Here is a 57089-nt window from a genome sequence, read left to right on the forward strand (position 1 = left end):
GGCGCTCGCCAACAAGGTCGCGCGCATCGCCTGGAGGTTGATGGTCAGCGGCGAACGCTACGATGCGGCACGCGCCGGCATCGTCTCCCCGATCGCAAGTCTAGCACCGTGCTCGCCTGGTCAAGGCCGCTGCGCGCCGCCTGCGGCGGTGGCCGTAGGCCAGCCTTGACCAGGCTGCGCGCGGCGCTCAAACGAGTCTGCCATCGGTGAAACGAAACCTCCGGGCCCCGCCCAAAAACACAAGGTGATGACATGAGCTTGCACCCAACCCGCAGACCCAGAACTTCGGCGTAAGGAACGACCTCGCGCCGCAGGCCGAAGCTTGCTCGAGAACGGAAGATGGACCTGATCGATCGATCACAGTCACGAGACAAAACTCCGCAGGACCCAACGGCGAAAAACGCCGCGAGTATGTTTGGAGCTCGCACCTGTGAACCCCATCTTGGCAGCGGTCACGTGCGACCGCATCAACAGACCGGACATATGACCGCAATCGCTTCGATCAGAAACAACCTTCCGCCTCTTGCCAGCAGGGGGCCGTCCACAAATGGGTCCTGGCCTTCGCCAGGACGACAGCGGAGGGTTACCCAGCAGCGAGAGTCGACGCCGCAGTTCGGCTACGCCGCGCGGATATTCGCCATGAAGCGGTCGAGCTCTTCGCGCAGCCGCGCGCTTTCGGTCGACAGCGAGCGCGCCGAGTTCAGCACCTCTTCCGAGGCTGCGCCGGTCTCGGTGGCGCCGCGGTTGACTTCGGTGACGCTGGTCGCCGCCTCCTGCGTACCGACGGCGACGTTCTGCACACTGCGGGCGATCTCCTGCGTCGCCGAGCTCTGCTGCTCGACGGATGCCGCGATATTGGATGCAATCGAGGAGATCTGGCCGATGGTGCCGCCGATCTCCTTGATCGCCGCGACCGACTCCTGCGTCGCCGCCTGCATGCCCGAAATGTGATTGGATATCTCGTCGGTCGCCTTCGCGGTCTGGCTGGCCAGCGACTTCACCTCCTGCGCCACCACGGCAAAGCCGCGGCCGGCGTCGCCGGCGCGGGCGGCTTCGATGGTGGCGTTCAGCGCCAGCAGATTGGTCTGCTCGGCGATCGCGGTGATCAGCTTGACGACGTCACCGATCTCCTGCGCCGCGCGCGAGAGTTTGCCGATGCGCGCATCGGTCTGCTCGGCCTGGCGCACGGCGGCGTCCGCGATCTGGCTGGACTCCTTGACGCGGCGGCCGATCTCGTCGACGGAGGCGGACAGCTCCTCGGTGGCGGAGGCGACCGACTGCATGTTGCTGGAGGCCTCCTCGGAGGCGCCGGCGACCTGGCTGGAGAGGTTTTGCGTGGTCTCGGCGGTGCGCGTCAGCGTGCCGGCCGAGGTCTCGAGCTGCACGGCGGAAGCCGAGACATTGGACACGATCGAGCCGACGGCGGCTTCGAATTCATCGGCGAAGCGAATGAGTTCGGCGCGACGCGCGGCGGCGGCGGTCTTGTTCTGCGCCTCCTGGGTCATCGCATCGCGCTCGGCCTTGGCCACCGCCTGGAGCTTGAACTCTTCGACCGCACCGGCCATCTCGCCGAGCTCGTCGCGGCGGCCGAGGCCCGGCAGCACGACGTCGAAATTGCCGGCAGCAAGCTCGCGCATCGCCGCGCACATCCTGGCGATCGGTTTGGCAATGCCGCGGCCGAGCAGGAAAGCCCAGACCAGGCCGAGCACGAGGCCGCCGATGGCGAGGATCAGGATCAGACGCTCGGTCTCGGCGATGATGGTGTTGGATTCCTCCTCGAGCCGCGTCTGGTCGGCGACGAGGCCGGCCTTCATCGCAGCGGCGCCCTTCATGATCGCCTCGGCGGAATCGCCCATGTCGTCGATCAGCTCGACGATCTCCTTCTTGTTCGCGACCAGCTTGGCGAGCGACTCGCGGTAGGTCTTGAGCAGCACGGTGATCTCGTTGACGACGGGCGCGATCTTGTCGTTGGCGGTCGGCACCCCCTTGATAGCGTTGTCGAGGAAGCTGAGGCGGCTGGTCGCGCTGGTTGCAGCGGCAGCCTCGCCGCTGACCACGAAATTGTTGACCAGCACCTTGATCGACTGGAACTGGGTGGTGATGGTCTTGGTCTGGAACTGGACCGCCTGCAGTTCGGCATCGGAGGCAACGCCGGCGAGGTCGTCGAACTTGTATTCCAGCGACATCTCGCTACGGGTCAGCGCGTTCTTGGTGAGGTACTCGCTCTCCTCCTTCACCTTCAGGATCGAGGCGAAGATCTTGGTGAAGGCACTGAACTCGCGCGCCAGCTTCGTGAGCTGGTCGAGGCTCGCCGGATTGGTGGTGCCGCGCATCGCCTGGTCGATGGCGTCCTTCAGCTTGTCCTGGGCGGCAAGCGCGGCCTTGCTGTCCTCTTCCTTGTTGGTGACGATGAAGTAGCGCGCCAACGAGCGGTAGGAGATCAGCTCACGGTCGATGTTGCGGGCAAGATCGGCCTCGGCGACGCTCTTGCGGAAGGCGCCGACGCCGTCGGAGACCCGCTCGAAGCCGATATAGGCAAAGCCCATGCTGGCGGCGGAGATCGCCAGGGTGACGGCGAAGCCCAGCATGATCTTGGCGCGGAACCGGAGGGTCGGGAACTTGATCGACAGCGACCGCTTGAGCCCAGGCATCCCCACCCCCGTCTTCATTCTGAAAACCACAGGGAATCCGGCAGCAACCCGCCCCAGACCCCGGTGGGCAAAACTAGGGCAGAATCCATAAGGGCCGGTAAATGGGCACCCGGCTTTGCTACGACCTTGGTCGGCATTGCCTCAGGCAGGGCGGCGATTGACGGCCTCGGCCGTCCCGATACCTTAGAACCAATCAAGCCTGTCCCTGCCCGGGCCAGGACACCACATCGGGAGACGTCCCATGCCATCGCGTCGGATAGCGCCGTCGGCGCTTACGACGAGCCTGTGTCCCGGCCGTTGCGCCGGATCAATGACGTCTCCCGCTTCACCATGCCGAAATCCCGTCAGCCTCATGACACCAAAGCTTCGTCCCGGCTGACGGACATGATGGGTCGCGTGGGATGGGCCACCCGCGCCAAGAACAAAACGACTTGGTCAGGGAGATCGCCTTTGGCGGACAAGCAAGGCAGCGCTGACGACAGCATTGTCGTGGCGCAGGCAAAGACCGCGGAGCCGCGTGAGGCCGCGGACGAGATCGCGCGGCAGCTGGCACCGGCCAGGCTCGCGATGGCCATCGTGTTCGTCTCGCCATTCTACGATCCGGAAGTCTTCATCGCGGAATTGTCGGCCCGGATGCCCGACCTCCCGATCTTCGGCTGCACCACGGCGGGCGAATTGTCGCCGGGCGGCTGGGACGAGGACAGCGTGGTGGCGATGGGCTTCACGGCGGCCGACTTCGTGATCGCCGCCCGGCCGTTGTTCGATCTCTCGACCTTCCGGGTCGATCGCGGCCGCGCCATCTGCACCGAGCTGCATCAGGAATTCAGGGACCGTACCGAACATTGGGAGCCGGGCCAGGACGCCTTCGGGCTCTTGTTCATCGACGGCATGTGCCAGCGCGAAGAAACCATCATATCGGCGATCTACACCGCACTGGAGGATATCCCGATCGTCGGAGGCTCCGCCGGCGATGGCTTGCGCTTCGAAAAATCCTGGGTGTTCCACGGCGGCAAGGCCCATACCGATGCCGCCGTGCTGATCCTGATCAAGACGCGGCTGCCGTTCCGCCTGTTCAAATGCGACCATTTCGAGCCGACCGAGACCAAGATGGTGGTGACGGAAGCCGACATCGAGCATCGCATCGTCAAGGAGCTCAACGCCGAGCCGGCCGCGCTGGAATATTCCCGCGCCGTCGGCCTCAGCGACACCAAGCTCGAACTGTTCTCCTTTGCCGCCCATCCGGTGCTGGTGAGAGTCGGTGGCTCCTACTACGCGCGCTCGATCCAGCGCACCAATCCGGACGGCTCGCTGCAATTCTTCTGCGCCATCGACGAAGGTATGGTGCTGACGGTGGCGCGGGAGCGCGACCCGATCGATGCGACCAGCCGGGCGCTCAAGGACATGACCGACGAGCTCGGCGAGGTCTCGCTGTTCATCGGCTTCGAATGCCTGCTGCGCCGGCTCGATGTCGAGCAGCATCAGCTCACGCGCGAGATGTCGGAACTGTATCGCCGCAACCGGGTGATCGGCTTCCAGACCTATGGCGAGCAATATCGCTCGATGCATGTCAACCAGACGCTGACCGGCGTCGCCATCGGCAAGCGTGCGGTGGCTCCGCAATGACCCAGGCCAGGATGACCGACAGCAAGACCAGCCGCATTGCCGAGCTCGAGCGCGAGGCCGCCAAGCTGCGCAAGATCAACGCGGCCCTGATGTCGCGCGTCGAGCGGTCGACCGACCAGCAGCTCAATGCCTTCTCGCTGTTCGAAACCGCGATCGCGCTGGACCAGCAGGTCCGCGAGCGCACCCAGCAGCTCAAGCAGGTGCTGCAATCGCTGGAGAAGACCAACGGCCGCCTGCTGCAGGCCAAGACGCAGGCCGAGGCCGCCAGCTCGCTGAAATCCTCGGTGCTGGTCTCGGTGACGCACGATCTGCTGCAACCCTTGAACGCCGCGCGGCTGACGCTGTCGGCACTGGCCGACATGGTGACCGAACCCAAGGGCGTGGCGCTGACCGACCAGATCGACCGCTCGCTGGCGACGCTGGAAGATCTGCTGCGCACGCTGCTCGACATCTCCAAGCTCGATGCCGGCGTGCTGAAGCCGGAGTTCGGGCCGGTCGCGATCGCCTCGCTGTTCGAGCCGCTGGAGCAGGAGTTTAGCCCCGTCGCCGCCAAGCGTAATCTGTCGCTGAAGATCATGCCGTCGTCGGCGACCGTGTCATCGGACCCGCTGCTGCTGCGGCGGATCCTGCAGAACCTGCTGGCGAACGCGCTGCGCTACACCCAGCGCGGCAGCGTGCTGATGGGCTGCCGGATGCGCGGCGGCAATCTCTGCATCGAGGTACACGACACCGGCCCCGGCATTCCCGAGGGACAACGCGAGGCGATCTTCGTCGAATTCCAGCGCGGAGAGACCAGCGTCGGCGACAAGGCCGGCATTGGCCTGGGGCTCTCGATCGTGCGGCGCTTCGCCGACGTGCTCGGCCACGACATCCGCCTGACCTCGCGCCCCGGCAAGGGCTCGGTATTCTCGGTCACGGTACCCATGACATCAGATCCGGCCATCGTTCCCGTGCGCGAGCAGGCGATCGTCGACAACAGCTATGGCGGCATGGAGGGCGCCAAGATCCTGCTGATCGAGAACGACCTCTCCAGCGCCGAGGGCCTCGCGAGCCTGCTGGAGAAATGGGGCTGCGACGTCGCGGTGACGATCTCCAAGACCGAGGCGCTGGAGCGCATCCGCGCGCTCGACGGCATTCCGGATGCGATCATCGCCGACCTGCATCTCGACAATGGCGAGACCGGGATCGAGGCGGTCGATGTGATCTGCCAGGAGATCAAGACCGATGTGCCGGCGATCATCGTCACCGCCGACTATTCGGCGAAGGCGGCGTCCGACGTCTCGTCGTTCGGGCATGAGCTTTTGAAGAAGCCGATCAAGCCGGCCGAGATGCGCTCGCTGCTGTCGTTCCTGCTCGCCTCCGAGCAGCCATCGAGCCGTCTATGAGTCATCGCTTGGCGGCGAGACCGGCGGGTGATCGGCCTTGCCGAAATCGAGCTTCGACAGCGCGATGATCGCCTCGGTGCGGCTGCGCACGCCGAGCTTCCGCAGGATCTCCGAGACATGCACCTTCACGGTCGTCACTGAGATGTCGAGCTCATAGGCGATGTGCTTGTTCTGCAGACCGCGGCAGATCATGTCGAGCACCCGCAGCTGCTGCGCCGTCATGGCGCCGAGCGGCTTCAACAGCTCGCGCGTCTCGGCCTGCCCCTTCGCCGCAGCATCGGCTAAGCGCTTCGGCAGGAACACCGCGCCATCGAGGATGCCACGCAACAGCCGCGCCAGCTCGGTCTTCGGCGTCGATTTCGGGATATAGCCGGAAATCCCCAGCGCGATCGCGCCGCCGATGATGCGGGAATCATCATGCGCGGAGACGATGACCAGCGGACTGCGCGGCGCCGCGGCGCGGACACGGTAGGCGCCGAGCAGGCCGGTGGTGCCGGGCATCGACAGATCGAGCATGATCAGATCGATCCCGTCGCATGCGGCCAGGATATCCAGCGCGCCGTCGATCGAGGTCGCCTGCAACACCTCGGCATGGGGAAACTCGCTGCCGATCACGCCGATCAGCGCGGCGCGAAACAGCGGATGATCCTCGACAATGAGCAGCCGAGGCGTGTTCGCCTCGCTGATCGGCCCCTCACCCACCACTGGCGTCGTCGTGGTCAAAGTCGCGCCGTCCTCTCCCGGATCGTTCAAGACAGCCATCGCAGCCATGACGTTATCTCAAAGGTGGAGGACAGCCTATAGGTCGATCGACGACGTGCAGCGCAGCAAACTAATGCGGCTTCTCGGACTTCGACGCGGGGCCGGCGTCCTGGAGCAATGGTAGCGGAAGCTTTCGGAGCTCGATGATCGCCTTGTTGCGGCTGAACAGTTTCAGCTTGCGCAGGATCTCGGTGACGTGCGCCTTCACCGTCGACTCCGCGAGCTTCAGCTCGGCGGCGATCTCGCGGTTCTGCAGGCCGCGGGTGATCAGATGCAGCACGCGGATCTGCTGCGGCGTCAGCTTCTCGATCCGTTCCCGCAAGGTCCGCGCCGTCTCGGTCTGCGCCAGCGCGCCCGACGGCACGAAGTCGCGCGGCGCCGAGACCGATCCGCTCAGCACCCGCGCGATCGCCTCCGACAGCTCGCCGACCGAGGTCGATTTCGGCAAATAGCCGACCGCGCCCATCTCCAGCGCCTCGCGGACCGTATGCTTGTCCTCCTCGCTGGAGACGATCGCAATCGGCAGGCGGGGATAGCGATCCCGGATCTTCTGGAAGCCGGAGAAGCCGACCACGTCGGGCAGCAGCAAATCGAGCAGCGCCAGGTCGATGTTCGGCTCGCTGGCGAGGATGCCGAGCGCGCCCTTGATCGAGGTCGCCTCGTAGATCCGGGCGTCCGGATGCGAGATGCGGATGGCGTTGCCGAGCGCCTCGCCGAACAAGGGGTGATCGTCGATGATCAGGAACCCCATCATGAGGACCCTCGCATGGATGTTACAGACGCCTGGCCTCTAATCTGACGCGCCCTGCACGGTCAGCAGATAGGAATACACGTTCTTGAGCTCGTCGTCGCTATAGACATCCTTCCACGCCGGCATGCCCTTGGCCGGACGGCCGTCATGCACGGTCTTCCAGTAGGTCGACTCCATGTCGTCGGCATAGCGCTTCTTGAGCAGCCGGAGGTCGATCTTCCGCTCCGCCTGCACCGCGTCCGGGCCGTGGCAATGCGCGCAGGTGCCGTTGAACAACTCACGCCCGGCCTTGACATCGCCGCCGCCCGCGGCCGCGGTCTGGACCGGCTTGTCGGAGGTGACCTGCCCGACGGTGACGGGCTCCTTCGCCTGGGCTGCCTGATTGGCCTGGCCGAACTTGATGGCAGCGCCGTTCGGCACGCCGTATTTGGCGAACAGGGCGGAGATATCCGACTGGAGCGACGGCAGCACGCCGTCGACCTCGTCACGCAGCGCGCCTGAGGCTTTGGCGAAACCGATCGCGGTCTCCCAGAGCAGGCCGGCGCCTTCGGTCGGCACCAGCTGGTATTTGTCATTGTAGGCCGTCTTGTTGAGCCAGCCGGCAACCGGGGCCCAGATGAAGGCGACGTCGACCTTGCCCTGCTCCAGCGCGGTCATGCCCTCGTCCGGGCTCAGCACCGTGACCTTCCGGATCTCGTCGCGCAGCGCCAGCAGGTTTTGCGGGGTCGACTGATACTGCACCGCGACGCGCAATCCCCTGAGATCGTCGATCCCGGTGAGCTTGCGGTCCTTCGCACCGATCAATGCATAGCCTTCATGGGCGATCGGCTTCGAGAAGATCACCGCAGGGCCCATGAAGTCGTCGACCAGCGGCAGGCCGACCATGGCGTCGCACTGCTTGCTCAGCAGCGTCTCGCGCACGGTCCGCTTGCCGAAGTAGGATTTGTACCAGGTCGTGCTTACCGGGCGGCCGAGCTTTTGCGCCACCGCCTGGCCGATCTCGAGATAGAGCCCGGGCTTGCCCGGATCGTCGCTCGAGAACGGCAGATTGGTCGGATCGGCGCAGAGCCGCAGCGGCTTGATCTCGTCGGCGCCGGCCGAGACGACCGGCGCCGCAAGCATGGTGGAAAGCAGCAGGGCTCGGATCGCCTTGCCGAGAAGGGCGTGACGCGAACAGTTGCGCACTTCATTTCGGGTCATGCGGAACACGAGCACGGCTACCTCCGTTTTGCGATGAACGTTTACTGCAGAGCGAACACGAACAGCGAACCGCCTTCCGGAGCCGCGGCGACCATCTTCTTGCCGATGTCACCGAGGAAGGCCGGCAGCGCCGCGGTACGACCGACCACGATCGCGACATATTGCTTGCCGCCGACCGAGTAGGTCACCGGACCCGCGCCGATGCCGCTGCCGAGATTCTTGCTCCACACCACCTTGCCGTTCTTGGCATCGATGGCGCGGAAGTCGCCGTGCAGATTGCCGGAGAACACGAGGTTGCCGGCGGTGGTCAGCGTGCCGCCGTTGAACGGCAGGTCTTCCTTGATGCCCCACACCTTCTTGTTGGCGATCGGATCCCAGGCCACAAGCTCGCCGAGGAAACCGCCGGGGCCTTCCTTGGTCGGGAATTCGGCACCGAGATAGAACACGCCGCGCTTGTAGTTCACGTCGCTGACCGACCAGTCCATGCAGACATTGTTGGTCGGGATGTAGACCAGGCCGGTGCCCGGGTTGAACGACATCGGCTGCCAGTTCTTGCCGCCGATCAGGTTCGGGCAGATGTCCTTGGCGGGATGGCCGGGACCCGGACGCTTGTCGGGATCCTCTTCGGCGCGCATCGTGGTGATGTCCCACTTCTTGGCCCAGTTCGAGTAGACGTACTTCTCGGCCGAGATCATCTTGCCGGTTTCGCGGTTGGCGACGAAGAAGAAGCCGTTACGGTCCGCCTTCATCAGCACCGGAGTTTCGGCGCCCTTGATCTTGAGGTCGGCGAGCAGGAGCTCGTTGACGCCGTCATAGTCCCAGGCGTCCGCCGGCGTACCCTGGATGTGCCACTTGATCTTGCCGGTGTTCGGATCGATCGCGAGCGTCGACGCCGTGTAGAGATTGGTCAGCTTGCCGAAATTGCCGTCGCCGGTGGAACGCACCGCGGTATTCCACGGACCCGGGTTGCTGGTGCCCCAATAGACCGTGTCGGACTTCGCATCGTAGGAGCCGACCAGCCATGCGGCGCCGCCGCCATGCAGGCCGGTGTCGCCCTTCCAGGTCTCGCTGCCGGGCTCGCCCGGCGCCGGCACCGTGTAGGTCTGCCACAGCAGCTTGCCGTCGTTGAGATTGAAGGCCAGCAGCGCACCGCGCACGCCATACTCGCCGCCGCCGAAGCCGGTGATGACCTTGTCGCGCACGACCAGCGGCGGCGAGGTGATCACCGAGCCCTGCTTGTAGTCGACGACGGTCGAGGTCCACACCTCCTTGCCGGTCTTGGCATCGAGCGCAGTCAACTTGCCGTCGAGACGGCCGACGAAGATCTTGCCGTCGGCATAGGAGACGCCGCGGCTGTTGACGTCGCAGCAGGCATACTGCAGCACGTCATCGGGAATGTCGGGCTGATAGGTCCATTTGCGCGCACCGGTGGCGGCATCGACCGCGTAGACATATTTCGGCCCCCAGGAGGTCGAGACGTAGAGCGTGTCGCCGATCACGACCGGCGAGGCTTCGTTGGAGCGCAGCGAGGCCAGCGACAGCGAATAGACCAGCTGCAGCTTGTTCGCATTCTCCGAGGTGATCTGCTTCAGCGGGCTGAAGCGCGTGTTGCCGTAGTCGTGGCCTGCGATCGCCCATCCATTCGGATCGGCCGCGGCCTTGGTGACGGACTCGTTGGCTTTCGTTGCGGTCAATCCCGCCATCACCATGGCGGCCAGCGAAACGCCGGCAAAGAAACTCTTGCGCTTCAGCATATTCTGTTCCTCCGATGTGGTTGCATGGCCGCGCGTTCGCGTGTTGCGCGCGGCTCCTTACCCAATTTGCGGACGCGCGATCTTTTGCCGCTGCATCGCGCATGAAAATGCCAGCAACGTTTTTGCGTCGTTATAGGCGGAAGGTAGTAGTGGCCTTGGCAACCGATCTTGCCGTGTGACGATTGCTGCTTCTTCGAAGCGCCGCGCGCGCAAATTCGGACAATTCGCGCGCGTCAAGCCCGTCGGATTTGCGCTTGTAAATTGCCCAATGAACGACTGCCTGCTAGGATCGGAACCATAGGCCGGTGCGCTTCATGACAAGGCTGCGACGACTACTACTTTGATCGCGGTTTCGTCCCCAATGCGGCGTGATCTACTGGGCCGATAATGAGACTTTGGGAGGAACGCGTGTCTACAGTCAAACTGACGGTAAACGGCAGGGCGGTCTCGGTCGACGTTGAGGACCGGACCCTCCTCGTGCATCTCTTGCGCGAAAACCTGAACCTAACCGGCACCCATGTCGGCTGCGATACCAGCCAGTGCGGCGCCTGCGTCGTCCATGTCGATGGACGGGCGGTCAAATCCTGCACCATGCTCGCCGGACAGGCAGCCGGCTGCAACGTCACCACCATCGAGGGCCTCGCCAAGGGCGACGAACTGCACCCGATGCAGGCGGCCTTCCGCGACAATCACGGCCTGCAGTGCGGCTATTGCACCCCCGGCATGATCATGTCCGCGGTCGATATTGTGCACCGCCATGGTGGAAAGCTCGACGAGGAGACGGTCCGGCAGGAGCTCGAAGGCAATATCTGCCGCTGCACCGGCTACCACAACATCGTCAAGGCGGTGCTGGACGCCGCCGGCCGCATGAAGGTCGCGCAGGCCGCCGAATAGGCTGCCACGGACCACACGATCAAGCTCATCACCGCCGGTCTCGATGGAAACGGCGGCAATTCGAAATCTCCGGTCGGGAGGACAGGATTATGGGTGTTGAAGGTATTGGCGCAAGCGTCGTGCGCAAGGAAGATCGCCGCTTCATTACAGGCAAGGGACGTTACGTCGACGACGTCAAGCTGGTGGGCATGACCTATGCTCATTTCATCCGCAGCCCGCATGCCCATGCAAAAGTAAAGGGCATCGATTCATCCGCAGCCCTGAAGATGCCCGGCGTGGTCGCCGTGCTGACCGGGCAGCAGATCGTCGACGACAAGGTCGGCAACCTCATTTGCGGCTGGGCCATCACATCGAAGGACGGCTCGCCGATGAAGATGGGCGCGTGGCCGGCGATGGCGCCGGAGACCGTGCGCTTCGTCGGACAGGCCGTCGCGGTCGTGATCGCCGACACCAAGAACCTGGCCAAGGACGCAGCCGAAGCCGTCGTCGTCGACTACGAAGAGCTTCCCGCGGTGGCGGACGTCCGCTCCGCGATCAAGCCAGGTGCGGTCCAGCTGCATCCCGAAGCGCCCGGCAACATCATCTATGACTGGCACATCGGCGATGAGGCCGCGACCAAGGATGCCTTCAGCAAGGCCGCCAATGTGGTCACGCTGGAGCTGACCAACAACCGCCTGGTGCCGAACGCGATGGAGCCGCGTGCGGCCGTCGCGGACTACGACGCCGCCGAAGAGCACTACACGCTCTGGACGACCTCGCAGAACCCGCATGTCGCCCGCCTCGTGCTGTCGGCGTTCTACAACATCGCGCCCGAGCACAAGCTGCGCGTGATCGCGCCCGACGTCGGCGGCGGCTTCGGCTCCAAGATCTACATCTATCCCGAGGAGATGGTGGCGCTGTGGGCCTCCAAGAAGGTCGGCCGTCCCGTGAAGTGGACCGGCGATCGTTCGGAAGCCTTCCTCACCGACGCGCATGGCCGCGACCACATCTCCAAGGCGGAGATGGCGTTCGACAAGGACAACAAGATCCTTGGCCTGCGGGTGAAGACCCACGCCAATTTCGGCGCCTACATGTCGCTGTTCTCGTCGGCGGTGCCGACCTATCTCTACGCGACGCTGCTGTCGGGACAGTATGTCATTCCGGCGATCTATGCCGAGGTGGTGGCCGTTTACACCAACACCACGCCGGTTGACGCCTATCGCGGCGCCGGCCGCCCCGAAGCGAGCTATCTGCTCGAGCGGATGATGGAGACGGCGGCGCGGCAGCTGAAGGTCGATCCGGCCGAGCTGCGCAAGACAAACTTCATCACCCAGTTCCCGTATCAGACGCCCGTGATCATGGCGTATGACATCGGCAACTTCCACGCCTCGATCGACGCGGCGATGAAGGCGATCGATTACGCCGGCTTCCCCGCACGCAAGGCCAAGGCGAAAGCCGACGGCAAGCTGCGCGGCATCGGCCTGTCCTGCTACATCGAAGCCTGCGGCATCGCGCCGTCGAAGGCGGTCGGTAGCCTCGGCGCCGGCGTCGGTCTATGGGAGTCGGCTGAAATCCGCGTCAATCCGGTCGGCACCATCGAGGTGCTCACCGGCACGCACAGCCACGGCCAGGGCCATGAGACTGCATTTGCGCAGATCATCTCGGAGCGCCTCGGCGTCCCGATCAGCCAGGTCTCGATCGTTCATGGCGACACCGACAAGGTGCAGTTCGGCATGGGCACCTACGGCTCGCGTTCGATCGCGGTCGGCGGTGCGGCGATCGTGAAGGCGATGGAGAAGGTCGAGGCCAAGGCCAAGAAGATCGCGGCGCACGCGCTCGAAGCGTCCGAGAGCGACATCGTGATCGAGAACGGCGAGTTCAAGGTCACCGGCACCGACAAGTCGATCGCGCTGCCGATGGTCGCGCTCGCGGCCTACACCGCGCACAATTTGCCTGACGGCATGGAGCCCGGTCTGAAGGAGACGGCGTTCTACGACCCGACCAACTTCACCTTCCCGGCCGGAGCCTATATCTGCGAGCTCGAGGTCGATCCCGGCACCGGCAAGACCTCGTTCGTCAACTTCGTGGCGGCAGACGACTTCGGTCGGCTGATCAACCCGATGATCGTCGAAGGCCAGGTCCATGGCGGTCTCGCTCAGGGCATCGGCCAAGCGCTCTTGGAAGGCGTCGTCTATGACGGCACCGGCCAGCTCGTGACGGCCTCGTTCATGGATTACTCCATGCCGCGCGCCGACGACCTGCCCTCGTTCAAGCTATCGCATACCACCACGCTCTGCCCGGGCAATCCGCTCGGCGTGAAGGGCTGCGGCGAAGCCGGCGCCATCGGTGCCTCCGCGGCCGTGATCAACGCGATCACGGACGCCATCGGCAACAACAAGCTGGAAATGCCGGCGACGCCCGATCGCGTCTGGCACGCCATTCACGGTTGAGGAGGACGAGATATGTACGAGACGACTTATCACCGCGCTTCCTCGGTCGATGACGCCGCGGCGGCCTTCGCCAAGGGCAAGGATTCGAAATTCCTTGCCGGTGGGCAGACCCTGCTACCGGTCATGAAGCAGCGGCTGGCCGCGCCGTCCGACGTGATCGATCTCTCGAAGATCAAGGACATGATCGGGATCGTGCCGACCAACAATGGCATCGAGATCAAGGGCGCGACCACGCACTACGACGTGGCGGAGAGCAGCGACGTGCAGAAGGCGATCCCGGGGCTGGCCTATCTTGCTTCCGTGATCGGCGATCCCGCCGTGCGTTATCGCGGCACCATTGGCGGCTCGCTCGCCAACAACGATCCCGCCGCGGATTATCCAGCCGCCGTGCTGGCGCTGAATGCGACGGTCAAGACCAACAAGCGTACGATCCCCGCAGACGACTTCTTCAAGGGCCTGTTCGCGACGGCGCTTGAGGACGGCGAGATCATCACCGCGGTCTCGTTCCCGGTCACGGCAAAGTCCGGCTACGCCAAGTTCCGCAATCCGGCGTCGCGCTTTGCGTTGACCGCCGTGTTCGTGGCGAGGTCGCCGAGCGGCGAGGTCCGCGTGGCCGCGGCCGGCGCATCACAGAGCGGCGTGATGCGCGTCGGCGCCATCGAGTCCGCGCTGACGACGAACTGGTCGGCCAGCGCGCTCGACAATGTGAAGGTCTCCGCCAGCGGCATGCTGAGCGACATCCACGGCACCGCTGATTATCGCGCCAACCTGGTCCGGGTGATGGCGCAACGGGCGGTCATCGCGGCGGGGTAGGCATGATCCGGAAAAGTGCGAAGCGGTTTTCCGATAAGATCATGCCCAAACAAACAGCTACGGTGCGATGACAATTTCATCGCGCCGTAGCGCCTAAACACAAATTGGAAACGGCGCGCAGCGATGCGCGCCGTTCGTTTTTCGCGCACTGCTGCGCGCAAAAAGCAGCTTGCCACATCGCGCGTTCGGCGAGACAATTTAGCTAATCAGCTAATTAAAACTCGGATGGAAACGTGCTCGATAAACCTGCCTCTCACTCCGCCGTTCGCGCCTCCGGGCCCCTCGCCGGCTTCCGCATCGTCGAATTCGCCGGCATCGGCCCCGGGCCGTTCGCCTGCATGCTGCTCGCGGACATGGGCGCCGAGGTGATCACGCTGGACCGCGTCGGCGCGGCTAAGAATCTAAAGGCAGTGTCGGTGCGCGGCCGCAAGGTCATCGAGCTCGACCTGAAGAGCAAGGATGCAATCGCGCAGGTGCTGGACCTGCTGAGCCATGCCGACGCACTGATCGAAGGCTTCCGTCCAGGCGTGATGGAGCGGCTCGGTCTCGGCCCCGATGTCGTGCTCGCGCGCAATCCAAAACTCGTTTACGGCCGCATGACCGGCTGGGGCCAGGAAGGCCCGCTGGCGCACGCCGCCGGCCATGACATCAACTACATCTCGATCACCGGCGCGCTGGCCGCGATCGGACCTAAGGAAAAGCCGGTGCCGCCGCTCAACCTGGTCGGAGATTTCGGCGGCGGCGCGCTCTATCTCGTGGTCGGCGTGCTCGCCGCGCTGCTGGAAGCGTCGAAATCCGGCAAGGGCCAGGTCGTGGACACCGCGATGTGCGACGGCGCGGCGTCGCTGATGTCGATGTTCTTCGACATGAGCGCGATGGGCCGCTGGACCGAAGGCCGCGACCAGAATTTCCTCGACGGCGGCGCGCATTTCTACGGCGTCTATGAATGCTCTTGCGGCAACTTCATCTCGATCGGTTCGATCGAGCCGCAATTCTACGCGCTGCTGCGCAAGCACGCCGATCTCAACGACGCCGATTTCGACGCACAGATGGACCGCAAGGCCTGGCCGGCGCTGAAGGAGAAGCTGACCAAGGTCTTCAAGAGCAAGACGCGCGAGGACTGGTGCAAGATCATGGAAGGCAGCGACATCTGCTTCGCGCCGATCCTGACCATGGCGGAGGCGCCGAAGCATCCGCACATGGCCGCGCGAAAGGTGTTCGTCGAGCGCCATGGCGTGACCCAGCCCGCGCCGGCGCCGCGCTTCTCGCGCACGCCGTCGGCGATCCGCGAGCCGGAGGTGGCGCAGATTGGCGATGTGACGGCGGCGTGGAAGGCGCGATAGCTCTCGTGCCCCGGACGCGGCGCAGCACGCAGTGATGCGCTGCAGAGCCGGGGCCCATGCCTCCATTACGAAAAGTGGGTCCCGGCTCTGCGCAGCAGCGTTGCACGCTGCAGCGCGTCCGGGACACGAGACTAACTACGCTGCGTGATCCACCTTCAGCACGCCGCGGCGGATCTGGTCTTCCTCGATCGATTCGAACAGCGCCTTGAAATTGCCCTCGCCGAATCCGTCATCGCCCTTGCGCTGGATGAACTCGAAGAAGATCGGCCCGATCGCATTCGCCGAGAAGATCTGCAAGAGCACCTTGGTCTGGCCGCCATCGACCACGCCTTCGCCATCGATCAGGATGCCGTTGGTTTGCAGCCGCGCGACGTCCTCGCCGTGCCCGGGCAGGCGCGCGTCGATCCTCTCGAAATAGGTGCCGGGCGGTGACGGCATGAAGGGCAGGCCGGCCTCGCGCAGCGTCTCCACCGTGCGATGGATATCGCGCGCACCGCAGGCGATGTGCTGGATGCCCTCGCCATTATAGGTGTGGAGATATTCCTCGATCTGTCCGGAATCGCCGGCATCCTCATTGATCGGAATCCGGATCTTGCCATCGGGGCTGGTCAGCGCGCGCGAGAACAGGCCTGACGCGCGCCCTTCGATATCGAAGAAGCGGATCTGGCGGAAGTTGAACAGCTTTGCGTAGAAGCCGGTCCAGACATCCATGCGACCGCGATGGACGTTGTGGGTGAGGTGATCGATGTAATAGAGGCCCGAGCCTGATGGACGCGGGTTCGCAGCATCAGTCCATTCGAACTCGGTGTCATAGGCCGAGCCCTTGGCACCGTAGCGATCGACGAAATAGAGCAGACTGCCGCCGATGCCCTTGATCGCGGGCACGTCGAGCGTCTTCTGCGCCGGCGACACATCCGCCGGCTCGGCGCCGAGCGCGATCGCGCGCGCGTAGGCCTGCTTGGCGTCGACCACGCGGAACGCCATCGACGGCGCGCAGGGGCCGTGGGCGGCGACGAAGTTGAAGCCGTCGGTGCCGGGCTCCTCGTTGACGAGGTAGTTGATGTCGCCCTGGCGATAGACCGTGATCCGCTTGGTCTTGTGGCGGGCGACCGGGGCAAAGCCTATCAGCTTGAAGAGGGCGTGCAGTTCGGCCGGGTTGGGGTGGGCGTATTCGACGAACTCGAAACCGTCGGTGCCCATCGGGTTGTCGGTGCTGATCTCGGCCGGCGGCGCATCGTGCGGAAACGGACCCATGGCGGAATTCTCCCTGATTTGGCTGGGGAGGATTTTCCGCCGTTTGCTGCGCAATGGGCGTGCAAAATCAGGCCGATCAGGCTATAATTACGCATGCTTCGTGCATGAAATGAGCATTTGACGCATGATCGACGTCGACAGCTTCGACCTCAAAATGCTGGCCGCCCTGCAGGACGACGGCCGGCTGACCAACCAGCAGCTGGCCGATCTGATCGGCCTCTCCGCCTCGCAATGCTCGCGGCGGCGGATGCGGCTGGAGGAGGAGAAGGTGATATCAGGCTACCACGCCGACCTCGCCGGCGAGGCGCTCGGCTTCGGCCTGATCGCCTTCATCCACATCACGCTGGCGACCCACTCGCCCGACAATGCCAAGCGGTTCCGCGAGCTGGTCGAGCGCGTCGACGAGATCCAGGAGGGCTACTCGCTGACCGGCGACGCGGACTACCTGCTCAAGGTGATCCTGCGCGATCTCAAGAGCCTGTCCGATATCGTCAACAACGTGCTGATGCCGCACCAGAGCGTGGCGCATGTGCGCTCGTCGATCGTGCTCGACCGGCTGAAGGAGAGCGCGAAGCTGCCGCTCAGCGTGCTCTAGCTTTTTTTGACGCGTTTTCTTCACGCAAACCGGTACCCACTTTGCTTGAACGCGTTCTGGCGCTCATGGCGCAAATCGAGGGAAATATGCCATTCGCTTTCGCCGCGTGATTTGCGATTCTCGCTATCCATACCTGGGAGGCGACCATGGCGCTGCAGCTGCGACCGAACTGCGAATATTGCGACAAGGACCTGCCGCCGAGCGCGACGGATGCGCGGATCTGCTCGTATGAATGCACGTTCTGTGCGGATTGCGTCGAGACCAAGCTCAACAATGTCTGCCCGAACTGCGGCGGCGGCTTCGCGCCGCGGCCGATCCGCCCATCGCAGGAGTGGCGGACCGGTGTCTGCGTGACCAAGCACCCGCCGTCGGACAAGCGGGTGCATTTGAAATACAGCGTCGAGGACGTCGCTGCGCACTGCGCGCGGCTGAAGGATATCCGGCCGGAAGAGCGCTGAGAGGCTTGCGCAACTGCCTGGCTCCTTCCCCCTGAAAGGGGGAAGGTTGGGATGGGGGTCAAGCCGCGGGCACTGAATTCTCCGGAGAGACCTGATCCCCACCCGGTTTGCGCTTCCGCGCAAACCGACCTCCCCTTTTCAAGGGGAGGTGAAGCAACTTACTCCGCCGCGACGATCGTGCCTTCGACCTCGCCGAAGCCGACGCGATAACCGTCGCCCTGGCACCAGCCGCGCATCACGAGGCTGTCGCCGTCTTCGAGGAAGGTGCGCTTGACGCCATCAGCGAGCTCGACCGGCTCGGTGCCGTTCCAGCTGATCTCGAGCAGGCTGCCGCGCTGGTGCTTCTCCGGGCCGGAGATCGTGCCGCTGCCTAAGAGATCGCCGACATTCATCGCGCAGCCGGATGAGGCGTGGTGTGCGAGCTGCTGCACCGAGGACCAATACATGTATTTGAAATTGGTGCTGGTGATGGTCTTCGCCTCATTCATCGCGCCGGCGCGCAGCGCGACGTCGAGCTGCATGTCGTAATTGTTCGGCTGCGTCTGTTTTAGATAGGCCAGCGGCTCCGGCTCCTGCGCCGGTCCCTGCATCCGGAACGGCTCCAGCGCCTCGCGCGTCACCACCCACGGGCTGATCGACGTCCCGAACGCCTTGGCCTGGAACGGACCCAGCGGCACGTATTCCCATGCCTGGATGTCGCGCGCGCTCCAGTCGTTGAGGATGACGAAGCCGAAGATCATCTCCTCAGCCTGCTGCACGGTCAGCGTCTCGCCCATCGCCGACGACTGGCCAACGACGACGCCCATCTCCAGCTCGAAATCGAGCCGCTTGCAGGGGCCGAAGCTTGGGACCTCTGATGTCGGCGGCTTCAGCTGGCCGCGCGGGCGGCGCACCTTGGTGCCGGAAACGACCACGGTCGAGGCGCGGCCGTTATAGCCGATTGGCATATGCAGCCAGTTCGGCTGCAGTGCATTGTCCTTGCCGCGGAACATGATGCCGACATTGGTGGCGTGCTCCTTCGACGAATAGAAATCGGTGTAGCCGGCGACGGTGAAGGGCATGTGCAGCTTCACCTCAGCCATCGGCACCAGCGCGCGGGCGCGAAGCTCGCGGTTATCGCGCAGTTCCGGATGATCGGCGCGCAACAGCTCACTGATCCGGGCGCGCGTTGTCGACCAGACCTTTGGTCCGAGCGCCATGAAGGCGTTGAGCGAGGGTTGCGAGAACACGCCGAGCGGGCCGACATCGAGACGAGAATCCTGCTCGAGCTCCCAGAGATCGAGCACGTAATCGCCGATCGCGACGCCGACGCGCGGGGCGAGCCCATCCTTCGACGAGAACACGCCGTAGGGGAGGTTCTGGATCGGGAAGTCGGAGGTCGGTGCGACGTCGATGAAGGAGCGGAGCTTTGGGTCGTTGGGATGGGTGGTCACGATTGGCTTCATCCTTTCTTCCTTCTCCCCCTGTGGGAGAAGGTGGCGCGGACGCAGTCCGCGACGGATGAGGGGTATCTATCCGCGGAGACATACCCCTCACCCCGCTTCGCTGCGCGAAGCGACCCTCTCCCACAAGGGGAGAGGGTAAGTACTACGGCTTCGTCGGATCGAACTTCTTCTCCAGGCCTTTCCAGCAATCCGAGTAGTCGTCCTGCAAGGTCGACGATTTCGCCGCGTACTCGGTCACGCGCTGCGGAAAGCGCGTCTCGAACATGAAGGCCATGGTGCCCGTGAGCTTCACCGGCTTCAGCTCGCCGTTGCTGGCGTGCTCGAAGGCTTCGCGGTCGGGGCCGTGCGGCAGCATCATGTTATGGAGCGAGATGCCGCCGGGCACGAAGCCTTGCGGCTTGGCGTCGTACACGCCATAGATCAGGCCCATGAACTCGCTCATGATGTTCATGTGATACCACGGCGGACGGAACGTGTTGTCGGCCACCATCCAGCGCTCCGGGAAGATCACGAAGTCGATATTCGCGGTGCCCGCCGTCTCCGAGGGCGAGGTCAGCACCGTGAAGATCGAGGGATCGGGGTGATCGAAGGCGATCGCGCCGACCGGCGAGAAGGTGCGCAGATCGTATTTGTACGGCGCGTAATTGCCGTGCCAGGCGACGACGTCGATCGGCGAGTGCGGCAACGTCGTCTTGAACAGCGAGCCGCCCCATTTGACATAGAGCTCGGTCGGCGTGTCCTTGTCCTCATAGCTGGCCACGGGGGTGAGGAAGTCGCGCGAGTTCGCAAGACAGTTGGCGCCGATCGGGCCGCGCTCCGGCAGCGTGAAGGCGCCGCCATAGTTTTCGCAGAGATAGCCGCGCGCCGGGCCATTGGGAATCTCGACCCGGAACTTGACGCCGCGCGGGATCACCACGATCTCGCCCGGCTCGGCGTCGATGCGGCCGAACTCGGTGACGAGCCGCAGATTGCCCTGCTGCAGCACGAACATCATCTCGCCGTCGGCATTGTAGAAATGCTGGTCCACCATCGATTTGGTGATGAGATAGATGTGTGCGGCCATGCCGGCCTGGGTGTTGGCATCGCCGGCCGTGGTCATGGTCTGCACGCCCTGCAGGAACGTCATGTCCTCCTTCGGGATCGGCGCCGGATCCCAGCGCAGCTGCGCGATCGGCATGTCGTACTCATGGCACGGCGCGGTGCGCCACAGCCCGGCGTCGGCCTTGGCGAAGCGGCCGGAGTGCCGCACCGACGGGCGGATGCGATACAGCCAGGAGCGCTCATTGGTGCCGCGCGGCGCGGTGAAAGGCGAGCCGGACAGCTGCTCGGCATAGAGCCCGTAGGCGCAGCGCTGCGGCGAATTGCGCCCCATCGGCAGCGCGCCGGGCAGCGCCTCGGTCTCAAAACTGTTGCCGAAGCCGGACATGTAGCCTGGCGTCACTTGCCCGGTGCTGCGAACGATCTGATCGGGTGAGGTGTTGATGTTCATGACTATCCTCCTCCTTGCAGGGCGGCCCACATGTCCTGGTCGCGCTTGTCGGTCCAGATCACGGGGTCGTCGATCCCGGACGCCTCGTCATAGGCGCGCGAGACGTTGAACGGCAGGCAGTGCTCGTAGATCGCGAACTTCGAGAATTTCGGATCCATCACCTCACGCGTCGCCGCCATCGATTGCTTCAGCGTGCGGCCCTTGGCAACGGACGCTTCGGCTGCACCATAGAGCGTGGTGACGAAATCGCGCGTCATCGCGATGGCGTCGCGACAGGTTGCAAGGCCCTGCAGCGCATCGCCGCGGCCGGGCGCGATCGCCTTCGGATTGAAGGCGCGGATCTCGTTCAGCGTCATCGGCCATTCGCGCAGATGCGCGTCGCCGCAATAGCACGCCGAGTGATACTCGATGAGGTCGCCGGAGAACATCACTTCGGCATCCGGCACCCAGGCGACGATGTCTCCCGAGGTGTGGCCGGCGCCGAGCTGCATCAGCCGCACCTCGCGTTTGCCGAGATAGATCGACATCTCGCCTTCGAAGGTCAGCGTCGGCCAGGTCAGGCCGGGAATGCTGGCGGCATCCTGGAACAGGCGGGGAAACCGGCCGTACTCAGAATCCCAATCCTGCTGACCGCGCTCCTCGATCAGCCGATAGGTTTCCTGCGAGGCCACGATGCCCTGCGCCTTGTAGGCGGAGGCGCCGAGCACGCGCACGGCGTGGTAATGCGACAGCACGACATATTTGATCGGCTTGTCCGTCACCTTTTTGACGCGCTCGATCACCTTGTTCGCCATCGCCGGCGTCGATTGCGCATCAAACACCAGGCAGCCGTCGTCACCGACGATGATTGCCGTGTTCGGATCACCTTCGGCGGTGAAGGCGTAGAGATCGGTGCCGATCTCGGAGAAGGTGATCGTCTTCTCGGTGAGGTCAGTGGTTGAGGCGAAACCTTTTGCCATCCGTTCAATCCTGTCCGTTCGTATCGGTGACTATTGCTGTTGCTGTTGCTGCTGCTGGCTCGAATCCAGCACCCGCCGCTTCGCCAATGCGATCGCCTCGTGCAGCACGTCGATGTCGCCGATGTGGTTGGCGAGCACCAGGACCAGCGCGGCATCGAGATCGGCGCTCTGCGCCTCACTGAGGCCGCGATGCGCCTCGACGACGGCGCGGAACGCATCGTCGGGCTTTGCAAAGTTCGAGCGGGTCGACAGCGCCATTGACGATCCCCTCAGTTCAAGCCGGAGGCGCGCGCCAGCGCCGCATCGAGCGCGGGGCGCGAGGCTTTGCGGAAGCGCGCAGCGACATAGCCGTCGGGCCGCAGCAAATAGGACGTGCCTGAAACGGCGTCGTAACGTTTCGCAGCAAGCCCTTCCGGATCGACGAGACCGCCGTCACCACCAACGCGGATCGCGCCGACGCCCTCGGGCACATCGGCGGCTGCACCATTGCCAAACTCCAGCAGCGCGAAGCGCGTTCCCTGCTTGATGAAGGCATCTGTCAGGAAGGTGGAACCACCATTGCGGTCCGCCATCGGTGCATCCGGCATCGAAGCGCCCGGCCGCGGGCCGCCGCGCCACTCGTCACGATCTTCCGTCGAGAGCGGCGTGTCATAGACCGACGGCACCGAGAGCCGGCCGCCATTGACCATGCGCTTGCCGAATTCGGTCTCTTTCGCCAGCGACAGCACGGCCTGGCGCAGCCGCGCCTCCTGCTTCGTCACCGGCGCCATGAAATCGGTCGAGCGCGTCGATTCGCGGATGTTCTCATCTGCCGCCGCACTGCGCTCGATGTGATAGCTCTCGAGCAGGCGCTCCGGTGAAGCGCCGCGCAGCACGCGATCGAGCTTCCACGACAAATTCTCGGCGTCCTCGAGCCCGGAATTGGCGCCGCGCGCGCCGAACGGCGACACCTGATGCGCGGAATCGCCGGCGAAGATCACGCGGCCATGGAGGAATTTCGCCATCCGCCGGCACTGGAATTTGTAGAGCGAGATCCATTCGAAATCGAACTTGTCGTGGCCGAGCATGCGCTCGATGCGCGGCCGCACATTCGCGGGCTGCTTCTCCACCGCGGGATCCGCATCCGGGTTGAGTTGCAAATCGATCCGCCAGATGTCATCGGGCTGCTTGTGCAGCAGGGCCGAGCGGCCGGCATGGAATGGCGGATCGAACCAGAACCAGCGCTCGGTCGGGAATTCTGCGGTCATCTTGACGTCCGCGATCAGGAACTGATCCTCGAACACCTGCCCCGCAAACTCGGCACCGACCATCTGCCGCAGCGAGGAGCGCGCGCCGTCGCAGGCGACGACGAAGCTCGCATGCATCTGATAGGGGCCGTCAGGCGTCGCAATGGTCAGCGCGACGCGATCATTACGTTGCTCCAGCGCGGTCACCTTGTTGCGCCAGCGCAGGTCGACCTCGGGCAGTTGCGCGGTGCGATCGACCAGATAGGCCTCGGCATAGAACTGCTGCAGGTTGATGAAGGCCGGCCGCTTGTGGCCCTCCTCCGGCAGCAGATTGAACTGGTAGAGCTGGGAAGCGCCGTGAAAGATCTTGCCGACGCTCCACACCACGCCCTTGTCGACCATGCGGTCCCCGACACCGAGCCGGTCCCAGAACTCCAGCGAACGCTTCGAGAAGCAGATCGCGCGCGAGCCCTCGCCGATCCGGTCGGCATCATCGAGCAGCACCACGCGCTGGCCGCGCTGGGCGAGATCGATGGCGAGCGACAGCCCGACCGGCCCCGCGCCGACGATCACGACGGGATGCTCGGCGACGCTGGCGCCTGAGCGGTCCTGATCGGGATGCCTGCGGTAGCCGAACTGGGTTTTGGCCTGTGCCATGCGTGACCCTGGTGTTCCCTGGAAGTGCCGATGTTCGACTTTGGTTATCTGAGACGGCCTTGCGACCGCGGCGCGAACTTGCTAAATTAGTCGCACTTGCAACTATCTTTAAACTCCCCTGCGGGCCCGCCGTCAACTCAAATTGGAGGGATTTTTTTGGCCAGGACCTCCCTGCCCCCAAACCAGGCCCGGCAACGCGCCGCGGCCGACGCGACCCTGCGCGACGACACGGCGCCCGGGAAAAAGCGGCTCGATCTCTTCCACTTCATGCCGTTCCGCCTCAACCGGCTGGCGGCCGAGGTGAGTTCGGCACTGTCGGTCGAATACCGGGCGCGCTACGGCCTCGACATTCCCGAATGGCGCGTGCTGGCGACGCTCGGCTTCCGGAGCGACGCCTGCAGCGCGCAATACATTGCCCACTGCACCCGCACCCATAAATCCACCATTAGTCGGGCGGTCTCGGCGCTGATGGAGCGGCAGATCGTCGAGCGCGTCGAGAACGAGGACGACCGCCGCGAATTCCGCCTGCAGCTGACGCGCAAGGGCCAGTCGCTCTACGAGGAACTGATCCCGCGCCTGCAGCGCAAGGAGCAGGAGATCCTGTCCTGCCTCTCGGCATCGGAGCGCAAGGAATTGGCAAAGCTGCTCGGCAAGATCGAGGCGAGCCTCGAGCTGGTACAGACCAGCGAGGAAGCCGACGCGAAGGAAGCGTATTAGCCGCGTGGCGTCACAATGGTCCTAACCCCTCATCCTGAGGAGCTTGCGAAGCAAGCGTCTCGAAGGACGAGGCCACCATCCGGGCCTCATGGTTCGAGACGCGCTACGCGCTCCTCACCATGAGGGGAGGGACTCACATCTCCTCCGCCACCACCATGTAGTTCACGTCCATGTCGGACGAGATCGCCCATTTGTCGGCGAGCGGATTATAGACCACGCCGGCCTGCTCGGTGACGGTGAGATTGAGGTCGGCGAGGTAGCGGGTGAGCTCATCGGGGGTGACGAACTTGCTCCATTCATGCGTGCCGCGCGGCAGCCAGCGCAGCACATATTCGGCGCCGACGATCGCGAGCGCAAAGCTCTTCCAGTTGCGGTTCAGGGTAGAGACCACCATCAGCCCGCCGGGCTTGAGCATCGCGGCACAACGCTTGAGGAAAGCGCCGACATCGACCACGTGCTCGACGACTTCCATGGCGAGCACGATGTCGAACCGCTCGCGCACATCCATGTCCTCCACCGTGGTGCAGCGGTAGTCGATCGACAGATGGCCCTTGTCGGCATGCAGCTTCGCCGCGGCGATGTTGGTGGCGGAGGGATCGATGCCGATCACCTGGGCGCCGAGCCGCGTGAAGGGTTCGCAGAGCAGCCCCGCCCCGCAGCCGATATCGAGCATGCGCAGGCCCGACAGGCAGCTCAGGCTTTTGACGTTGCGCTCGAACTTGCGGCAGGCGGCGTCGCGGATATAGGTCAGCCGCAGCGGATTGATCTTGTGCAGCGGCGCCATCTTGCCGCGCGGGTCCCACCATTCGTCCGACAGTTTTGAGAACTTTGCGATCTCGGCCGGATCGACCGAGCTGGCGGAGGCATTGGAGAGTGTGGATTGCATAGCCATAGGTCGCGCGCCCCTATCGCGCGGTGATCGAATTGCGGAACGCCAGTGGCGCGGCAATGGTCGTGATCTTCTGCTTGCCCTCGCCGACGCCCAAAATGGTCACGTCGCCGTAGTTCAGGATGCGGCCCATGATGCTCTGCTCGACGTCGACACTTTCGACCTTGTCGAGGCTCATCTCGAAGGTCTTCCGGGTGATGAAGCCGGTCTTGTGCACAACCCGCATATTGGTAACGTCGGTTTCCGTGGTGAAGCGATGGAACCAAGCCGTGACGGTGAAATAGAGCGCTGCAAGCGCGGCTATCGCCGCAGCCGCCAGGCACAGCAGCACCAGCCCCTCGACCGTCGCCATCCGCGACAGGATCACCAGGGCCAGGACCACGATCCAGAGTCCGATGGCGGGCAGATAGAACATCCAGTGTGCATTGGTCGAGTACAGCACCTTTTCGCCCGGCTGCAGGATTTCGTCGATATAGCGCCCCATACAAACCGCCTTACGTTACCCCTGCGCCACAGCCCGCCCGCAACCCGCCCCCGGGTGCATCAAGCCCGGCAGGAACCGGCTTGCCCCCGGGCGCGGCGCTATGTATACGCGCGTTTGGCCTCCCGCGCTGCCGATTTCGGTGCCGGGCGCCACACTTATCCTCTTTAGGGAATCAGCGCGTCGTCATGGGCCGCCTCGTGATGAAATTCGGCGGTACGTCCGTCGCAAATATCGAACGCATCCGCAACGTCGCGCGCCATGTGAAGCGCGAGGTCGACGCCGGCCATGAGGTCGCCGTCGTGGTTTCGGCCATGTCCGGCAAAACCAACGAGCTGGTCGCCTGGTGCACCGAGGCCTCGCCGATGCACGACGCCCGCGAATATGACGCGGTGGTCGCCTCCGGCGAACAGGTCACCTCCGGCCTGCTGGCGATCGTGCTGCAGGGCATGGGCATCCAGGCCCGCTCCTGGCAGGGCTGGCAGATCCCGATCAAGACCTCGGACGCCCACGCCTCGGCGCGCATCGAGGACATCGACGGCACCGAGATCATCACCCGCTTCAAGGAACGCAAGGAGGTCGCCGTGATCGCCGGCTTCCAGGGCGTCAATCCGGCGACCAACCGCATCACCACGCTCGGCCGCGGCGGCTCGGACACGTCGGCGGTGGCGGTCGCGGCAGCGCTGCGCGCCGACCGTTGCGACATCTACACCGACGTCGACGGCGTCTACACCACCGACCCGCGGGTGGTGCCGAAGGCACGCCGGCTCGACAAGATCGCCTTCGAGGACATGCTGGAATTGGCCTCGCTCGGCGCCAAGGTGCTGCAGGTCCGCTCGGTGGAACTCGGCACCGTGCACAACATGCCTATCTTCGTCCGTTCCAGCTTCGACAAGCCCGAGGATATCGACCCGCACGGCACGCCGCCGGGCACGCTGATCTGCAGCGAGGAGGAAATCATGGAAATGCACGTCGTCACCGGGATCGCCTTCTCGAAGGACGAGGCCCAGATTTCCGTGCGTCAGGTCGAGGACAAGCCCGGCGTGGCCGCGGCGATCTTCGGGCCGCTCGCGGACGCCAATATCAACGTCGACATGATCGTGCAGAACGTCTCCGAGGACGGCAAGACCACCGACCTCACCTTCACCGTGCCGGCGACCGACTACAACCGCGCCAAGGAGACCATCACCTCTGCCAAGGCCAGGATCGGCTATGCGCGGCTCGACACCGCGACCGACGTCGCCAAGGTCTCGGTGATCGGCAGCGGCATGCGCAGCCATGCCGGCGTCGCCGCCAAGGCGTTCAAGGCGCTCTCGGAGCGGAACATCAACATCCGCGCCATCACGACGTCCGAGATCAAGTTCTCGGTGCTGATCGACGCGGCCTATACCGAGCTCGCCGTGCGCACCCTGCACACGCTATATGGGCTGGATCAGGCCTAGCCCGCTTAAAGCCCTCACAAGCCGAGACATACCCCTCATCCGTCGCGGGCTGTGTCCGCGACACCTTCTCCCACAGGGGGAGAAGGAAGAGAGGCGCCGCGACACCGTCTGGTAGTTGGAATTTCTCTTAGCGGGCGCAGCATTGGCCTGACATAGACGTTATTGCTACTGGCAGGCGTTTTGCTTGGCAAAGCGAGCCTCGATTGGCTATACGGCCAGTCAGGTGGGCTGTCGCAAACTGTGCAACAGTTGAGGCGATCCCGATTCGGCGGGACCGGGCGCTTGCGGCGACGCCGAATGATTAAAATTGTTGGATTGGTTGGATTTGGCGCCAGCACCCGCCGAGCGGGTGGCCCGGCGGTGCGAGGAGGGACAAGTGGCTATTCGGAGCGCGTCGGGAGGCCCCCGCGTCCTGTTGAGACGGCTCCGCGAAACCATGGCGGAGCAAGTCTCCGCGCAGGAACGGCTCGACAAGATCGTGGTGCTGATCGCGGCCAACATGGTGGCTGAGGTCTGCTCGACCTATGTGCTGCGCGTCGACAACACGCTCGAATTGTACGCCACCGAAGGCCTGAACCGCGACGCCGTCCATAGAACAGTGCTCAGCGCCCATGAGGGCCTGGTCGGCCTCGTCGCCAGCGAAGCGACGCCGCTGAACCTGTCGGACGCGCAGAGCCACCCGGCCTTCTCCTACCGGCCGGAAACCGGCGAAGAAATCTACCACTCCTTCCTCGGCGTGCCGATCCTGCGTGCCGGCAATACGCTCGGCGTGCTGGTGGTGCAGAACCGCGCCAAGCGCACTTACGTCGAGGAAGAGGTCGAGGCGCTGCAGACCACCGCCATGGTGCTGGCGGAGATGATCGCCTCCGGCGAGCTCGCAGCCCTCGCCCAGCCCGGCGCGGAACCTGCCGCGCGACACTCGCTGCACAAATCCGGCGCGGTGCTCTCCGAAGGCATCGCGCTCGGCCATGTCGTGCTGCACGAGCCGCGCGTCGTCATCACCAATTACATCGCCGAGGACCTGCCGAAGGAAATCAAGAAGCTCGATGCGGCGCTGGCCAAGTTGCGCTCCGACCTCGACCGCATGCTGGAGCGCGGCGACGTCGCCGAGGGCGGCGAGCACCGCGAGGTGCTGGAAGCCTATCGCATGTTCGCCAACGACCACGGCTGGTCGCACAAGCTGCATGAGGCCGTCGGCACCGGCCTCACCGCGGAGGCCGCCGTCGAGCGCGTGCAGTCCGACACCCGCGCGCGCATGCTGCGCTCGACCGATCCCTATTTGCGCGACCGCCTGCATGATCTCGAGGACCTCGGCCATCGCCTGATGCGGCAACTGGTCGGCCAGGATCATGCGCCGTCGCGGGAGCAATTGCCCGAGAATGCCATCCTGATCGCGCGCGCGATGGGTCCCGCGGCGTTGCTGGATTACGACCGCAAGCGGCTGCGCGGCCTGGTGCTGGAGGAAGGCACCGCCAACTCCCACGTCTCGATCGTGGCGCGCGCGCTCGGCATTCCCGCGGTCGGCGAAGTCCCGAACGCGCCGGGCATCGCCGATCCCGGCGACGCCATCATCATCGACGGCACCTCCGGCGAGATCTATGTCCGTCCCTCCGCCGAGATCGAAGCCGCCTATGCCGAGCGGGTGCGGTTCCGCGCCCGGCGGCAGGCGCAATATTCGGCGCTGCGCGACAAGCCCTGCGTCACCAAGGATGGGCAGAAGATCGAGCTTCTGATCAACGCCGGCCTGACCATCGACCTGCCGCATATCGAGGACACCGGCAGCGCCGGCATCGGCCTATTCCGCACCGAGCTGCAGTTCATGGTGAGCCCGAGCCTGCCGCGCTCGAGCGACCAGCTCGCGCTCTACCGCACCGTGCTCGATGCCGCCGGCGAAAAGCCCGTCACCTTCCGCACCCTCGATATCGGCGGCGACAAGGCGTTGCCCTATATGGAGACCGTGATCGAGGAGAATCCGGCGCTGGGCTGGCGCGCGATCCGGCTCGGTCTCGACCGACCCGGCCTGCTGCGCGGCCAGATCCGCGCGCTGCTGCGCGCCGGCGGCGGACGCTCGCTCAAGATCATGTTCCCGATGATCTCGGAAGTGTCCGAGTTCGACCAGGCCAAGGCGATCGTCGAGCGCGAGCTCACTTATCTGCGCCAGCACGGCCATTCGCTGCCCGAGCGGATCGACGTCGGCACCATGGTCGAAGTGCCCGCGCTGCTCTACCAGCTCGACGAGCTCCTGAAGAAGGTCGACTTCGTGTCGGTCGGCTCCAACGACCTGTTCCAGTTCCTGTACGCGGTCGATCGCGGCAATGCCAAGGTCTCCGAGCGTTTCGACACCATGGCGGCGCCGATCCTGCGCGCGCTGCGCGACATCGTGCGCAAGGCGCAGGCGGCGAAGAAGACGGCGTCGCTGTGCGGCGAGATGGCCTCAAAGCCGCTCGGCGCGCTGGCGCTGATCGCGCTCGGCTATCGCTCGCTGTCGCTGTCGGCGACCGCGCATGGCCCGGTGAAGGCGATGATCCTCGATCTCGACGCCAAGAAGGCCGAGGCGATGCTCAATCCACTGCTGGATGCACCAGTCGGCAGTGCCTCGATCCGCGAGAAGCTGACGAAATTTGCCGAAGCTGAAGGGCTGGCCTTGTAGCGACGCTGCCGTCGCCTGCCGCCTTCCCTGTTTTGCGCAATTTGAGATTCTGCCATGCTCCCCGAAGCCAAACTCGACATCCTCCTCGCTCACCACGCTTCGCTCGAGGCCGAGCTGCTGGGCCAGGTCAATTCCGACCGTTACGTCGCGATCACGCGCGAGCTCGCCGAGCTCAATCCGCTGATCGACGCGGTGAAGGATTATCGCAGCGCCCGCACCGAGCTGGCCGACACCGAGACGCTGCTGGCGGATGCCGGCACGGATGCGGAGATGCGCAGCATGGCGGAAGCCGAGCTCGAGACGCTGCAGGCGAAGATCGGCGAGCTCGAGCAGAAGATCCGCGTCGCGCTGCTGCCCAAGGATGCGATGGACGACCGCAACGTGATGCTGGAAATCCGCGCCGGCACCGGCGGCGACGAGGCCTCGCTGTTCGCCGGCGATCTGTTCCGGATGTATGAGCGTTTTGCGGCTTTACAGGGCTGGAAGGTCGAGGTGATCTCGGCAAGCGAAGGTACTGTCGGCGGTTACAAGGAAATCATCGCCGAGGTGCAGGGCCGCGGCGCGTTCGCGAAGCTGAAGTTTGAATCCGGCGTGCATCGCGTGCAGCGCGTGCCCGACACGGAGACGCAAGGGCGCATCCACACGTCGGCGGCGACGGTCGCCGTGCTGCCCGAGGTCGAGGACGTCGACGTCGACATCAAGAACGACGACCTGCGCATCGAGACGATGCGCGCGGGCGGCGCCGGCGGTCAGCACGTCAACAAGACGGAATCGGCGATTCGCATCACCCACATCCCGACCGGCATCGTTGTCATGATGCAGGACAGCCGCTCGCAGCACAAGAATCGCGCCTCGGCGATGAACATCCTGCGCTCGCGCATCTACGATGCCGAGCGCCAGCGCGTCGAGGCGGCGCGCTCCGCCGACCGCAAGGAGAAGGTCGGCTCCGGCGACCGGTCCGAGCGCATCCGCACCTACAATTTCCCGCAGGGGCGCGTCACCGACCACCGCATCAACTTGACGCTCTATAAACTGCCGCAGGTGGTGTCGGGCGAATCGCTGCACGAGTTGATCGATGCGCTGACCACCGAGCACCAGGCCGCGCAGCTCGCCGCGCAAGGTGCGGCGGCGTGAGCCAAACCGTCGATGCCGCGCGGCGCGCGCTGGCGGCGCGCTTCAAGGGTGCCGGCAACGACTCCGCGGAGCTCGACGCACGATTGCTGGTCGGCGCCGCACTCGGCCTCGATCTCACCGGATTGATCACGGCAGCGAACCGCACGATTGCGGCCGATGAATCCGAACGTCTCGAGGCCTTCGCGCAGCGCCGTCTCACCGGCGAGCCCGTCGCGCGCATCATCGGCACCAAGGAATTTTGGGGCCTGCCACTCAAGCTGTCTGCCGCCACGCTCGTGCCACGGCCTGACACGGAGACCATTGTCGAACGCGCGCTGGAGCTCCTGCGCTCCGATGGCGTCACCGACAACAACTTGCGCATCGCCGATCTCGGCACGGGCACGGGCGCGATCCTGCTGGCGCTGTTGTCGGAACTGCCGAACGCGCATGGCTTCGGCACCGATATCTCGACCGAGGCGCTGGCGACCGCGCGCGCGAACGCTGCGCAGCTTGGGCTTGCCGATCGCGCAACCTTCATCACCTGCGATTATGCATCCGCGCTCGACGGCGCCTTCGACCTGATCGTGTCGAACCCGCCCTATATCCCTTCCGCCGACATCGCCGGTCTCGCCGTCGAGGTCCGCGATCACGATCCCCTCGCCGCGCTCGATGGCGGGTCCGACGGACTCGATGCCTACCGCGCCCTGATCCGGCAATCCGTGGGTCTGCTTGCGCCCCGCGCCGTGCTGGTTGTGGAGGCCGGCCAGGGCCAAGCCACGGATATTGAAGCCCTGATGACGGCCGCCGGATTATTCCCTGCAGGGCCGCCGAAACGCGATCTGGGAGGCATCCCGAGGGCGGTTTCGGGGCGAAAGATGCCGCGATAAAGTCCCATTGGAACGTAAAAAAACCTCTTGGAATTACCCCCGGGAACGACTACGTTCCGGCCACAGCATCGGTAATGGCCCCGTAACCGATACGGGTGGTGACCAGGGTTCTTGAGCCGAGAGCCCGCCGATTGAAAGGTTCCAAAAACGCAGGTCATATTGAGCGCAATAGCCGCAAACGTGCTGCTCTGGACCGCCAAGCGAACGAAAGCCTGTTATTGCGCTTGAAGACTTACGTGAGAGAACTGGGCCTGCTTCGTCGGGCTTGATTGATTTGGTCGCTGGCGATGTTCGCCGGCGGTGGGGAACGCGTCTTTGTTGAACGCGATGGTTGGCAACCTCGAAACCACATTGAACGGTATGTCGGTTCCGTGCGCGTAACCGCGTGCCGGATCGGATGAGTGATGACTGCAAAACTTCAGGGCTGGAATAAAAGGCGAGATATGAGAAACGGTCAGAACAACAAGCGGATGCGGAACCGGAATAACAACAATAACAATAACAACAACAATAACCGGCGCGGCCAGAATCCCCTGACGCGTGTGTACGAGTCCAACGGACCCGATATCAAGATCCGCGGCACGGCCTCTCATGTTGCCGAAAAATACGTCCAGCTGGCGCGCGACGCGCGCTCCTCCGGCGATCCCGTTGCCGCCGAGAACTACTACCAGCACGCCGAGCACTATTACCGCATCATCGCCGCGGCGCAGGAGCAATTCCGGCAGAATCAGCAGCAGCCGCGTCCCGACGCCGAGGTTCAGACCTCTGACGATCACGACGATGAGGGCGACAGCTATTCGAGCTTCGGCCAGGAGCCGGGCCTGCCGCAGCAGCAGCAGCCGTTCATGCGCGACAACGGTCCGCGCGATGGTGGTGTGCGCGACAACAACCAGCAGCCCTATCAGCGCGAGCAGCCGCAGCCGCGCGAACACCGCGAGCATCGCGAGCGCGACCATCGCCCGCAGCCGCAATATCAACCGCCACCGCAGAACCAGCCGCAGCCCGTGATGGCCGATGCCGGCGGCGTCGACCGTCTGCCCTCCTTCATCACCGGCGGCGCGCAGCCGCAGGCCAGCGGCTATGAGGGCAATGGCGGCGGAGAACGCCCCGAGCGCGGCGACCGCTTCCCGCGCCGTCGCCGTCGTCCGCACGGCCCGCGGCCGGACATGGCGCAGGCTGCGCCGAGCGAAGACGTCGGCGGCGAGTAGCAGGTTGCAACGTGTTGAAGAAGAGGCGGGCGATTTGCCCGCCTCTTTTTTGTTTTATCCGCGCGTCGCAGATGACGACGGCACCAGCACCGGCTGCAGCGATGGAATCAGCCGCGTGCGCTTCGCCGGTATTGCGCGATAGACCTGCTTGCTGGCTTCAACGATGTGCACGCCGGCGAACGGCGCGGAGATCGCCGCGCCAACGCGCTCCCACGCCATCGCCGAACGCAGGAACCAGCCGCCGGCAACCGGCGGCATGAACAGCGCCTCGCCCCACGCCGCCGGCGTGAACCAGGTCTGCCGCAACAATTGCGTGATCTGCGCGCGGGAGTACGGCCGGCCATGTCCGAACGGCGTCGCGTCGGTGCGCGTCCACACGCCGCGCCTGTTCGGAATCACGGCGATCAGCCGCCCCGACGGCGACAACACGCGCCACACCTCGCGCAGCAGCCGCTCCGGATCATCGGACATTTCCAGCGCGTGCACGAGCAGCACGCGATCGACCGCGGCGTCCGGCAGCGGCATCGAGAATTCGTCGATCAGGGTCGCCAGCGCCGGGCGGCCGGTCGGCCATTTCAGCACGCCCTGGGCGGCCGGCATGAAAGCGATGCAGCGCTCGCAGGTTTCGCGGAACAGGCCGAGATAGGGTGTGGGATAGCCGAGACCGAGCACCCGCTGGCCGTCCGCATCGGGCCAGCGCGCGCGGATACCGCGGTTGATCAGCTGTCGCGCCACGATGCCGAGGCGCTGCGAATAGAAATCCCGGAGGTCGATGACGTCCATATCCCAACCTAACATGCCGCCCCCGTCAGCGGCGCGCGGAAATTTGCTTTGCGGCGTGAGCGTTAACGCCATATTTCGCCCCTATATTTGGCGTGTTACCGTTCCCGCCGCAGCACCTCCGGAGATATCATGTCCGCCGAAATCCGCACCTTCACCTGCCTCACCGACAATTTCGGCTACCTGATCCACGACCCCGCGACCAAGGCCACCGCCTCGATCGACGCGCCGGAGGCCGGCCCGATCATCGCAGCGCTGGAGCGCGAGGGCTGGACGCTGACGGACATCCTGATCACCCACCATCATGGCGACCATGTCGGCGGCGTCGCCGAGCTGAAGCAGAAGTACGGCTGCCGCGTCGTCGCCCCGCACGACAAGTCGACCAAGATCGCCAATGTCGACCTGCGCGCCGCCAATGGCGACGTGATCAAGATCGGTGACCTGCTGGCGCGCGTGATCGAGACGCCCGGTCATACGCTCGATCACATCTCCTATGTGTTCGACGGCGAGAAGGCGGTGTTCGCCGCCGACACGCTGTTCTCGATCGGCTGCGGCCGCGTGTTCGAGGGCAACTATCCCATGATGTGGGATTCGCTCTTGAGGCTGCGCGCGCTGCCCGACGATTTCCGGCTCTATTGCGGCCACGAGTATACCGCGTCGAACGTGAAGTTCGCGCTGACCGTCGAGTCCGACAATCCGGTGCTCCAGGCGCGGGCAGCCGAGGTGACAAAGCTGCGCGCGGAGAACAAGCCGACGATCCCGACGCTGCTCGGCGAGGAGAAAAAGGCAAACGTGTTCCTGCGCGCCGACGAGCCGTCGGTCGCCGCGAAGCTGCACATGAAGGGTGCTGATCCCGCACAGGTGTTCGGCGAGCTCCGCGAGCGCAAGAACAAGTCCTGATGCCCCTTCCCTCGGCTGCCGACATCATCGCGCGGCTCGAGCTGAAGCCGCATCCCGAAAGCGGGCATTATCGCGAGACCTTTCGCGACAAGCGCTGCGACGTGAACGGCCGCGCCTATTCGACCGCGATCTATTTCCTGCTGGCGCGCGGCGAGCGCTCGCACTGGCATCGCATCGATGCGGTCGAGACCTGGCATTACTACGCCGGTGCGCCGCTGACTTTGCAGATCGCGCATGACGGCTGCACACGGCACACCGTGAAGCTCGGCCCCGATGTCACGCGCGGTGAACGGCCGCAGGCGATCGTACCCGCGGATGCCTGGCAGGCTGCCGAAAGCACCGGCGACTGGACGCTGGTCGGCTGCACCGTCGCGCCAGGCTTCGAGTTCGCGAAATTCGAGCTCGCGCCGAAGGGCTGGGCGCCTGCGTCGTAATCCGCTTCGGATGGGTGGAGTGTTCGTCATCGCTCGAAGAGCGATGGCGGTCACTCCACCCATCCTACTTTTTCAACACCATATCCTTCGCCGCGATCAGGCCGCCGCCGGCGATCAGGAGCGCGGCGATGGCGAGGTTGGCGCTCGGCTTCGCATAGCCCGCAAGGATCAGGAACATCGTCGACAGCAGCGGTGTCGCGTAGGAGGCGGCGCCGAGCACGCGGATGTCACCGCGCTTCATGCCGATGTCCCAGGCAAAGAAGGCGGCGCCGACCGGGCCGATGCCCAGCGCGATCACGGCAAGCCATTGCAGCGGCGACTCCGGCCACACCGTCGTCTCCACCCGCAGGTGCACGAGGGCTGCGAGCACCGCGGTCGCGAGACAAAAGCCGGCGACGGCATCGGTCGGCACCGCCTTGAGCCGGCGCGACATCACCGAATAGGAGGCCCAGACGAACGCGGCGACGAAAGCGGCGGCAAGCCCGGGAATCTGCGCGGGCGTGAAGCTGCCGGTATTGCCGGCGAGCAGCAACACGGTGCCGACGAGCCCCAGCAGCGCGCCGATGATGTGATGCGCCGCCAGCCGCTCGCCGGGCAACAGCGAGGAGAACAACACGATCAGGAGCGGCCAGAGATAGTTCAACAGCCCTGCTTCCGCCGGCGGCGCGAAGCGCAGCGCCAGGAAATACAGCGCGTGATAACCGAACAACCCGCCGATGCCGACGACCCACGCGACCAGCGGCTGCTTCAGCGCTGCGAACGCCGACGGGCGGAACAGGAAGCTCGCGAACGCGACGGCGGCAGCAATCGCGAACGTCAGCGCCAGCAGCTGGAATGCGGGAATTTTTCCAGTCGCCACCGTCAGAACCGACAGCAGCGACCACATCAGGATCGCGGTCAGTCCAACGAGGGTCGAAGTGCGGGTCGTCATCAAGGATAAGTCCGGCGCGGCCGGAAGCGCGAAGCGCGCCTTCGCAAAAGACATTCCGGCGTCGGCCCCTTGTACAGACGCCAATGCCCGGCACAAGGCCGGGCATGACGACTTCACGGATGCCGCTTGCGACGCTTGCGCGCGCTTACGCCTGATACTGGCCGCCGTTGATGCTCAGCGTCGAGCCGGTGATGAAGCCGGCGTCGTCGGAGGCGAGGAACACCACCGCACGTGCGATTTCCTCGGGCTCGCCCAGACGATTGACCGGGATCTGCGGAATCACGGCCTTTTCCAGCACGTCCTTCGGCACCGCCTGCACCATTTCGGTGTTGATGTAGCCGGGGCAGATCACGTTGACGGTGATGCCGCCCTTGGCGTTCTCAAGCGCGAGCGCCTTGGTGAAGCCGATGTCGCCGGCCTTGGCCGCCGAATAGTTGACCTGGCCGAACTGGCCCTTCTGGCCGTTGATCGAGGAGATCGAGATGACGCGGCCGAATTTTCGCGCGCGCATGCCTTCGATCACTTGCCGCGTCATGTTGAACAGCGAGCCGAGATTGGTGTTGATCACGGCGCTCCACTGCTCGAGCGTCATCTTGTGGAAGGCGGTGTCCTTGGTGATGCCGGCATTATTGACCAGCACGTCCACGGGGCCGAGATCGGCCTCGACCTGCTTCACGCCCGCGGCGCAGGCATCGAACGAGGCGACGTCCCACTTGTAGACGGGAATGCCGGTATCCGCCTTGAACTTCTCCGCCGCGGCGTCGTTGCCGGCGTAGCTTGCCGCGACCTTGTAGCCGGCTGCCTTCAGAGCCTTGCTGATCGCAGCCCCAATGCCGCGCGTTCCGCCCGTTACCAATGCTACACGTGCCATGTCCGTCTCCTCCTTGGCCGTTTTTTTGAGAACCGGAAATGACTCCGGTCTTCGCACTCGCACTCACACACACTTCGAAACAAAAATGCCCGGCGCGAGGCCGGGCATCTTATTTATCAGCTCGCGCCTTGGTTGACAGATGATCTTTTCATCATCCAACCCGCTCCGCTGCCTTTTGTTCAGTCGCGTGCAACGCACATATCAATCGCGTGCCACGCACATGGCGATGCCCATGCCTCCGCCGATGCACAGCGTCGCAAGGCCCTTCTTGGAGTCGCGCTTCTGCATCTCGTGCAGCAGCGTGACCAGCACGCGGGCGCCGGATGCGCCGATCGGATGGCCGATCGCGATCGCACCGCCGTTGACGTTGACCTTCGCGGCATCCCAGCCGAGGTCCTTGTTGACGGCGCAGGCCTGCGCCGCGAACGCCTCGTTGGCCTCGATCAGGTCGAGATCGCCGATGTTCCAGCCGGCCTTCTTCAGCGCGGCGCGCGACGCCGGGATCGGGCCGGTGCCCATGATCTTCGGATCGACGCCGGCCTGGCCCCACGACACGATGCGGGCGAGCGGCTTCTTGCCCAGCCGAGCGGCTTCCTTGGCGGTCATCAGCACCACGGCGGCAGCGCCGTCATTGATGCCCGATGCGTTGCCGGCGGTGACGGTTCCGTCCTTCTCGAAAGCTGCGCGCAGCTTGCCCATCGCGTCGATCGTGGCGCCATGGCGCGGATATTCGTCGGTGTCGACCACGATGTCGCCCTTGCGGGTCTTGATCGTGACGGCCGCGATCTCATCCTTGAACTTGCCGGCCTTCTGCGCGGCCTCGGCCTTGTTCTGCGAGGCGACCGCGAACTCGTCCTGCTGCGCGCGGGTGATCTGGTACTGCTTCGCCACGTTCTCGGCGGTGTTACCCATGTGGTAGCCGTTGAAGGCATCCCACAGGCCGTCCTTGATCATGGTGTCGACCAGCTCGAGGCTGCCCATCTTGGCGCCGCCGCGCAGATATTGCGCGTGGGTGGCCATGCTCATCGATTCCTGGCCGCCGGCGACGACAATCGAGGAATCGCCGTTGAGCAGCGCCTGGTATCCGAGCGCGACCGAGCGCAGGCCCGAACCGCAGAGCTGGTTGATGCCCCAGGCCGGGCTCTCCACGGGAATGCCGGCATTGATCGAGGCCTGACGGGCCGGATTCTGGCCTTGGGCAGCGGTCAGGATCTGGCCCATGATGACTTCGGAGACTTGGCCGGGCTCGACGCCGGCACGCTGCAGCGCCGCCTTGATCGCGACCGCGCCGAGATCGTGGGCCGGGGTCGTGGCGAATGCTCCGTTGAAAGCGCCGACGGCGGTGCGGGCGGCGCTGACGATGACGACATCGTCTGACATGGACATCTCCTATTGTGGGTTGGTTTTTCTTGACGGCGGGCGGGCCGATTGGCGGGCCAGTCTTAAATCCTATCCTGTTAACGTCGTTGAGCCATGTCAATCGGCACGAGCGCCAAATCGTCCTGCGCCGCACTCAAAATGGCGCGCTTGGCAGTTTCCTGAGCAATGGCGGTGCTTTGAGATTAACCGTGGCGCACAAAACGGTAGCCGAACGGCTTTGAAAATGCTTACCTTTGCTGCGATGCGTTGCATTTAGCCCCACGGCGATGCCGTCGGGTTCCAGGTTCTGTTGAAGTGAGAGCCCATGGCAAAATCTGAACAACCCACCACAATCAAGAAATACGCGAACCGACGGCTCTATAATACCGGGACGAGCACCTATGTGACGCTCGAAGACCTCGCCGCGATGGTGAAAGAGGGCGAGGACTTCCTCGTCTATGACGCCAAGACCGGCGACGACATCACCCGCTCGGTGCTGGCCCAGATCATCTTCGAGCAGGAAAACAAGGCCGGGCAGAATCTGCTGCCGACCACCTTCCTGCGCCAGCTGATCCGCTTCTACGGCGACAGCATGCAGATGGTGGTGCCGAAATATCTCGAGCAGTCGCTTGCGACGCTGACCCAGGAGCAGGAAAAGTTTCGCAAGCAGATCGCCGGTGCGCTCAGCGGCACCCCGTTCGCGCCGCTTGAGGAGCAGGTCCGCCGCAACATGGAGCTGTTCCAGCAGACCTTCTCGATGTTCAAGCCCTTCGTGCCGCAGCCGCCGCGCGGCAACTCCTCGGCCGAGCCCGAGAAGGTGCCGGAGCCCGCACCTGACGATGGCAACATCGACGATCTGCGCCGCCAGATGAAGGACATGCAGGAACGGCTCGAGCGCATGTCCCAGCCGAAGAAGGACGAGTGACCCTCAGCTGTCGTCACCCGCGAAAGCGGGTGACCCAGTATTCCAGAGACGTCAGTGGAAGACCGATAGGCCGCGGCGTACTTGGTACCCCGCTTTCGCGGGGTATGACACCGAGGGATTGGCCCGCTTCGCTGCTTACCCCGCCACCGGCAGCACCTGGTCCGGCCCGGCACTCCACGGCCGCTCCAGCGAGGCCAGCCCGATCAGACGGCCCTGGATGAAGTCGCAGCCCCATTCGCGCAGCATCACGGCGGCTTCTTCGTCCTGCACCCATTCGGCGACCGTCTTGATCTGCAGGCGGCGCGCCAGATCGATCAGGGTCTGGACGAAGGCGCGGTCGTCGGCGGAGCGGGCGATGTTCTGCACGAAGGCGCCATCGATCTTGACGATATCGACGCCGAGCTTGCGCAGGTTGCGGAACGAGGTGTAGCCGGCGCCGAAATCGTCGATCGCGATCCGGCTGCCAAAATTCTTCAAGCGCGTAACGAAGCCGCGGACGTCGTCCAGATCCTGGATCGCGACCGTCTCGGTGATCTCGACGATCAGCCGCTCGCCAACGCCGGGATGGGCGCGCATCAGCGAATCGATCGTGGTCCACCAGTCCGGATCCATCGTGGTGTCCGGCGAGATGTTGAGGCTGAGCTGCACGTTCGGCGAGGTTGCGAGCTCGGCGATCGCAAGCTCGAGCACGCGATGGTCGACGAGGCGGATCAGCCCGAGCCGTTCGGCGACCGGGACGATGTCGGGCGCGAGCAGCGCCTGGCCGTCCTCCTGCTCCATCCGCACCAGGCATTCGTAGAATGCCGGCTGGCGTGAGCGCGCTTCGACGACCGGCTCGAAGCCGACCACGATGCGCCGCTCGTTCAGCGCGGTGACGATCTCGTCGGTGACGCGGATATTGACACGGCGCTGCGCGTCGCGCTCGACATTCGGCTTCCACAGCGCGAACGAACCGGCGCGGCGGCTTTTGGCGGCATCGAGCGTCTCGTGGGCGCGGTTGACCGCTTCATCCGCCGAGCGGGCGTGACGCGGAATCGTGACGGCGCCGATCGAGGCGGTCACCGACACCGGCCCCGATTTGGTCGGGATCACCTCGTCGCGGACCGCGGCGAGGAAGCGTTCGGCGGCGACATTGGTGTCGTCGACGGTGCAGTTGCGCAGGATCAGGCCGAACTTGTTGCCGGAGAAGCGGCCGAGCATGTCGCCGCCACGCAGTCGCGCGCGGATGCGTTTGGCGACCTCGGCGATCACGGCGTCCGCGACGTCGAAGCCGAAGGCATCGTTGACCCGCGCCAGATGATCGATGCCGATCAGCATGAAGGCGCAGGAAGAGCGGAAGCGCGCACATTCCTCGATCGTCTCGGCGAGCGAGGCGATCAGATGGGTGCGGTTGAGCTCGCCGGTCAGCGGATCGTGCCGCGACAGTTTCAGAAGCTGCTCGTCGCGGGCGTGGCGCTCGTTGTTGATGCGGACGATGCCTTCCGCACGGACTGGCTTGCCGTCGGCGCCGACATACCAGCAGCCGGTTTCCTCGACCCAGATCACCGGGGCAGAGGTGGTGGCGCGGACGCCGTATTCGATCCGGTAGGGCGCGCCTTCGCCGGTACCCGCCGGCGCTGATTGGCTCAGCGCCTCGGTGCGGATGCCGCGCGACGGCTCGATCAGTTTTGCGAGCTCGGCACCGCTGGCGAGCGCCTCGAGGGGAATGTCCGTGAAAACCGTCGCCGCATTGCCGCTCCAGGCGATCGCGTCGGTTGCGATGTCCCAGGCAAAGGTCGCCTGTCCGAGCGAGGCAAGGATGTGGTCGGCCGTCGGGACGGAGGGCATCAGGCTTGCCTCGTTTCGAAACACCACCTACAGGTGATTCTGCATCTGAGGATAGTGGGTTCCGACTCGCACGCTAGGTGAAGTTGATAAATAATCTGGAAACCACGTTTTGAGACGGCCGGGAACGAACTTGCCGGCTCCGGCATGTCCCTTGCCACGAACAGGACCAGACGGGGCAAGTCGTCCCGAAATGCGACGGGCAGGTTCGGTTCGCTATGCTTGACATCGATCAATCAGAGGTTTTGGACGGCGAGGTGCTCGGTGACGAGACCGCCTGCACCGATCTCGTGCCCTTGAACCCGGTGGCGGCACAATGGGCGCCGAAGCGGCCACTGAACCATCCGGATACGTCCTTCATCACCCAGCTGATCGCGACCGCCGAACAGGTGCCGCAGACCCGCAATCTGCGCCGCGGCTCCTACGCGGATGCGCAGTCGGCCTATGGCCCACATGTCGGCGAGCGCCGCAGCGTGGCGCGGCGGACGCGGCAGATCATCTAGAGCATGATCCGGAAAAGTGTGAAGCGGTTTTCCGAAAAGATCATGCTCAAAATCAACAAGAAAAGTTAGCGCGGCGCGTTGTCCTGCGACGCGGGCTGCGGCGCTTTCGGCTGCGGATGATCCTGCAGCACCGATTCCGCGACTGATGCCGCTGAAGGCACCGACGGAGTCGGTGGCGTAACGGGCGCGGCGGCCGGAGCCGGCTCGGCTTGCACAGGAGCTGGCGTTGGGGCCGGCGCTGGAGCCGGTGCGGGCTCGACTTGCGGTTCTTCTACGACATCAGGCGCAGCCTTGCGTCCGCGTTTGGCGGCCGGCGCAGGCACTGATGCCGCAACCAGCGCGCGGCGACGCACATGCTGGGCAATGCCGCCGAAGAAGTCGGCCATCGCCAGCAGCGTCAGCAGGCAATAGGTCGAGGTGCCGAACTGCGGCCACATCACGAATTCAGCTGCGGCGGCGCCGAACACGATCAACGCCAGCAGATGATCGGTGAGATATTTCGCGCCGGGCCGCGCGCCCTTGATGACCTCGAGCATCAGCATCAGGATGCCGAGCGCGAGCAGCACGTCACTCAGCGTCACCGCCCACGCAACGCCCGAGACCAACGTGATCTTGATCAGCGGGTCCGTGAGGGACACCGTCGGCATCAGGAACACGAGGATGTTGTAGATCGCGAGCGGGACGAGAAGCAGCGGAAAACCGACCATCGGGGCTGGGCCTTCTTCAAGGAACCGAGCATAGCGGCGTGGCCAAAGCTCTCGCCGCTGACGCGCCCGTCTTACCGCACGCTATGGCCGAATTCAGAAGCCTAATTCAAGCTCGGCGCCGCAAGGTCGCGCGCGCCGGGCCCAACGTCCGATCAGGACTCTTTCTTGGCCTTCAGGACCTGACGGCCCTTGTACATGCCGGTCTTGAGGTCGAGATGGTGCGGACGGCGCAGTTCGCCGGAGTCCTTGTCCTCGACATAGGTCGGGGTCTTGAGCGCATCGGCCGAACGGCGCATGCCACGGCGCGACGGCGAGGTTTTTCTTCTGGGAACGGCCATGACGGTGTCCTCTAGGGGTGTTGCGGAGGCATCGTCCGAAATGCGGACGGCACAGCGCGCCTGGAAGCGCATGCTGCAATGCCGGTAAGGCCGCGCTTATAGAGGAAGGGCCATCGTAAATCTAGGGTCTGGCTCGCGAAAAAGCGCCCGGAATCGGCTCAAAATGCACGATTTTCGCTCCAGCAACGCTGGACTGCGTTGGCTCGCGCCATATAGGTCGCTGAGAGCCGCCGCACCCCCGGCCCGGGGCTGCGAGCGCTCCGTTTGACCGGATTGGGCAGGATCGCCGCCAAGAGCGCTGCTTCGCGGGGCGACAGGCTCGAGGCCGGACGGCCGAAGGCATATTGCGCGCCGGCCTCGGCGCCAAACTGTCCGGATGGGCCCAATTCGGCGATGTTCAGGTAGATTTCCAGCACCCGCTGCTTGGGCAGCACGAAGTCGATCCACATCGCCAGCGGGATCTCCAGCCCTTTCCGGATCACGCTGCGGCCGGGCCAGAGAAACAGGTTCTTTGCGACCTGCTGGGTGATGGTCGAGCCGCCGCGGGCGACCTCACCATCCTCGGCGTCGTCCATCACCTCGCGCAGCGCGCCCCAGTCCACCCCGTGATGGCTGCAGAATTTGGCGTCCTCCGAGCCCACCACGGAGCGCGGCAAATACGGCGACATGCTGCGGAAATCGACCCAATGCCGGGTCACCGGCGCGCCCTTCAGCGTGCGCCAGGCCATCAGGGCGGAGACCGGGTGCCCGGTCCGGTAGAACGGCGCCACCAGATAGGGCAGCAGCACGAGGACCAGCAAAACCAGCAATAAAATTCGGACGATGCGCAAAAGTGCTGCTTCCGGCGGGAGCCAGCCGAAATGGGCCGGGATGGACGTCTAGCTGGATAATTCACGGTTTTTCCAGCACTTTTAAGGCGTCATCTGCCCTCCATCTGGAATTGACGAAGCCGGCGCCATCAACGATTGTCCGGCCGAAAATCGATCTGGAGCAATTCTTAATGACGACCGGTACTGCAGAGTTTTCACGGCGGCTGGACCAGACCGCGGAGGATACCGAGGCCCTGCTCGCGAAGTTGCTGTCGGATGCGACAGTATCGGATGAGATCGTGCGCCCGAAGCGGCTGATCGAGGCGATGCGCTATTCCAGCCTCGGCGGCGGAAAACGGCTGCGGCCGTTCCTGGTGGTCGAGAGCGCGGCCGTGTTCGGCGTGCCGCGCGAGGCCGCGCTGCTGGCCGGCGCTGCGCTGGAATGCATCCACTGCTACTCGCTGATCCACGACGACCTGCCGGCGATGGACAATTCCGACCTGCGTCGCGGCCGCCCGACCCTGCACAAGGCCTATGACGACGCCACCGCGATCCTCGCCGGCGACGCGCTGCTCACGATCGCCTTCGACATCATCACCCGCGACGAGATCCACAAGGACGCCAATGTCCGACTGCTGCTGACCCGCGCGCTGGCGCGTGCGTCCGGCATCGGCGGCATGGCCGGCGGCCAGATCCTCGATCTCGCCGGCGAAGGCCGCTTCGGCGATCGCGAGCCGGTCGACGTCGCCCGCCTGCAGCAGATGAAGACCGGCGCGCTCTTGCGGTTTGGCTGCATCGCCGGCGCGCTGCTCGGCCAGTCCACGCCGAAGGAATACCAGGCGCTCGACGATTACGGCAAAGCGCTCGGCGAAGCCTTCCAGATCGCCGACGATCTGCTCGATGTCGAGGGCGATGCCGCGGCCCTCGGCAAGCCGGCCGGCGCCGATGCCGCGCTCGGCAAGACCACCTTCGTCACCCAGCTCGGCATCGAGGGCGCCAGGCAGCGCGTGCGCGACCTGCTCGCGCGCGCCGACGCGGCACTGTCGATCTTCGGCAGCAAGGGCGACGTGCTGCGCGCCGCCGCGCATTTCGTCGCCGAGCGGAAGAACTGATCCAGGTCGCGGGCTCCGGATGAACAAGGAATTCGAAGAACACCTTGTTCGCTTCCGGAAGCTGCCGATGCCGGCGCGCGTGGTCATGAGTCGGCCGCGCACCTTCATCGCACTCGGCTTCGGCATTCTCGCTGCCCTGGTGCTGCCGGAAGCACCGCGGCTGGTGACGCGGATTCTCGTTGGCTGGGACGCTTTCGCTGCGCTCTATCTCGTGCTGGCTTATGCGATGATGCTGCGTTGTGGCATCGCCTATATGAGGCGCAGCGCCGCGATGCAGGACGACGGGCGTTTCCTGATCCTGCTGCTCACGGCCTTCGGCGCGCTCGCAAGTCTCGCCGCGATCGTGTTCGAGCTCGGCGCGTCCGGCAAGAGTCGGGCCGGGCTGGTGTTCGCCGTCGTCACCATCGCGCTGTCATGGACGGCGGTCCACACCGCTTTCGCCTTGCACTACGCCCATGAGTTCTACCGCGGCAACAAGCCCGGCGGCCTGCAATTCCCCAGCGGCGACGAGCATGCCGACGCCGACTATTGGGACTTCGTCTATTTCTCGTTCATCATCGGCATGACCGCGCAGGTCTCCGACGTCGGCATCACCGACAAGATCATCCGCCGCACTGCGACCGTGCACGGCATCATCTCCTTCGTGTTCAACACCGCGCTGCTGGCGCTGATGGTGAACATCGCGGCGAGCGCGATTTAGCGTGACGAGATAAGGTCGAGCAGCGATCGCAACTGCGCCCCCTCGCCCCGTTCTTCACGGGGAGAGGGTTGGGGTGAGGGGCTCTATCCGCGAAAGCGGTGATAGCGGCATTCGTGGAGACTCCCCCTCACCCGGAACGCATCTGGCGATGCGTTCCGGCCTCTCCCCGCACGCGGGGCGAGGCGAAGAAAGTGGCCGCGGCGTCTTATCTTCCGTTCGCCTTTCGCCAGGCGGCAAAATCCTTCAGCGTCTGTTCGTCGGTCGCCGGATAAAGCCCGAAGATGCCGCGGCCCTTGTGGACTTCCTCGGTGACGAAATCCTCGAACGCGGTCATCTCGAAGGTCTCGTTGGCGATCTCATCAGCAAGATGGGCGGGGATCACGATGACGCCGTCGCTGTCGCCAAGGATGACGTCGCCGGGAAACACCGGCGCATCGCCGCAGCCGATCGGCACGTTGATCTCGATCGCCTGATGCAGGGTCAGATTGGTCGGCGCGCTGGGGCGGTGGTGATAGGCCGGGAAGCCGAGCCGCGCGATCTCGGCGGAATCGCGAAAGCCGCCGTCGGTGATGACGCCGGCGCAGCCGCGCTTCATAAGCCGCGTCACCAGGATCGCGCCGGCCGAGGCGGCGCGTGCATCCTTGCGGCTGTCCATCACGAGCACCGCGCCGGGCGGGCAATCCTCAACCGCCTTGCGCTGCGGATGCGAGCGGTCGCGGAACACCTCGATCGTGTTGAGGTCCTCGCGCGCCGGCATGTAGCGCAGCGTGAAGGCCTCGCCGACCAGCGTCGGCTGGTCGGGGCTGAGCGGATACACGTCCTGGATCATCTGGATGCGCAGGCCGCGCTTGAACAGCGCGGTCGCGACGGTGGCGGTCGAGATGGTCTTGAGCTTGTTGCGGGTGGCTTCGCTCAGTTTTGACATGGTGTGTGGTCCAATCGTCTTTCTCGGATAACTAGTAGATCGATGGCTCGCCGACCGGCTTGCCGAAGCCGGTCTCGAGGAAATCGAAATCGCAGCCTTCGTTCGCCTGCTTGATGTGCCTGGAGAACATCCAGCCATAGCCGCGCTCGAAGCGCCGCTCGGGCGCCTTCCACGCGGCGCGGCGCTTGGCCAGCTCCGTATCCGGCACATCGAGATTGATGGTGCGCGCGGCGACGTCGAGCGTGATGCGGTCGCCGTTCTGCACCAGCGCCAGCGGACCGCCGATGTAGGACTCCGGCGAGACGTGCAGGATGCAGGCGCCGTAGGAGGTGCCGCTCATCCGCGCATCCGACAGCCGCACCATGTCGCGCACGCCCTGCTTCACGAGTTTGGTCGGAATCGGCAGCATGCCCCATTCCGGCATGCCCGGCCCCCCTTGCGGACCGGCGTTGCGCAGGATCATGACGTGATCCGGCGTGACGTCGAGATTGGGATCGTCGACCGCCTTCTTCATCGCGGGATAATCGTCGAACACCAGCGCAGGTCCCGTATGCTTGAGGAAGCGCGGATCGCAGGCGCTCGGCTTGATCACGCAGCCGTCGGGCGCAAGATTTCCCTTCAGCACCGCCAGCGCGCCCTCGGCGTAGATCGGGTTGTCGACGCTGCGGATGACGTCGTCGTTGTGGACCTCGGCCTGCGCGATGTTGTCGCCGAGCGTCCTGCCCGTCACCGTCATGCAGTCGAGATGCAGATGCGGCTTGATGCGGGTCATCAGGCCGGGCAAGCCGCCGGCATAGAAGAAATCCTCCATCAGATAGGCATCGCCGCTCGGGCGGACATTGGCGATCACGGGGACCTTGCGGCTGGCCTTCTCGAAATCGTCGAGCCCGATGTCCTGGCCGGCGCGGCGCGCCTGCGCGATCAGATGGATGATCGCATTGGTCGAGCAGCCCATCGCCATCGCGACCGTGATCGCGTTCTCGAATGCCTTGCGGCTCTGGATCTTCTGCGGGGTCAGATCCTCCCACACCATCTCGACAATGCGGCGGCCGGCTTCCGAGCTCATGCGGATATGGTTGGCATCCGCCGCGGGGATCGACGAGGCGCCCGGCAAGGTCATCCCGATCGCTTCAGCGATCGCGGTCATCGTCGACGCCGTGCCCATGGTCATGCAGGTGCCATAGCTGCGGGCGATCCCCGCTTCCATGTCGATCCAATCGCGGTCCGAAATCTTTCCGGCGCGCCGCTCATCCCAGTATTTCCAGGCGTCCGAGCCCGAGCCGAGCGTCTTGCCCTTCCAGTTGCCGCGCAGCATCGGACCGGCCGGCAGATAGATCGTCGGCAGGTTCATGCTGGTGGCGCCGAGCAAGAGGCCCGGCGTGGTCTTGTCGCAACCGCCCATCAGCACCACGCCGTCGACGGGATGGCCGCGCAACAGCTCCTCGGTGTCCATCGCCAGCATGTTGCGATAAAGCATCGTGGTCGGCTTCAAGAGCGACTCCGACAGCGACAGCGCCGGCAATTCCATCGGAAAGCCACCGGCCATCAGCACGCCGCGCTTGACGTCGTCGACCCGGCTCTTGAAGTGCATGTGGCAGGGCTGCGCGTCCGACCAGGTGTTGACGATCGCAATCACCGGCCGGTCCTTCCACTCCTCCGGCGCGTAGCCCATCTGCATCGCGCGCGAGCGATGCCCGAAGGCGCGCAGATCGTCGGGCGCGAACCAGCGGGCGCTGCGCAATTGATCGGGGGTCTTGTTCTTGCTCATGATTGCGTACCCCATTTCTGGACAGTGTTCTTCTCGATGGTACGGAAGATCAGGTTCTCGACGATGAGACCGATGATGATCACCGTCAACAGACCGGCGAACACGGCAGGAATGTCCAGCAGGTTGCGGTTCTCGAAGATGAACCAGCCGAGCCCGCCCTGCCCGGAGGAGACGCCGAACACCAGCTCGGCCGCGATCAGCGTGCGCCAGGCGAACGCCCAGCCGATCTTCAGTCCCGTGAGGATCGAGCCGAACGCCGCCGGGATCAGGATTTTTGCGACATAGGGCAGTCCGCGCAGGCCGTAATTGCGGCCGACCATGCGCAGCGTGTTCGACACGCTCTTGAAGCCCGAATGGGTGTTGAGCGCGACCGGCCACAGCACCGAATGGATCAGCACGAAAACGAGACTGCCATTGCCGAGCCCGAACCAGATCAGCGCCAGCGGCAGCAGCGCGATCGCCGGCAGCGGATTGAACATCGCGGTGATGGTTTCGAGGAAGTCGGTGCCGATCCGGGTCGAGATTGCCAGGATGGTGAAAACGGCGGCGAGCACAATGCCGGCGCTGTAGCCCATGAACAGCACCTTCAGCGACGCCCAGGCGCGCATCGGAATGGTGCCGTCGCGCACCTTGTCGAACAGCGTCTGCACGGTGTCGTGGAAGGTCGGGAACAGCAGCGGATTGTCGAGCAGGGTGCCGTAGATCTCCCAGACCGCGGCCAGGAAGATGATGATGACGCCCTTGCGGACGAAGCCGTCGTTCCAGAGCAGCTCCCACGTCGTCAGCTTGCGCTCGACCTCGGTCGTGACGGCGGCCGATGCGGCAGCCTGGTCGCGCAGCAGGATTCTCGCCTCGCCCATCGCGCGCTCCCTTAATGCGCTGTTGCTTCGTCGGCGAACAGCAGATCGTGGATCTGTTGCTCGAGCCGCGCGGCGCTGCCGTCCTCGCTCGAGACCTGGTCGACATCGACGATCTCGGCCTTGACCCGGCCCGGATGCGGCGACAGCAAGAGAATGCGGTTGCCGATCTTGATGGCTTCCGCAATCGAATGGGTCACGAACAGCACGGTGAATTTGGTTTCGGACCAGAGCTGCAGCAGCTCGTCCTGGCAGGTCCGCCGCGTCAGCGCGTCGAGGGCCGCGAACGGCTCGTCCATCAGCAGGATGTCCGGCTCCATCGCCATGCCGCGCGCGATCGCGACGCGCTGCTTCATGCCGCCCGACAGCGTGTGCGGATAGCCGTCGACGACGCGGGTCAGCCCGACCTTCTCGATGTAGGCGCGGGCGCGCCCCTCGGCCTCCTTCTTCGGCAGCTTTCGCGCGGTGACCAGCGGGAACATGACGTTCTCCAGCACCGTCTTCCAGGGCAACAACTGGTCGAATTCCTGGAAGATCATCATGCGATCGGCGCCGGGCTCGGAGATCTCGCGGCCCGAAATCCGCATCTTGCCCTCGCTCGGCGTCATGTAGCCGCCGACCGCCTTCAGCAGCGTGGACTTGCCGCAGCCGGAGGGGCCGAGCAGCACGAAGCGGTCGGAGCAATCGACCGAGAACGACACCCGTTCGGTCGCGGTGATCACTGCGCTCGAGGTCTTGTAGCGCAGCGTCACGTCGCTGACGTCGAGAAGCGGCGTCATCGGATCAGCTGCCCTTCAGATCGTGCGCGAGCGGCAGATAGTAGTCGGTCCAGGCCTTCGGCAGCGTCTTCAGGGTGCCGGTCTTGTGCAGATGGGTGGCGAATTTCATCGTGCCCTGCGGCTGCAGGTTCCACTCCATCATGCCGGGCTCCTTGAGCCAGGCCAGCAGATCCTCGACCGAGGTCTTGTCGCCGGTGATCTCCTTGTAGATCTCGACCGCGGTCCTGGTGTCGTTGCGGATCAGGTCTGTCGCTTCCTTGGTGGCATCGCGCACCGCCTGGACGATCTTCGGATTGGCATCGGCGAATTTGGTCGTGGTGAAGAACTGCGCCTGGCTGAGTGGACCACCCATCACATCGGGCGAACTCAGCACGACATGCGCGCCCGGCACGTTCTTCAGCTCCAGGAAGGTGAAGGGCGGAATCGAGAAGTGGCTGTGCACCTCGTGCTGCGAATTGGACAGCGCCGCATAGGCGTCGGGATGGCCGAGCTGCACGGTGTTGGGATCGAGTTTCGCCCACTGATCGGCGCCGAAGGCTTCGGCGGCCGCGATCTGCAGCACGATCGCTTGCGTCGAGACCTTGACCGTCGGCACCGCGATCTTGTCGCCCGGGCCAAAATCCTTGATCGACTTGATCTTCTCGTCGCGGCTGATCAGCGTCATCGGCTGTGCCGACGTCGCGCAAATGCCCTTCACGCCGCCGCGGGTGCGGTCCCACAGCAGCAGGAGATTGCCGGTGCCGGTGTTGAGGATGTCGACGCCGCCCGCGAGCAGCGCATCGGTCTGTGCGCCGCCGCCGGAGAAGGTGATCCATTTGGTGGTGATGCCGGGCACACCAAGCGCCGCGGCGTGCTTCTCGATCAGCTTCTGCTTCTCGATGATGTGAGTCGGCATGTAGAAAATGCCGGGCTGTCGCGACAGCGAGATTTCGGTCTTGGCCTGTGCCAGCGCCTGGCCGGCGGAGAGCGCCACGCCCATCACAGCAATCGCGGCGGCGAGACCCCGCGTCCATTTCCTGTTCATTGCCTTCCTCCCGCGATCCCTTTGCGTTGACCGTTGTTGACAGATGCACTAATGTATTAGTGCATTTGAAGCAAGCCCCCTCTTGCCGGTTCGTCAGATGGCCGCACCCCAGACCGCGCCCCGTCGCGCCATTCCGCGTTCGTCCGCGCGGCTCGACCGCGATCGGCAGGCTGCCCCGCAGGTGTTCGAGCGGCTGCGCGGCATGATCATCTCGCTGGAACTGCCTCCGGGATCGCCGCTGTCACGCGCGGAACTCGCAGCCCAGTTCGGCGTCAGTTCGACCCCCATTCGCGATGCGCTGATGCGGCTCGACGAGGAGGGGCTGGTCGAGGTGTTCCCGCAATATGCGACCGTGGTCAGCCGCGTCGACGTCCGCCTGGCCCAGCAGGCACATTTCCTCCGGCAAGCCGTCGAGCTCGAGATCGTGCGCCAGCTGGCGTCAAAGCCGGACACCGCACTGGTCGCTGCGCTGAACAAGACGATCGCGCGGCAGCAGCAATTCGCCAAGGCCGGCGACTTCCAGCGCTTCATGCTCGCCGACAACGAGTTCCACGCCCAGCTCTATGCGGCGGCCGACAAGCAGGACATCTGGGCGCTGGTGGTCAGCCGCAGCGGCCATATCGATCGTCTGCGGCGGCTGCATTTGCCCTCGCCCGGCAAGGCGCAGGACATCCTGCGGCATCACCGTCTCATCGCCAAGGCGATCGAAGCCGGCGCGCCCGATGAGGCGCAGAAGCATCTGCGCACCCATCTGTCGGGAACCCTGAGCGAACTGGCGCAGATCCGCGCGCGCTACCCTGAGTACCTCAGCGATTGAACGCGAATCCCCTCTGGGTGTCTCCTGGTTGCCGATATGCACGATATCGTGCATATACACGCGAGTTAACGACCCGTCCACCATCCGCAATGGAACGCGTTGTGGCACGAACGTGTTGCAGCAGAATGCAGACTCAGTGAACCTGTTTGCGTTTTTCACGTCATTCAGCGCGGAGACTGTGATTGGCAAAAATCCTGATCGTGGACGACGACACGGCGGTGCAAGTCACGATCCGATTGCTGCTCGAACGGGCCGGACACAGCGTGGTCACGGCCAATGACGGGCGCAAGGGATTGGCGCAGTTCGAGGCCGGCGACTTCGACCTGCTGTTCCTCGACATCTTCATGCCCGGCATGGACGGCTTCGAGACCATGCGGATGGTGCTGCAGCAAAAGCCGCTGACGCCCATCATCGTGATCTCGGGACGACCGATGCCGTCGGATTCCGGCCCCGACTTCCTGACCATGGCGGTGAAGCTCGGCGCGGTATCGAGCCTGCAGAAGCCATTCAAGCCGCCGGAGTTGCTGGCGACGGTCGCGCGGAGTCTCGAGACGGCCAAGGAGCGATCCTCGGCCACGGCAGGCGCAGGCAACAGCGTTGCCTCCTGCCACTGAAGGGCACCAAAGCGTTTTCAAGCGAAGCCTGCCCCGCACTTGATGCGGGATGGAAGCCGCTTCGCGTCAAGAAAACGCGTCAAAAAAAGAAGCCAGAGCTCCGTTCCGATTCCATCGCAACGGAAATGGCTCTAGCATCCGGTCGTCCTGCCACATCGCACGCCCGGACCGGGGGAAGGCTGCGAATGCAACGATGACGCTGACGACCAGGCTTGCCATCGCGATGATTGCGCTGGTTGCGATCGCGGTCGCCGCGGTCGGATGGCTCAGCTATCGCAGCCTCGAACAGGCCGTCGTGCCGCGGATGCTCGACCGGATCGAGACCCATTCGCGCTTCATGGCCGCCGATCTCGACGCCCATGTTCGCTCCGCCCCCGGCGACGTCACCACCTTCACCGGGCTTGCCGCGGTCGGCGGAATGATGCGCGCCCGCCTCAATGGCGGGATCGATCCGATCGACGGCACCACCGAAGCCGTGTGGCGCGAGCGGCTGGAAGGCCGGCTCGTCGCGCAGATGGCCATCAAGCCGGCTTATGCGCTGCGCTTCATCGGGATCGCCGACGGCCATCGCGAGATCGTCCGGATCGATCGCTCAGGGCCGAACGGCAAGGTTCGCGCTGTCACGGAAGCGGAGCTGAAGCAGGTCGGCAGCACCTATTTCGACGAGACGATCAAGCTCGCCCCTGACGGGATCTACGTCTCGCCGGTCGGTCTCAACGAAGAGAATGGCGTGATCGACAGCCCGCCGGTGCCGACCATGATCATCGCCAAGCCGGTGCTGGCGCCGGACGGCAAGCCCTATGGCATCGTCGTCGTCAATATCGACATGCGACCGCCGCTCGACCGCATCCGCGCCTCGGGGCGTGCCGGCGAGCATGTCTATGTCGTCGACAGCAGTGGCAACTATCTCGTCAATCCCGACCGAGCCAAGGAGTTCGGCGCGCAGCAGGGTAAACCGACCAACTGGTCGAGCGACCTGCCCTATCTGGCCGCCGCGCGCGGCGCCGCTTCGAGCCTGTCGACCATGATCACGGATCAGGCCGGCCAGCTGAACGGCGTGGCGCTGACGCCGGCCCAGCTGGCCGGCCGGCAATGGGCCGCCGTGATCGAGGTCGTGCCGTATGGCGTGTTCATGGGGCCGGCGATCGCGATCCGCAACACGACGGTCCTGATCGGCCTGCTGGCGGTGCTCGCCGCCGCCGTGCTGGCCGTGCTGATCGCGCGCTCGTTGACACGGCCGATCACCCGGCTGACCGCAGCCGTCGAGGGCGTTGCGAACCGCGGCACAGCCGCGATTCCCGTCGACGCCAGCGGCGAGACCGGCGTGCTGGCGCGCGCTTTCGTCCGCGTGATGGATGAAGGCAATGCCAAGACGGTGGCGCTGGAACACGAGATCGCCGAGCATCGCCGCACCGAGCAGGTGCTGCGGCAGCAGTCGGAAGAGCTGCGCCGCATCTTCGAGACCTCGCAGGATCTCATCATGGTGATGGATTCCCGAGGCAGCATCGTCCAGATCAGTCCGAGTTGCGCGACCATTCTCGGCTATTCCGCGAAGGACATGATCGGCCGCACCGGGGTCGATTTCATCCATCCCGATCACCTCGACAATTCGCGCGAGGAGATGCGGGCGCTGCGCCGCGGCGAGCACCCGACGCTCGCCGACACCCGTTGCGTCCACGCCGATGGCAGCGAGGTCTGGCTGTCCTGGCTCGGCACCTGGTCGGAGCCGGCGCAACGCTACTTCTTCGTCGGCCGCGACATGACCGAGAGCCGCCGCGTCCAGCAGGCGGTTCGCGACAGCGCCCAGATGGCGCGCGGCATCATCGATGGCGCGCTCGACGCCTTCGTGCAGATCAGCCAGAGCGGCGTGATCCGCGACTGGAACACGCAAGCCGAGAAGATGTTCGGCTGGACGCATCAGGAAGCGATCGGGCGTAACGTGTTCGAGATCATGGGACGGCCGGACGGCCCCGTGAAATCGGCGCTCGCCGGCTTCCTGAAGGCCGGCAGCGGTGAGGTGCTTCAACCGCGCCGCGAGGTGCAGATCAGGCGGCGCGACGGCACCGAGTTCACCGCAGAGCTGAGCATCACCGCGCTGAAGACCCGCGATGGTTTCGTGTTCAACGGCTTCGTGCGCGACCTCACCGACCAGCTCGCGGCCGAGGAGCGGATCAAGCAGGCCGAGAAGATGGAAGCCGTCGGCCAGCTCACCGGCGGCATCGCGCACGACTTCAACAACATCCTGACCGTCATCACCGGCACGATCGAGATCCTCGGCGACGCCGTGAAGGAGCAGCCACAGCTCCTCGCAATCACCCGGATGATCGACGAGGCCGCCTCGCGCGGCGCGGACCTGACCCAGCACCTGCTGGCGTTCGCCCGCAAGCAGCCGCTGGAGCCGCGCGACATCGACATCAACGCGCTGGTCGTCGACACCACAAAACTGCTCAGGCGGACGCTCGGCGAGCAGGTCGAGATCCAGTCGGTGTTCGAGGACGAGGCCTGTCTCGCCCTCGTCGACCCCAACCGGCTCGCCAATGCGCTGCTCAATCTCGCATTGAACGCCCGCGACGCCATGCCACACGGCGGCAAGCTCGTCATCGAGACCGCCTCCGTGGTGCTGGACGAGGGCTATGCCGGCCTGCACGGCGACGTCAAACCGGGCCGCTACGCCATGATCGCGGTGAGCGACACCGGCAGCGGCATTCCAGCCGATATGCTCGACAAGGTGTTCGATCCGTTCTTCACCTCGAAGGGGCCGGGCAAGGGCACCGGCCTCGGGCTCTCGATGGTCTACGGCTTCATCAAGCAGTCCGCCGGGCACATCAAAATCTACAGCGAGCAGGGCCACGGCACCACGATCAAGATGTACCTGCCGCCGGCCTCAGGCGCCACGCTTGCGGCTGATGACGCCGTAACGGCGCAGCTCGCGGGCGGGAACGAGACCATCCTCGTGGTCGAGGACGACAAGCTGGTGCGCGACTACGTGCTGACGCAACTGCATTCGCTCGGCTATGTCACGCGCGAGGCAGGCAATGCGGCGGAGGCGCTTTCGATCGTCAAGGCGGGCCAGCCGTTCGATCTGCTGTTCACCGACGTGATCATGCCCGGCCTCAACGGCCGGCAGCTCGCCGATGAATTGTCGAAGATCAGACCCGACCTGAAGGTGCTCTTCACCTCGGGCTACACCGAGAACGCGATCATCCATCACGGCCGGCTCGATGAGGGCGTGCTGCTGCTGCCGAAGCCGTACCGCAAATCGGAGATGGCCGCGATGATCCGCAAGGCGCTCGGGGAGTAGTTCCGGCCGAAACGAGGCTGAACTGAAACGGTACAGGAGGTCCACCTCTCCCTTGGGAGAGGTCGATTTGCGTAGCAAATCGGGTGAGGGGTTCCGGTCTATCGAGAGAGCAAGAACCCTCACCCGGATTGCTTCGCAATCCGACCTCTCCCCGCTGGGGAGAGGTGAAAGAGAAGATCAGGCCTGGCGCTGCGCCGTCATCACGATGCGGACGAGATCGGCGGCGTTGCGGGCGCCGAGCTTCTTCATGATGTTGGCGCGGTGATCCTCGATCGTGCGCGGGCTGATGCCGAGATGGCGCCCGGCCTCCTTGTTGGAGGCGCCCGAGGTGAACTGCTCGAGCACCTCGCGCTCGCGGCGCGTCAGCGGCTCACGGCCGGGGAAGTGCAGCGTTGCAATGCGCGATCCGGAATTCTCGCCCTTGCGGCGGGCATAGGCATCGATCGCCTCGTTGAGACGGCCGACGATCTCGCTGCCGCGGAACGGCTTCTCGATGAAATCCAGCGCGCCGTTCTTGATCGCCGTGACGGCCATCGCGATGTCGCCCTGTCCGGAGATCATGAAGATCGGCGCCGGATAATCCTCGCCATGCAGCTCCCTCAGGATATCGAGACCGGATTTTCCGGGAATGTGCACGTCGAGCAGGATGCAGGATGGGGTCCGCGATCGCGCGACCGACAACAGCGCGGCACCATCGGCGAAACAGATCACCTGATAGCCGGCCGCCGACAGCACCATGGACAGCGTATCGCGCACGGCGGGATCGTCATCGACTACAAAAATCTCCCCGCGGGGAGAACCATTCTCAGCCATGTCTCATCGTCCATCAGGTGTGAAGCGTGATGCGCCCGCGCGTAACGAATCCCGGATCGTTGCCGATCAATGGACCCGTATTTGTACGGGACGATGGCTTAACGCACAAGTAGCACCGCGTTCCCTAAAAGCAGAGGCAGTGGAGAAACATGCATGGCAAATGCAGCAGGCGGTGACCTCTCGGTGCAGTCCGACCCAGCGAGCGACGCGTATCGCTCGATCGTCTCCGACCTCACCTCGCTGATCGGACACGTCCAGGCCAGCTTGCGGCTGATCGAGGCTGCCATCGCGCGCGAGACATTGCTCGCCGAACAGGATGCCGCCGCCAATGTCATCGTACTGGATGACGTCACCCCACGTTACATGGAAGCCTCGACCGCGCTCAAGGCCTGCGATGCCGGGCTGCTGGTCGCGCTTCGCTCGCTGATCGAGTCCGAGCCGCCTCCACACCGCCTCAACTGACCGGTGGACCGGCAATGCGGCCCGCGGCGGCCGCAACGCCCAAAGCTCTGACGGCGATATGGGCGGATGCCTGCTGGCGTGCGAATGGGCAACCGCGCAGAGCTGCCGGTTGGTTCCCGACGTCCGAACCCGAACCCCGGCCCCTGTCGCGGGCGGCTCAGGCGCTCACCGCTTCCTTGGCCGCAGCTCCGCGCCTTTTGCCCTGTTTGCCCTTGACGAAGGCGATGTCCATCTCGGTGCCATTGACGCGGACCAGCTCGCAGCGCCGGTAGGCGAGTCCGGTCGACGACAGCAGCAGGAAGAATTCCTTGAGGTTGAGGCCCTGGATGGAACCCTCGACCGTCAATTCCGCATCCGTGTCCGAAATGGCGTTGAGCACGCAATCGCGACGCCAGGTGCCGTCGATGGCCATGATGCAGACATCATAGCCCCGGCTGAACGTCACGCGCTCAACGCCCTTA

General features: G+C 64.7%; 52 protein-coding genes (1 of these 52 running past the window's edge). 24 read left to right on the top strand and 28 right to left on the bottom strand.

From position 1 onward, the window contains the following. Nucleotides 1-617: 617 nt before the first annotated feature. Entirely contained in the window at nt 618-2651 is a 2034-nt protein-coding gene (locus JQ604_RS38440) for a methyl-accepting chemotaxis protein (protein ID WP_212365959.1), read from the bottom strand. 450 nt (nt 2652-3101) lie between these two features. On the opposite strand from JQ604_RS38440, the gene JQ604_RS38445 reads away from it, so the two are divergent. Together JQ604_RS38445 and JQ604_RS38450 are read left to right on the top strand one after the other, a co-directional pair. Further along, nucleotides 3102-4274 carry an FIST N-terminal domain-containing protein gene (locus tag JQ604_RS38445; protein ID WP_249159289.1) on the top strand — a complete coding sequence of 391 codons (1173 nt, stop codon included), beginning with the start codon at nt 3102-3104 and terminating at the stop codon, nt 4272-4274. Beyond that, nucleotides 4271-5659, top strand: a complete 1389-nt coding sequence (locus JQ604_RS38450; RefSeq protein WP_249159291.1) for an ATP-binding response regulator — start codon at nt 4271-4273, stop codon at nt 5657-5659. Before JQ604_RS38445 ends, JQ604_RS38450 begins: the two co-directional genes overlap by 4 nt. Here the strand turns inward: JQ604_RS38450 and JQ604_RS38455 are convergent. The 4 genes from JQ604_RS38455 to JQ604_RS38470 all read right to left on the bottom strand — a co-directional run bounded on the left by JQ604_RS38455 (nt 5654) and on the right by JQ604_RS38470 (nt 10081). Beyond that, entirely contained in the window at nt 5654-6430 is a 777-nt protein-coding gene (locus JQ604_RS38455; protein ID WP_249159293.1) for a LuxR C-terminal-related transcriptional regulator, read from the bottom strand. The genes JQ604_RS38450 and JQ604_RS38455 overlap by 6 nt on opposite strands. Nucleotides 6431-6491: 61 nt before the next feature. Then, a complete protein-coding gene (locus JQ604_RS38460; protein ID WP_212365960.1) occupies nt 6492-7175 on the bottom strand; it encodes a response regulator in 684 nt (227 codons plus the stop codon). Between the two features lie 36 nt (nt 7176-7211). Continuing rightward, nucleotides 7212-8372 carry a c-type cytochrome gene (locus JQ604_RS38465; protein WP_212365961.1) on the bottom strand — a complete coding sequence of 387 codons (1161 nt, stop codon included), beginning with the start codon at nt 8370-8372 and terminating at the stop codon, nt 7212-7214. A 41-nt stretch (nt 8373-8413) separates the two neighbouring features. Next, nucleotides 8414-10081 carry a PQQ-dependent dehydrogenase, methanol/ethanol family gene (locus tag JQ604_RS38470; protein ID WP_212366010.1) on the bottom strand — a complete coding sequence of 556 codons (1668 nt, stop codon included), beginning with the start codon at nt 10079-10081 and terminating at the stop codon, nt 8414-8416. Between the two features lie 453 nt (nt 10082-10534). Between JQ604_RS38470 and JQ604_RS38475 the strand changes: the two genes are divergently transcribed. The 4 genes from JQ604_RS38475 to JQ604_RS38490 all read left to right on the top strand — a co-directional run bounded on the left by JQ604_RS38475 (nt 10535) and on the right by JQ604_RS38490 (nt 15605). Next, on the top strand, nt 10535-11020 hold the full coding sequence (locus tag JQ604_RS38475) for a (2Fe-2S)-binding protein (protein WP_212365962.1): 486 nt from the start codon (nt 10535-10537) through the stop codon (nt 11018-11020). 89 nt (nt 11021-11109) lie between these two features. Next, complete coding sequence (locus JQ604_RS38480; RefSeq protein WP_212365963.1) at nt 11110-13449, top strand: xanthine dehydrogenase family protein molybdopterin-binding subunit; 2340 nt, start codon at nt 11110-11112, stop codon at nt 13447-13449. Nucleotides 13450-13461: 12 nt separating this feature from the next. Continuing rightward, nucleotides 13462-14262, top strand: a complete 801-nt coding sequence (locus tag JQ604_RS38485; protein ID WP_212365964.1) for an FAD binding domain-containing protein — start codon at nt 13462-13464, stop codon at nt 14260-14262. Nucleotides 14263-14495: 233 nt separating this feature from the next. Beyond that, nucleotides 14496-15605, top strand: coding sequence for a CaiB/BaiF CoA transferase family protein (locus JQ604_RS38490; protein ID WP_212365965.1), 1110 nt, complete (start codon nt 14496-14498; stop codon nt 15603-15605). Nucleotides 15606-15740: 135 nt separating this feature from the next. On the opposite strand, the gene hppD is transcribed toward JQ604_RS38490, so the two are convergent. After that, nucleotides 15741-16859 (bottom strand): 4-hydroxyphenylpyruvate dioxygenase, encoded by a 1119-nt coding sequence (hppD, locus tag JQ604_RS38495; RefSeq protein WP_212365966.1) that lies wholly within the window; start codon nt 16857-16859, stop codon nt 15741-15743. 124 nt (nt 16860-16983) lie between these two features. Between hppD and JQ604_RS38500 the strand changes: the two genes are divergently transcribed. Next, the gene (locus tag JQ604_RS38500; protein WP_212365967.1) at nt 16984-17454 is read left to right on the top strand and encodes an Lrp/AsnC family transcriptional regulator; all 471 of its coding nucleotides are present in this window, start codon (nt 16984-16986) and stop codon (nt 17452-17454) included. A 146-nt stretch (nt 17455-17600) separates the two neighbouring features. Continuing rightward, on the top strand, nt 17601-17912 hold the full coding sequence (locus JQ604_RS38505) for a DUF1272 domain-containing protein (protein ID WP_212365968.1): 312 nt from the start codon (nt 17601-17603) through the stop codon (nt 17910-17912). A 158-nt stretch (nt 17913-18070) separates the two neighbouring features. Here the strand turns inward: JQ604_RS38505 and fahA are convergent, their stop codons facing one another. The 5 genes from fahA to JQ604_RS38530 form a co-directional block, all read right to left on the bottom strand. Beyond that, a complete protein-coding gene (gene fahA / locus JQ604_RS38510) occupies nt 18071-19357 on the bottom strand; it encodes a fumarylacetoacetase (RefSeq protein WP_212365969.1) in 1287 nt (428 codons plus the stop codon). Between the two features lie 142 nt (nt 19358-19499). Beyond that, nucleotides 19500-20846, bottom strand: coding sequence for a homogentisate 1,2-dioxygenase (gene hmgA / locus JQ604_RS38515; protein WP_212365970.1), 1347 nt, complete (start codon nt 20844-20846; stop codon nt 19500-19502). A gap of 2 nt (nt 20847-20848) precedes the next feature. After that, a complete protein-coding gene (locus tag JQ604_RS38520) occupies nt 20849-21805 on the bottom strand; it encodes an MBL fold metallo-hydrolase (protein WP_212365971.1) in 957 nt (318 codons plus the stop codon). A gap of 30 nt (nt 21806-21835) precedes the next feature. Beyond that, nucleotides 21836-22063, bottom strand: coding sequence for a DUF2783 domain-containing protein (locus tag JQ604_RS38525; RefSeq protein WP_212365972.1), 228 nt, complete (start codon nt 22061-22063; stop codon nt 21836-21838). A gap of 11 nt (nt 22064-22074) precedes the next feature. After that, nucleotides 22075-23688, bottom strand: coding sequence for an FAD-dependent oxidoreductase (locus JQ604_RS38530; protein ID WP_212365973.1), 1614 nt, complete (start codon nt 23686-23688; stop codon nt 22075-22077). A 156-nt stretch (nt 23689-23844) separates the two neighbouring features. Here JQ604_RS38530 and JQ604_RS38535 point away from each other — a divergent pair, with 156 nt between their 5' ends. After that, nucleotides 23845-24405 (top strand): MarR family winged helix-turn-helix transcriptional regulator, encoded by a 561-nt coding sequence (locus tag JQ604_RS38535; protein WP_433996331.1) that lies wholly within the window; start codon nt 23845-23847, stop codon nt 24403-24405. A gap of 133 nt (nt 24406-24538) precedes the next feature. Here the strand turns inward: JQ604_RS38535 and ubiG are convergent, their stop codons facing one another. Both ubiG and JQ604_RS38545 read right to left on the bottom strand, forming a co-directional pair. Beyond that, nucleotides 24539-25297, bottom strand: a complete 759-nt coding sequence (gene ubiG, locus JQ604_RS38540) for a bifunctional 2-polyprenyl-6-hydroxyphenol methylase/3-demethylubiquinol 3-O-methyltransferase UbiG (protein WP_212365974.1) — start codon at nt 25295-25297, stop codon at nt 24539-24541. 13 nt (nt 25298-25310) lie between these two features. Then, nucleotides 25311-25778 (bottom strand): PH domain-containing protein, encoded by a 468-nt coding sequence (locus tag JQ604_RS38545; protein ID WP_212365975.1) that lies wholly within the window; start codon nt 25776-25778, stop codon nt 25311-25313. 185 nt (nt 25779-25963) lie between these two features. Between JQ604_RS38545 and JQ604_RS38550 the strand changes: the two genes are divergently transcribed. From JQ604_RS38550 to JQ604_RS38570, 5 genes are all read left to right on the top strand, one after another. Beyond that, the gene (locus tag JQ604_RS38550) at nt 25964-27217 is read left to right on the top strand and encodes an aspartate kinase (protein ID WP_212365976.1); all 1254 of its coding nucleotides are present in this window, start codon (nt 25964-25966) and stop codon (nt 27215-27217) included. Between the two features lie 382 nt (nt 27218-27599). After that, complete coding sequence (ptsP, locus tag JQ604_RS38555) at nt 27600-29867, top strand: phosphoenolpyruvate--protein phosphotransferase (RefSeq protein WP_212366012.1); 2268 nt, start codon at nt 27600-27602, stop codon at nt 29865-29867. A gap of 54 nt (nt 29868-29921) precedes the next feature. After that, entirely contained in the window at nt 29922-31001 is a 1080-nt protein-coding gene (prfA, locus tag JQ604_RS38560) for a peptide chain release factor 1 (protein WP_212365977.1), read from the top strand. Beyond that, nucleotides 30998-31867: a peptide chain release factor N(5)-glutamine methyltransferase gene (prmC, locus tag JQ604_RS38565; protein WP_212365978.1), complete on the top strand. Its 870-nt coding sequence runs from the start codon at nt 30998-31000 to the stop codon at nt 31865-31867. Before prfA ends, prmC begins: the two co-directional genes overlap by 4 nt. 443 nt (nt 31868-32310) lie before the next feature. Then, nucleotides 32311-33075, top strand: a complete 765-nt coding sequence (locus JQ604_RS38570; RefSeq protein WP_212365979.1) for a DUF4167 domain-containing protein — start codon at nt 32311-32313, stop codon at nt 33073-33075. A 54-nt stretch (nt 33076-33129) separates the two neighbouring features. Here the strand turns inward: JQ604_RS38570 and JQ604_RS38575 are convergent, their stop codons facing one another. Beyond that, complete coding sequence (locus JQ604_RS38575; protein ID WP_212366013.1) at nt 33130-33858, bottom strand: class I SAM-dependent methyltransferase; 729 nt, start codon at nt 33856-33858, stop codon at nt 33130-33132. 129 nt (nt 33859-33987) lie between these two features. Here JQ604_RS38575 and gloB point away from each other — a divergent pair, with 129 nt between their 5' ends. Both gloB and JQ604_RS38585 read left to right on the top strand, forming a co-directional pair. Further along, complete coding sequence (gene gloB / locus JQ604_RS38580; RefSeq protein ID WP_212365980.1) at nt 33988-34755, top strand: hydroxyacylglutathione hydrolase; 768 nt, start codon at nt 33988-33990, stop codon at nt 34753-34755. Continuing rightward, nucleotides 34755-35189, top strand: coding sequence for a cupin domain-containing protein (locus JQ604_RS38585; protein WP_212365981.1), 435 nt, complete (start codon nt 34755-34757; stop codon nt 35187-35189). Before gloB ends, JQ604_RS38585 begins: the two co-directional genes overlap by 1 nt. A gap of 64 nt (nt 35190-35253) precedes the next feature. On the opposite strand, the gene yddG is transcribed toward JQ604_RS38585, so the two are convergent. From yddG to JQ604_RS38600, 3 genes are all read right to left on the bottom strand, one after another. Then, a complete protein-coding gene (gene yddG, locus JQ604_RS38590; protein ID WP_212365982.1) occupies nt 35254-36120 on the bottom strand; it encodes an aromatic amino acid exporter YddG in 867 nt (288 codons plus the stop codon). Nucleotides 36121-36265: 145 nt separating this feature from the next. Next, complete coding sequence (phbB, locus tag JQ604_RS38595) at nt 36266-36991, bottom strand: acetoacetyl-CoA reductase (protein WP_212365983.1); 726 nt, start codon at nt 36989-36991, stop codon at nt 36266-36268. A 201-nt stretch (nt 36992-37192) separates the two neighbouring features. Beyond that, nucleotides 37193-38371 carry an acetyl-CoA C-acetyltransferase gene (locus JQ604_RS38600; RefSeq protein ID WP_212365984.1) on the bottom strand — a complete coding sequence of 393 codons (1179 nt, stop codon included), beginning with the start codon at nt 38369-38371 and terminating at the stop codon, nt 37193-37195. A 304-nt stretch (nt 38372-38675) separates the two neighbouring features. Here JQ604_RS38600 and phaR point away from each other — a divergent pair, with 304 nt between their 5' ends. After that, nucleotides 38676-39275 carry a polyhydroxyalkanoate synthesis repressor PhaR gene (gene phaR / locus JQ604_RS38605; RefSeq protein ID WP_212365985.1) on the top strand — a complete coding sequence of 200 codons (600 nt, stop codon included), beginning with the start codon at nt 38676-38678 and terminating at the stop codon, nt 39273-39275. A gap of 135 nt (nt 39276-39410) precedes the next feature. On the opposite strand, the gene JQ604_RS38610 is transcribed toward phaR, so the two are convergent. Next, nucleotides 39411-41102, bottom strand: coding sequence for a putative bifunctional diguanylate cyclase/phosphodiesterase (locus JQ604_RS38610; RefSeq protein ID WP_212365986.1), 1692 nt, complete (start codon nt 41100-41102; stop codon nt 39411-39413). 215 nt (nt 41103-41317) lie between these two features. Here JQ604_RS38610 and JQ604_RS38615 point away from each other — a divergent pair, with 215 nt between their 5' ends. Further along, complete coding sequence (locus JQ604_RS38615; RefSeq protein WP_212365987.1) at nt 41318-41602, top strand: hypothetical protein; 285 nt, start codon at nt 41318-41320, stop codon at nt 41600-41602. Between the two features lie 65 nt (nt 41603-41667). Here JQ604_RS38615 and JQ604_RS38620 read toward each other — a convergent pair whose 3' ends face one another. From JQ604_RS38620 to mtgA, 3 genes are all read right to left on the bottom strand, one after another. After that, a complete protein-coding gene (locus JQ604_RS38620; protein ID WP_212365988.1) occupies nt 41668-42309 on the bottom strand; it encodes a hypothetical protein in 642 nt (213 codons plus the stop codon). Between the two features lie 152 nt (nt 42310-42461). Continuing rightward, complete coding sequence (rpmF, locus tag JQ604_RS38625) at nt 42462-42647, bottom strand: 50S ribosomal protein L32 (RefSeq protein ID WP_044536294.1); 186 nt, start codon at nt 42645-42647, stop codon at nt 42462-42464. Nucleotides 42648-42805: 158 nt separating this feature from the next. Further along, entirely contained in the window at nt 42806-43477 is a 672-nt protein-coding gene (mtgA, locus tag JQ604_RS38630) for a monofunctional biosynthetic peptidoglycan transglycosylase (protein WP_212365989.1), read from the bottom strand. 170 nt (nt 43478-43647) lie between these two features. Between mtgA and JQ604_RS38635 the strand changes: the two genes are divergently transcribed. Beyond that, nucleotides 43648-44568: a polyprenyl synthetase family protein gene (locus tag JQ604_RS38635; RefSeq protein WP_212365990.1), complete on the top strand. Its 921-nt coding sequence runs from the start codon at nt 43648-43650 to the stop codon at nt 44566-44568. Between the two features lie 19 nt (nt 44569-44587). Then, nucleotides 44588-45268, top strand: coding sequence for a DUF1345 domain-containing protein (locus JQ604_RS38640; RefSeq protein ID WP_212365991.1), 681 nt, complete (start codon nt 44588-44590; stop codon nt 45266-45268). Nucleotides 45269-45473: 205 nt separating this feature from the next. On the opposite strand, the gene JQ604_RS38645 is transcribed toward JQ604_RS38640, so the two are convergent. The 5 genes from JQ604_RS38645 to JQ604_RS38665 are packed head-to-tail and all read right to left on the bottom strand — an operon-like array spanning nt 45474 to nt 50576. Beyond that, the gene (locus JQ604_RS38645) at nt 45474-46193 is read right to left on the bottom strand and encodes a ribonuclease activity regulator RraA (RefSeq protein ID WP_212365992.1); all 720 of its coding nucleotides are present in this window, start codon (nt 46191-46193) and stop codon (nt 45474-45476) included. Between the two features lie 31 nt (nt 46194-46224). Beyond that, a complete protein-coding gene (gene araD / locus JQ604_RS38650; RefSeq protein WP_212365993.1) occupies nt 46225-47961 on the bottom strand; it encodes an L-arabinonate dehydratase in 1737 nt (578 codons plus the stop codon). Further along, entirely contained in the window at nt 47958-48821 is an 864-nt protein-coding gene (locus JQ604_RS38655; RefSeq protein WP_212365994.1) for an ABC transporter permease, read from the bottom strand. The genes araD and JQ604_RS38655 overlap by 4 nt, the downstream gene beginning before the upstream one ends. Nucleotides 48822-48832: 11 nt before the next feature. Next, nucleotides 48833-49597 (bottom strand): ABC transporter ATP-binding protein, encoded by a 765-nt coding sequence (locus JQ604_RS38660; protein WP_212365995.1) that lies wholly within the window; start codon nt 49595-49597, stop codon nt 48833-48835. Between the two features lie 4 nt (nt 49598-49601). Further along, nucleotides 49602-50576, bottom strand: coding sequence for an ABC transporter substrate-binding protein (locus JQ604_RS38665; protein ID WP_249159304.1), 975 nt, complete (start codon nt 50574-50576; stop codon nt 49602-49604). Between the two features lie 142 nt (nt 50577-50718). Between JQ604_RS38665 and JQ604_RS38670 the strand changes: the two genes are divergently transcribed. From JQ604_RS38670 to JQ604_RS38680, 3 genes are all read left to right on the top strand, one after another. Then, nucleotides 50719-51438 (top strand): GntR family transcriptional regulator, encoded by a 720-nt coding sequence (locus JQ604_RS38670; protein ID WP_212365997.1) that lies wholly within the window; start codon nt 50719-50721, stop codon nt 51436-51438. 182 nt (nt 51439-51620) lie between these two features. Next, entirely contained in the window at nt 51621-52052 is a 432-nt protein-coding gene (locus JQ604_RS38675; RefSeq protein WP_212365998.1) for a response regulator, read from the top strand. A gap of 193 nt (nt 52053-52245) precedes the next feature. Further along, a complete protein-coding gene (locus JQ604_RS38680) occupies nt 52246-55353 on the top strand; it encodes a PAS domain S-box protein (RefSeq protein ID WP_212365999.1) in 3108 nt (1035 codons plus the stop codon). Between the two features lie 177 nt (nt 55354-55530). Here the strand turns inward: JQ604_RS38680 and JQ604_RS38685 are convergent, their stop codons facing one another. Further along, entirely contained in the window at nt 55531-56166 is a 636-nt protein-coding gene (locus tag JQ604_RS38685; protein WP_212366000.1) for a response regulator transcription factor, read from the bottom strand. Nucleotides 56167-56319: 153 nt separating this feature from the next. On the opposite strand from JQ604_RS38685, the gene JQ604_RS38690 reads away from it, so the two are divergent. Then, complete coding sequence (locus tag JQ604_RS38690) at nt 56320-56628, top strand: hypothetical protein (RefSeq protein WP_212366001.1); 309 nt, start codon at nt 56320-56322, stop codon at nt 56626-56628. A gap of 157 nt (nt 56629-56785) precedes the next feature. Here the strand turns inward: JQ604_RS38690 and JQ604_RS38695 are convergent, their stop codons facing one another. Continuing rightward, a protein-coding gene (locus JQ604_RS38695) for a PilZ domain-containing protein (protein ID WP_212366002.1) crosses the window boundary here: on the bottom strand, nt 56786-57089 show its 3' portion. The gene runs 14 nt beyond the window's last position; only the last 304 of its 318 coding nucleotides appear in the window; its start codon lies off the right edge, out of view; the stop codon is at nt 56786-56788.

The organism is Bradyrhizobium jicamae (assembly GCF_018130695.1).
Taxonomy (GTDB): domain Bacteria; phylum Pseudomonadota; class Alphaproteobacteria; order Rhizobiales; family Xanthobacteraceae; genus Bradyrhizobium; species Bradyrhizobium jicamae_B.

Coding starts and splice junctions, on each gene's coding strand:
- JQ604_RS38440 (WP_212365959.1), bottom strand. CDS start 2,651: ATGCCTGGGCTCAAGCGGTCGCTGTCGATCAAGTTCCCGACCCTCCGG.
- JQ604_RS38450 (WP_249159291.1), top strand. CDS start 4,271: ATGACCCAGGCCAGGATGACCGACAGCAAGACCAGCCGCATTGCCGAG.
- JQ604_RS38455 (WP_249159293.1), bottom strand. CDS start 6,430: ATGGCTGCGATGGCTGTCTTGAACGATCCGGGAGAGGACGGCGCGACT.
- JQ604_RS38460 (WP_212365960.1), bottom strand. CDS start 7,175: ATGATGGGGTTCCTGATCATCGACGATCACCCCTTGTTCGGCGAGGCG.
- JQ604_RS38465 (WP_212365961.1), bottom strand. CDS start 8,372: ATGACCCGAAATGAAGTGCGCAACTGTTCGCGTCACGCCCTTCTCGGC.
- JQ604_RS38470 (WP_212366010.1), bottom strand. CDS start 10,081: ATGGTGATGGCGGGATTGACCGCAACGAAAGCCAACGAGTCCGTCACC.
- JQ604_RS38480 (WP_212365963.1), top strand. CDS start 11,110: ATGGGTGTTGAAGGTATTGGCGCAAGCGTCGTGCGCAAGGAAGATCGC.
- JQ604_RS38485 (WP_212365964.1), top strand. CDS start 13,462: ATGTACGAGACGACTTATCACCGCGCTTCCTCGGTCGATGACGCCGCG.
- hppD (WP_212365966.1), bottom strand. CDS start 16,859: ATGGGTCCGTTTCCGCACGATGCGCCGCCGGCCGAGATCAGCACCGAC.
- JQ604_RS38500 (WP_212365967.1), top strand. CDS start 16,984: ATGATCGACGTCGACAGCTTCGACCTCAAAATGCTGGCCGCCCTGCAG.
- JQ604_RS38505 (WP_212365968.1), top strand. CDS start 17,601: ATGGCGCTGCAGCTGCGACCGAACTGCGAATATTGCGACAAGGACCTG.
- fahA (WP_212365969.1), bottom strand. CDS start 19,357: ATGAAGCCAATCGTGACCACCCATCCCAACGACCCAAAGCTCCGCTCC.
- hmgA (WP_212365970.1), bottom strand. CDS start 20,846: ATGAACATCAACACCTCACCCGATCAGATCGTTCGCAGCACCGGGCAA.
- JQ604_RS38520 (WP_212365971.1), bottom strand. CDS start 21,805: ATGGCAAAAGGTTTCGCCTCAACCACTGACCTCACCGAGAAGACGATC.
- JQ604_RS38525 (WP_212365972.1), bottom strand. CDS start 22,063: ATGGCGCTGTCGACCCGCTCGAACTTTGCAAAGCCCGACGATGCGTTC.
- JQ604_RS38530 (WP_212365973.1), bottom strand. CDS start 23,688: ATGGCACAGGCCAAAACCCAGTTCGGCTACCGCAGGCATCCCGATCAG.
- ubiG (WP_212365974.1), bottom strand. CDS start 25,297: ATGGCTATGCAATCCACACTCTCCAATGCCTCCGCCAGCTCGGTCGAT.
- JQ604_RS38545 (WP_212365975.1), bottom strand. CDS start 25,778: ATGGGGCGCTATATCGACGAAATCCTGCAGCCGGGCGAAAAGGTGCTG.
- JQ604_RS38550 (WP_212365976.1), top strand. CDS start 25,964: ATGGGCCGCCTCGTGATGAAATTCGGCGGTACGTCCGTCGCAAATATC.
- prfA (WP_212365977.1), top strand. CDS start 29,922: ATGCTCCCCGAAGCCAAACTCGACATCCTCCTCGCTCACCACGCTTCG.
- JQ604_RS38570 (WP_212365979.1), top strand. CDS start 32,311: ATGAGAAACGGTCAGAACAACAAGCGGATGCGGAACCGGAATAACAAC.
- JQ604_RS38575 (WP_212366013.1), bottom strand. CDS start 33,858: ATGGACGTCATCGACCTCCGGGATTTCTATTCGCAGCGCCTCGGCATC.
- gloB (WP_212365980.1), top strand. CDS start 33,988: ATGTCCGCCGAAATCCGCACCTTCACCTGCCTCACCGACAATTTCGGC.
- JQ604_RS38585 (WP_212365981.1), top strand. CDS start 34,755: ATGCCCCTTCCCTCGGCTGCCGACATCATCGCGCGGCTCGAGCTGAAG.
- yddG (WP_212365982.1), bottom strand. CDS start 36,120: ATGACGACCCGCACTTCGACCCTCGTTGGACTGACCGCGATCCTGATG.
- phbB (WP_212365983.1), bottom strand. CDS start 36,991: ATGGCACGTGTAGCATTGGTAACGGGCGGAACGCGCGGCATTGGGGCT.
- JQ604_RS38600 (WP_212365984.1), bottom strand. CDS start 38,371: ATGTCAGACGATGTCGTCATCGTCAGCGCCGCCCGCACCGCCGTCGGC.
- phaR (WP_212365985.1), top strand. CDS start 38,676: ATGGCAAAATCTGAACAACCCACCACAATCAAGAAATACGCGAACCGA.
- JQ604_RS38610 (WP_212365986.1), bottom strand. CDS start 41,102: ATGCCCTCCGTCCCGACGGCCGACCACATCCTTGCCTCGCTCGGACAG.
- JQ604_RS38615 (WP_212365987.1), top strand. CDS start 41,318: ATGCTTGACATCGATCAATCAGAGGTTTTGGACGGCGAGGTGCTCGGT.
- JQ604_RS38620 (WP_212365988.1), bottom strand. CDS start 42,309: ATGGTCGGTTTTCCGCTGCTTCTCGTCCCGCTCGCGATCTACAACATC.
- rpmF (WP_044536294.1), bottom strand. CDS start 42,647: ATGGCCGTTCCCAGAAGAAAAACCTCGCCGTCGCGCCGTGGCATGCGC.
- JQ604_RS38635 (WP_212365990.1), top strand. CDS start 43,648: ATGACGACCGGTACTGCAGAGTTTTCACGGCGGCTGGACCAGACCGCG.
- JQ604_RS38640 (WP_212365991.1), top strand. CDS start 44,588: ATGAACAAGGAATTCGAAGAACACCTTGTTCGCTTCCGGAAGCTGCCG.
- JQ604_RS38645 (WP_212365992.1), bottom strand. CDS start 46,193: ATGTCAAAACTGAGCGAAGCCACCCGCAACAAGCTCAAGACCATCTCG.
- araD (WP_212365993.1), bottom strand. CDS start 47,961: ATGAGCAAGAACAAGACCCCCGATCAATTGCGCAGCGCCCGCTGGTTC.
- JQ604_RS38655 (WP_212365994.1), bottom strand. CDS start 48,821: ATGGGCGAGGCGAGAATCCTGCTGCGCGACCAGGCTGCCGCATCGGCC.
- JQ604_RS38660 (WP_212365995.1), bottom strand. CDS start 49,597: ATGACGCCGCTTCTCGACGTCAGCGACGTGACGCTGCGCTACAAGACC.
- JQ604_RS38665 (WP_249159304.1), bottom strand. CDS start 50,576: ATGGGCGTGGCGCTCTCCGCCGGCCAGGCGCTGGCACAGGCCAAGACC.
- JQ604_RS38670 (WP_212365997.1), top strand. CDS start 50,719: ATGGCCGCACCCCAGACCGCGCCCCGTCGCGCCATTCCGCGTTCGTCC.
- JQ604_RS38680 (WP_212365999.1), top strand. CDS start 52,246: ATGACGCTGACGACCAGGCTTGCCATCGCGATGATTGCGCTGGTTGCG.
- JQ604_RS38685 (WP_212366000.1), bottom strand. CDS start 56,166: ATGGCTGAGAATGGTTCTCCCCGCGGGGAGATTTTTGTAGTCGATGAC.
- JQ604_RS38690 (WP_212366001.1), top strand. CDS start 56,320: ATGGCAAATGCAGCAGGCGGTGACCTCTCGGTGCAGTCCGACCCAGCG.